51 protein-coding genes (1 of these 51 running past the window's edge) are annotated in these 57,179 nt (G+C 65.5%); 20 read left to right on the forward strand and 31 right to left on the reverse strand.

Features of this window, described 5'->3' with window-relative positions:
• From E2I15_RS11000 to E2I15_RS11050, 11 genes are all read right to left on the reverse strand, one after another.
• The coding region (locus E2I15_RS11000; RefSeq protein WP_155262324.1) for a biotin carboxylase N-terminal domain-containing protein at positions 1 to 703 on the reverse strand (703 nt) is incomplete at its 3' end.
• 76 nt (positions 704 to 779) lie between these two features.
• Complete coding sequence (locus E2I15_RS11005) at positions 780 to 1,664, reverse strand: ABC transporter permease (RefSeq protein WP_137477141.1); 885 nt, start codon at positions 1,662 to 1,664, stop codon at positions 780 to 782.
• Positions 1,661 to 2,617, reverse strand: coding sequence for an ABC transporter permease (locus E2I15_RS11010; RefSeq protein ID WP_137477142.1), 957 nt, complete (start codon positions 2,615 to 2,617; stop codon positions 1,661 to 1,663). Before E2I15_RS11010 ends, E2I15_RS11005 begins: the two co-directional genes overlap by 4 nt.
• A 3-nt stretch (positions 2,618 to 2,620) precedes the next feature.
• Positions 2,621 to 4,168, reverse strand: coding sequence for an ABC transporter substrate-binding protein (locus tag E2I15_RS11015; RefSeq protein WP_137477143.1), 1,548 nt, complete (start codon positions 4,166 to 4,168; stop codon positions 2,621 to 2,623).
• Positions 4,169 to 4,186: 18 nt separating this feature from the next.
• On the reverse strand, positions 4,187 to 5,191 hold the full coding sequence (locus E2I15_RS11020; protein ID WP_137477144.1) for an ABC transporter ATP-binding protein: 1,005 nt from the start codon (positions 5,189 to 5,191) through the stop codon (positions 4,187 to 4,189).
• Complete coding sequence (locus E2I15_RS11025) at positions 5,188 to 6,264, reverse strand: ABC transporter ATP-binding protein (protein WP_137477145.1); 1,077 nt, start codon at positions 6,262 to 6,264, stop codon at positions 5,188 to 5,190. The genes E2I15_RS11020 and E2I15_RS11025 overlap by 4 nt, the downstream gene beginning before the upstream one ends.
• Entirely contained in the window at positions 6,264 to 8,696 is a 2,433-nt protein-coding gene (locus tag E2I15_RS11030; protein WP_137477146.1) for a CaiB/BaiF CoA transferase family protein, read from the reverse strand. The genes E2I15_RS11025 and E2I15_RS11030 overlap by 1 nt, the downstream gene beginning before the upstream one ends.
• Before the next feature lie 173 nt (positions 8,697 to 8,869).
• Positions 8,870 to 10,309, reverse strand: a complete 1,440-nt coding sequence (locus E2I15_RS11035) for an amidohydrolase family protein (protein ID WP_155262312.1) — start codon at positions 10,307 to 10,309, stop codon at positions 8,870 to 8,872.
• A gap of 210 nt (positions 10,310 to 10,519) precedes the next feature.
• Positions 10,520 to 11,545, reverse strand: coding sequence for an ABC transporter substrate-binding protein (locus tag E2I15_RS11040; RefSeq protein ID WP_137477148.1), 1,026 nt, complete (start codon positions 11,543 to 11,545; stop codon positions 10,520 to 10,522).
• A gap of 43 nt (positions 11,546 to 11,588) precedes the next feature.
• Positions 11,589 to 12,365, reverse strand: coding sequence for an ABC transporter permease (locus E2I15_RS11045; RefSeq protein ID WP_137477149.1), 777 nt, complete (start codon positions 12,363 to 12,365; stop codon positions 11,589 to 11,591).
• Positions 12,366 to 12,367: 2 nt separating this feature from the next.
• A complete protein-coding gene (locus E2I15_RS11050; protein WP_246667938.1) occupies positions 12,368 to 13,222 on the reverse strand; it encodes an ABC transporter ATP-binding protein in 855 nt (284 codons plus the stop codon).
• 201 nt (positions 13,223 to 13,423) lie between these two features.
• On the opposite strand from E2I15_RS11050, the gene E2I15_RS11055 reads away from it, so the two are divergent.
• Complete coding sequence (locus E2I15_RS11055) at positions 13,424 to 14,182, forward strand: GntR family transcriptional regulator (protein WP_137477151.1); 759 nt, start codon at positions 13,424 to 13,426, stop codon at positions 14,180 to 14,182.
• A gap of 149 nt (positions 14,183 to 14,331) precedes the next feature.
• Here the strand turns inward: E2I15_RS11055 and E2I15_RS11060 are convergent, their stop codons facing one another.
• Positions 14,332 to 14,751 (reverse strand): nuclear transport factor 2-like protein, encoded by a 420-nt coding sequence (locus E2I15_RS11060; protein ID WP_137477152.1) that lies wholly within the window; start codon positions 14,749 to 14,751, stop codon positions 14,332 to 14,334.
• Between the two features lie 154 nt (positions 14,752 to 14,905).
• Here E2I15_RS11060 and E2I15_RS11065 point away from each other — a divergent pair, with 154 nt between their 5' ends.
• Complete coding sequence (locus E2I15_RS11065; RefSeq protein ID WP_137477153.1) at positions 14,906 to 16,165, forward strand: amidohydrolase family protein; 1,260 nt, start codon at positions 14,906 to 14,908, stop codon at positions 16,163 to 16,165.
• Between the two features lie 223 nt (positions 16,166 to 16,388).
• A complete protein-coding gene (locus E2I15_RS11070; RefSeq protein WP_137477154.1) occupies positions 16,389 to 17,603 on the forward strand; it encodes a mandelate racemase/muconate lactonizing enzyme family protein in 1,215 nt (404 codons plus the stop codon).
• Positions 17,604 to 17,682: 79 nt separating this feature from the next.
• Here the strand turns inward: E2I15_RS11070 and E2I15_RS11075 are convergent, their stop codons facing one another.
• The 3 genes from E2I15_RS11075 to E2I15_RS11085 all read right to left on the reverse strand — a co-directional run bounded on the left by E2I15_RS11075 (position 17,683) and on the right by E2I15_RS11085 (position 22,878).
• Positions 17,683 to 18,915 (reverse strand): ABC transporter substrate-binding protein, encoded by a 1,233-nt coding sequence (locus E2I15_RS11075; RefSeq protein WP_422109814.1) that lies wholly within the window; start codon positions 18,913 to 18,915, stop codon positions 17,683 to 17,685.
• A gap of 264 nt (positions 18,916 to 19,179) precedes the next feature.
• Positions 19,180 to 21,219, reverse strand: a complete 2,040-nt coding sequence (locus tag E2I15_RS11080; RefSeq protein WP_137477156.1) for a hydantoinase/oxoprolinase family protein — start codon at positions 21,217 to 21,219, stop codon at positions 19,180 to 19,182.
• Positions 21,220 to 21,225: 6 nt separating this feature from the next.
• Positions 21,226 to 22,878: a hydantoinase B/oxoprolinase family protein gene (locus E2I15_RS11085; protein ID WP_137477157.1), complete on the reverse strand. Its 1,653-nt coding sequence runs from the start codon at positions 22,876 to 22,878 to the stop codon at positions 21,226 to 21,228.
• Positions 22,879 to 23,111: 233 nt separating this feature from the next.
• Between E2I15_RS11085 and E2I15_RS11090 the strand changes: the two genes are divergently transcribed.
• The 4 genes from E2I15_RS11090 to E2I15_RS11105 are packed head-to-tail and all read left to right on the forward strand — an operon-like array spanning position 23,112 to position 26,343.
• Complete coding sequence (locus E2I15_RS11090; protein ID WP_137477158.1) at positions 23,112 to 23,588, forward strand: DUF305 domain-containing protein; 477 nt, start codon at positions 23,112 to 23,114, stop codon at positions 23,586 to 23,588.
• 12 nt (positions 23,589 to 23,600) lie between these two features.
• The gene (locus E2I15_RS11095) at positions 23,601 to 25,058 is read left to right on the forward strand and encodes a YncE family protein (RefSeq protein ID WP_137477159.1); all 1,458 of its coding nucleotides are present in this window, start codon (positions 23,601 to 23,603) and stop codon (positions 25,056 to 25,058) included.
• A complete protein-coding gene (locus tag E2I15_RS11100; protein WP_137477160.1) occupies positions 25,055 to 25,582 on the forward strand; it encodes an RNA polymerase sigma factor in 528 nt (175 codons plus the stop codon). Before E2I15_RS11095 ends, E2I15_RS11100 begins: the two co-directional genes overlap by 4 nt.
• Entirely contained in the window at positions 25,579 to 26,343 is a 765-nt protein-coding gene (locus tag E2I15_RS11105) for an anti-sigma factor family protein (RefSeq protein ID WP_137477161.1), read from the forward strand. The genes E2I15_RS11100 and E2I15_RS11105 overlap by 4 nt, the downstream gene beginning before the upstream one ends.
• Positions 26,344 to 26,356: 13 nt before the next feature.
• Here the strand turns inward: E2I15_RS11105 and E2I15_RS11110 are convergent, their stop codons facing one another.
• The 8 genes from E2I15_RS11110 to E2I15_RS11145 all read right to left on the reverse strand — a co-directional run bounded on the left by E2I15_RS11110 (position 26,357) and on the right by E2I15_RS11145 (position 35,133).
• A complete protein-coding gene (locus tag E2I15_RS11110) occupies positions 26,357 to 27,592 on the reverse strand; it encodes an MFS transporter (RefSeq protein WP_137477354.1) in 1,236 nt (411 codons plus the stop codon).
• 157 nt (positions 27,593 to 27,749) lie between these two features.
• The gene (locus tag E2I15_RS11115; RefSeq protein ID WP_137477162.1) at positions 27,750 to 28,595 is read right to left on the reverse strand and encodes a CmcJ/NvfI family oxidoreductase; all 846 of its coding nucleotides are present in this window, start codon (positions 28,593 to 28,595) and stop codon (positions 27,750 to 27,752) included.
• A gap of 426 nt (positions 28,596 to 29,021) precedes the next feature.
• A complete protein-coding gene (locus E2I15_RS11120; protein ID WP_137477163.1) occupies positions 29,022 to 29,963 on the reverse strand; it encodes an ABC transporter substrate-binding protein in 942 nt (313 codons plus the stop codon).
• Complete coding sequence (locus E2I15_RS11125) at positions 29,960 to 31,054, reverse strand: LLM class flavin-dependent oxidoreductase (RefSeq protein ID WP_137477164.1); 1,095 nt, start codon at positions 31,052 to 31,054, stop codon at positions 29,960 to 29,962. Before E2I15_RS11125 ends, E2I15_RS11120 begins: the two co-directional genes overlap by 4 nt.
• Positions 31,055 to 31,087: 33 nt before the next feature.
• Positions 31,088 to 32,260: an acyl-CoA dehydrogenase family protein gene (locus tag E2I15_RS11130; protein ID WP_137477165.1), complete on the reverse strand. Its 1,173-nt coding sequence runs from the start codon at positions 32,258 to 32,260 to the stop codon at positions 31,088 to 31,090.
• Positions 32,254 to 33,051 carry an ABC transporter ATP-binding protein gene (locus tag E2I15_RS11135; RefSeq protein WP_137477166.1) on the reverse strand — a complete coding sequence of 266 codons (798 nt, stop codon included), beginning with the start codon at positions 33,049 to 33,051 and terminating at the stop codon, positions 32,254 to 32,256. Before E2I15_RS11135 ends, E2I15_RS11130 begins: the two co-directional genes overlap by 7 nt.
• Complete coding sequence (locus tag E2I15_RS11140) at positions 33,045 to 34,061, reverse strand: ABC transporter permease (RefSeq protein WP_137477167.1); 1,017 nt, start codon at positions 34,059 to 34,061, stop codon at positions 33,045 to 33,047. The genes E2I15_RS11135 and E2I15_RS11140 overlap by 7 nt, the downstream gene beginning before the upstream one ends.
• Positions 34,039 to 35,133, reverse strand: coding sequence for an ABC transporter substrate-binding protein (locus tag E2I15_RS11145; RefSeq protein ID WP_137477168.1), 1,095 nt, complete (start codon positions 35,131 to 35,133; stop codon positions 34,039 to 34,041). Before E2I15_RS11145 ends, E2I15_RS11140 begins: the two co-directional genes overlap by 23 nt.
• Positions 35,134 to 35,262: 129 nt before the next feature.
• Here E2I15_RS11145 and E2I15_RS11150 point away from each other — a divergent pair, with 129 nt between their 5' ends.
• The 3 genes from E2I15_RS11150 (at position 35,263) to E2I15_RS11160 (ending at position 37,689) form a co-directional block, all read left to right on the forward strand.
• Complete coding sequence (locus tag E2I15_RS11150; RefSeq protein ID WP_137477169.1) at positions 35,263 to 35,586, forward strand: hypothetical protein; 324 nt, start codon at positions 35,263 to 35,265, stop codon at positions 35,584 to 35,586.
• Positions 35,587 to 35,604: 18 nt separating this feature from the next.
• A complete protein-coding gene (locus E2I15_RS11155; protein ID WP_137477170.1) occupies positions 35,605 to 36,591 on the forward strand; it encodes an ABC transporter substrate-binding protein in 987 nt (328 codons plus the stop codon).
• A 318-nt stretch (positions 36,592 to 36,909) separates the two neighbouring features.
• Entirely contained in the window at positions 36,910 to 37,689 is a 780-nt protein-coding gene (locus tag E2I15_RS11160; RefSeq protein ID WP_137477171.1) for an SDR family oxidoreductase, read from the forward strand.
• A gap of 268 nt (positions 37,690 to 37,957) precedes the next feature.
• On the opposite strand, the gene E2I15_RS11170 is transcribed toward E2I15_RS11160, so the two are convergent.
• Entirely contained in the window at positions 37,958 to 38,257 is a 300-nt protein-coding gene (locus E2I15_RS11170; RefSeq protein ID WP_016843119.1) for an HU family DNA-binding protein, read from the reverse strand.
• A 434-nt stretch (positions 38,258 to 38,691) separates the two neighbouring features.
• On the opposite strand from E2I15_RS11170, the gene E2I15_RS11175 reads away from it, so the two are divergent.
• From E2I15_RS11175 to E2I15_RS11190, 4 genes are all read left to right on the forward strand, one after another.
• Positions 38,692 to 40,305 carry an ABC transporter substrate-binding protein gene (locus tag E2I15_RS11175; protein WP_137477172.1) on the forward strand — a complete coding sequence of 538 codons (1,614 nt, stop codon included), beginning with the start codon at positions 38,692 to 38,694 and terminating at the stop codon, positions 40,303 to 40,305.
• 221 nt (positions 40,306 to 40,526) lie between these two features.
• Positions 40,527 to 41,504 carry an ABC transporter permease gene (locus E2I15_RS11180; RefSeq protein WP_038383993.1) on the forward strand — a complete coding sequence of 326 codons (978 nt, stop codon included), beginning with the start codon at positions 40,527 to 40,529 and terminating at the stop codon, positions 41,502 to 41,504.
• A gap of 2 nt (positions 41,505 to 41,506) precedes the next feature.
• Positions 41,507 to 42,337 (forward strand): ABC transporter permease, encoded by an 831-nt coding sequence (locus tag E2I15_RS11185; RefSeq protein ID WP_137477173.1) that lies wholly within the window; start codon positions 41,507 to 41,509, stop codon positions 42,335 to 42,337.
• Positions 42,334 to 43,959 carry an ABC transporter ATP-binding protein gene (locus E2I15_RS11190; RefSeq protein WP_137477174.1) on the forward strand — a complete coding sequence of 542 codons (1,626 nt, stop codon included), beginning with the start codon at positions 42,334 to 42,336 and terminating at the stop codon, positions 43,957 to 43,959. The genes E2I15_RS11185 and E2I15_RS11190 overlap by 4 nt, the downstream gene beginning before the upstream one ends.
• Before the next feature lie 16 nt (positions 43,960 to 43,975).
• Here E2I15_RS11190 and E2I15_RS11195 read toward each other — a convergent pair whose 3' ends face one another.
• From E2I15_RS11195 to E2I15_RS11205, 3 genes are all read right to left on the reverse strand, one after another.
• Complete coding sequence (locus E2I15_RS11195; RefSeq protein ID WP_276486392.1) at positions 43,976 to 45,193, reverse strand: fructose-1,6-bisphosphatase; 1,218 nt, start codon at positions 45,191 to 45,193, stop codon at positions 43,976 to 43,978.
• A 143-nt stretch (positions 45,194 to 45,336) separates the two neighbouring features.
• Positions 45,337 to 46,524, reverse strand: coding sequence for a 6-phosphofructokinase (locus E2I15_RS11200; RefSeq protein WP_137477175.1), 1,188 nt, complete (start codon positions 46,522 to 46,524; stop codon positions 45,337 to 45,339).
• 219 nt (positions 46,525 to 46,743) lie between these two features.
• Positions 46,744 to 48,111, reverse strand: coding sequence for an NAD(P)/FAD-dependent oxidoreductase (locus tag E2I15_RS11205; protein ID WP_137477359.1), 1,368 nt, complete (start codon positions 48,109 to 48,111; stop codon positions 46,744 to 46,746).
• Positions 48,112 to 48,188: 77 nt separating this feature from the next.
• Here E2I15_RS11205 and E2I15_RS11210 point away from each other — a divergent pair, with 77 nt between their 5' ends.
• From E2I15_RS11210 to E2I15_RS11225, 4 genes are all read left to right on the forward strand, one after another.
• Complete coding sequence (locus tag E2I15_RS11210) at positions 48,189 to 49,043, forward strand: VOC family protein (protein ID WP_137477176.1); 855 nt, start codon at positions 48,189 to 48,191, stop codon at positions 49,041 to 49,043.
• Positions 49,044 to 49,158: 115 nt separating this feature from the next.
• Positions 49,159 to 50,481 carry an ABC transporter substrate-binding protein gene (locus E2I15_RS11215; RefSeq protein ID WP_137477177.1) on the forward strand — a complete coding sequence of 441 codons (1,323 nt, stop codon included), beginning with the start codon at positions 49,159 to 49,161 and terminating at the stop codon, positions 50,479 to 50,481.
• Positions 50,482 to 50,534: 53 nt separating this feature from the next.
• Positions 50,535 to 51,497: a carbohydrate ABC transporter permease gene (locus E2I15_RS11220; RefSeq protein WP_422109819.1), complete on the forward strand. Its 963-nt coding sequence runs from the start codon at positions 50,535 to 50,537 to the stop codon at positions 51,495 to 51,497.
• A complete protein-coding gene (locus tag E2I15_RS11225; protein ID WP_155262313.1) occupies positions 51,494 to 52,318 on the forward strand; it encodes a carbohydrate ABC transporter permease in 825 nt (274 codons plus the stop codon). The genes E2I15_RS11220 and E2I15_RS11225 overlap by 4 nt, the downstream gene beginning before the upstream one ends.
• Here E2I15_RS11225 and E2I15_RS11230 read toward each other — a convergent pair.
• Positions 52,315 to 52,992, reverse strand: coding sequence for a cysteine hydrolase family protein (locus tag E2I15_RS11230; protein ID WP_137477180.1), 678 nt, complete (start codon positions 52,990 to 52,992; stop codon positions 52,315 to 52,317). The genes E2I15_RS11225 and E2I15_RS11230 overlap by 4 nt on opposite strands.
• 236 nt (positions 52,993 to 53,228) lie before the next feature.
• Here E2I15_RS11230 and E2I15_RS11235 point away from each other — a divergent pair, with 236 nt between their 5' ends.
• Entirely contained in the window at positions 53,229 to 54,242 is a 1,014-nt protein-coding gene (locus E2I15_RS11235) for a formamidase (protein WP_137477181.1), read from the forward strand.
• A gap of 14 nt (positions 54,243 to 54,256) precedes the next feature.
• On the opposite strand, the gene E2I15_RS11240 is transcribed toward E2I15_RS11235, so the two are convergent.
• Entirely contained in the window at positions 54,257 to 55,324 is a 1,068-nt protein-coding gene (locus tag E2I15_RS11240) for a YeiH family protein (protein WP_137477182.1), read from the reverse strand.
• An 86-nt stretch (positions 55,325 to 55,410) separates the two neighbouring features.
• Between E2I15_RS11240 and E2I15_RS11245 the strand changes: the two genes are divergently transcribed.
• Positions 55,411 to 56,382, forward strand: a complete 972-nt coding sequence (locus E2I15_RS11245) for a LysR substrate-binding domain-containing protein (protein ID WP_137477183.1) — start codon at positions 55,411 to 55,413, stop codon at positions 56,380 to 56,382.
• On the opposite strand, the gene E2I15_RS11250 is transcribed toward E2I15_RS11245, so the two are convergent.
• The gene (locus E2I15_RS11250) at positions 56,330 to 56,551 is read right to left on the reverse strand and encodes a hypothetical protein (protein ID WP_038377517.1); all 222 of its coding nucleotides are present in this window, start codon (positions 56,549 to 56,551) and stop codon (positions 56,330 to 56,332) included. The two genes, E2I15_RS11245 and E2I15_RS11250, sit on opposite strands and share 53 nt — an antisense overlap.
• Positions 56,552 to 56,700: 149 nt before the next feature.
• Positions 56,701 to 57,179, reverse strand: partial view of an ATP-binding protein gene (locus E2I15_RS11255; protein WP_137477184.1) — the final stretch only. It continues 760 nt past the right edge of the window; only the last 479 of its 1,239 coding nucleotides appear in the window; its start codon lies beyond the right edge, outside the window; it ends in the stop codon at positions 56,701 to 56,703.

Consider the following 57,179-nt stretch of genomic DNA (forward strand, 5'->3'; position numbering starts at 1 on the left):
GGCGCTGGATGGTGCATTCGCGCTCCCAGAGATGGCTGATGGCGCCGTGGCGGTCGCCGATGACCTGCACCTCGATATGGCGCGCCTTGCGGATCAGCCGTTCGACATAGACCGCATCGCTGCCGAACGCCGCCTTGGCCTCGGACTGGCAGCGCGCATAGGCCTCGTCGAGCTTGGCGGCATCCTCGACCACTCGCATGCCGCGGCCACCGCCGCCGGCGATCGCCTTGATCATCACGGCGGCGCCGGCACCGAGCGCGGCGAAGAAGGCCTTTGCCTCGTCGAGACTGGTCGCCTCCGAAGTGCCGGCAATGATCGGGACGCCGCATTTCTTCGCCAGCGCCTTTGCCTTGGCCTTGTCGCCGAACAGATCGAGCGCCTCCGGCGACGGGCCGACGAAGGTGATCCTCTCCCCGGCACAGCGCCGCGCGAGCTGGGTGTTCTCGCTGAGGAAGCCGTAGCCCGGATGCAGCGCGTCGCAGCCTGCGGCCTTGGCCGCCGCGATGACGGCCTCGATGTCGAGATAGGCCCGCGCGCCGCGGCCCGGAATCTCGTGGCTTGCGTCGGCCGATCGGACATGCAGCGAGGCGGCATCGTCGGCGGGATAGATCGCGACGGTCGCGATGCCGCTGTCGGCAGCGGCACGGGCAATCCGGATCGCGATCTCACCGCGATTGGCAATCAGCAATTTCTTGAACGACATCACAACTTCACCAAAGGCTCTTTTGTTTGAGCATGATCTGACCGGAAAACCGGTACCCACTTTTCCGGATCATGCTCTAGCGATCCTTCATGGTCGGATCGAGCACGACACGCAAGGACTCCCCGAGTGCGTTGAACGCCAGGGAGACGACGAGAATGGCAACGCCCGGCGCATACATCTGCTCCGGGGCGATTTCCATGTATTGATAGGCGCGCGCCAGCATGGCGCCCCAGCTCGGGTCCGGCGGCTGGATGCCGAGGCCGAGGAACGACAGGCTGGCCTCTGCCAGCAGCGCGGCGGCGAGCAAGAGCGTCACCTGCACGATGACCGGTTGCAGCGTGTTCGGCAGCACGTGGCGCCACAGCACATGCCAGGTCGGCGCGCCGAATCCCCTGGAGGCATCGACATAGAGCTCCTGCCGCACGATCAGCGTGCGGGCGCGGACGATGCGCGCCAGCGCCGGAAACATCGTGATGCCGACCGCGATCATGCCGTTGGTCAGCCCGATGCCGAGCGCGCCGGTGACCGCGATCGCCAGCACGATGGCGGGGAACGACAGGAAGGTGTCGATGATGCGGCTGATGATGTCGTCGATCCAGCCGCCGAAATAGCCGGCGATGAGGCCGACCGGCAGCCCGATCAGGACCGCGACGCCGACCGCAAGCAGGCTGGCATAGACGGTGGCCGGCGCCCCATAGATCAGGCGCGAGAAGATGTCGCGGCCGAGATCGTCGGTGCCGAGCAGATGGGCCGGCCCCGGCGGCGCCAGCATGTTGTTGACGTCCTGCGCGGTCGGCGCATAGGGCGCGATCCAGGGCGCACCGATCGCGACGACAACGAGCACCGCGAGCACCAGGATCGACAGCGCGGCGCGGAGATCGCCGGCGAGCCAGCGCGCAAATCGCCGCAGCCGCGTCGGCCTCGCCGGTGCCTTCAGGGGAGCAAGCGCCACCTCGGTCATTGCTCGATCCTCGGATCGACCGCGGCGCAGAGCAGGTCGGTGATCAGGTTCACCGCGATGACAACCACCACCATGGTGAAGACGACGCCCTGCACGATCGGGAAATCGCGCTGGATCGCGCCGCGCACGATCAGGCTGCCCAGGCCGGGAATCGCGAACACCGCCTCGATCACCACCGTTGCCGCCAGCATGCGGTTGACCAACAGGCTGATGATGGTGAGCAGATTGACGCCCACATTCTTCAGGCCGTGCTGCCAGAGGATGCGCGACATCGACAGCCCCTTGGCATGCAGGGTGCGGACATATTGCGACGACAGCACCTCCAGCAGCGCGCCGCGCAGCTGGCGCGCGACCTCGGCCATGCCGTAGGCCGCGATCGCGATGCCGGGCAGCAGCGCGTGCCGGATCGCATCGACCGGCGAGACGCCGAAGGATTTCGCGCCGGTCGCCGGCAGCCAGTTCAGCTTCAGCGAGAATTCCGCCACCAGGATCATCGCGAGCCAGAAGCCGGGCACCGCGACGCCGAGCGACGCCAGCATGCTGATCAGCTTGTCGATCCAGCCGTTCGGCTTGATCGCGGCCATCACGCCCATCGGGATGCCCGTGACCAGCGCCAGCGCCAGCGCGATCGCGACGATCAGCAGCGTGTTCGGAAACGCACGTCCGATCGAGTCCGCGACCTTCTCGCCGCTGAGTAGCGATTGCGAGAGATCGCCCTGCGCGACATTGCCAAGCCAGGCGCCGTATTGCACCAGGAACGGGCGGTCGAGGCCGTAGATCTTCCTGATCTCGGTGATCCGCGCGTCGGTCGCGTTGTCGCCCGCCAGTGTCACGGCGATGTCGCCGGGCACCAGCTTGAGCAGCGCGAACACCATGAAGGTCGCGAGCAGGATCACGGGCAGCGCCTGCACGAGGCGGCTGCCGACGACCTTGACCGGTGACCGTCGCGCCATCGCCTAACTCCCGAGCCAGACGTCGTCGTATTTCGGCTTGCCGAGCAGGTTCGGCCGATAGCCCTGCACCTTCTTGTTCATGGCGACCAGCTCGAACTGGAACGCCAGCGGCACGACGAAGGCATTCTCCATCACCAGCCGCTGCACGGTGGAGAACGCCTTGCGCCTGGTCTCGATGTCCTCCGACGCGCGCGATTCCTTGATCGCGGCCTCGAGCTCGGCCGGCACCGGCGCGCGGCCGCCATTGTAATAGGCGTCCTTGGTGAACATCAGCGAATAGGTCAGGCTCGGGTCGGGCCGTCCGGTCCAGGCCGAGAGCAGCCCTGCCCCTTTCTTCTCCGGACCGAAGAAAGCGGCGGAAGCCTCCGCGACCGGGGCATTGACGAAGCGCGCGTTGATGCCGGCCTTGCGCAGCTGCTCGATCAGGATCTCCTGGCGCTGCACCGAATCCTGGTCCGGATAGCCGCCGAACTCGATCGGGGTGTTCTCCTTGAAGCCGGCCTCGGCGAGCAGCTTGCGTGCCTTGTCGGGATCGTACGGATAGAGCTTCGCGACCTCGGCATCATAGGCCCAATGCGCCTTCGGCAGGTTCATGTAGGCCGGCTCGGCGAGGCCGGCGAGCGCGGCCTTGACGAAGGATTCGCGGTCGATCGCGAAGTTCAGCGCCTGGCGGACCTTGATATTGTCGAACGGCGGCTTGGCCCAGTTCAGGAAGATCTGGAACACGTACAGCGTCGGGCCATGCACGACCTTGACGCTGGAGGCGCGCTCGATGATCACCTTCTGCCGCGGCGGCAGCTGGTAGATCAGATCGTTCTGCCCGGCGGTGACCGAGCGGGCGCCGGTGGTGAGCTCGGGAATGATCGAGATCTCGATGGCGTCGGGAAGCGGCCGCTCCGGCTTCCAGTATTTCTCGTTGCGCTTGACCACGATCTTCTCGCCGTCGGCCCAGCTGACGAACGAATAGGCGCCCGCGCCGACCGGCTTGCGCGTCACCACGCCGCCCTCGGCCGCCTTCAGCGCCGTCGGCGACACCATCATGCCGGCGCGGTCGGAAAGGATCCCGGGCAGCGCGGTATCGGGTGTCTTCAGCTTCAACGTCACCTGCTGCGGGCCGGTGACCTCCACCGCGGCGACCGAGAGCAGATCGGCCTTGATGTTCGACTTCGCATCGCTGCGGTTGCGCTCGAGGTTGAACTTGACGGCTTCCGCATCGAGCGGCGTGCCGTCGTGGAAGGTGACGCCGGCACGGATGTTGAGCACCAGCGTGGTGGGATCGGTGAACTTCCAGCTTTCGGCAAGGCCGGGCTTCGGCTTCAGCGTATCGAACTCCCATTCGGTCAGCGTGTCGTACATCGTGAACAGGAAGGCGTGGTCGGAGCCGGCGCCGCCGGTCGCGGGATCGAGGCTCGATGGATTGGCCGGCGCCGAGATGCGCAGGGTGCCGCCCTTCTTCGGCGGGCCTTCCGCGAAGGCGCGGCCGGCGAGGGTGGTGCTGGCCAATGCGCCCGAGATCAGCGCCATGGCCTCGCGTCGTGTCGTCATTGTCATGGCGTTTCTCCGGTGTTCTTAGTTCGATGAAAAATTGGGGCGGTCGGCAAAATGGCAGGCCACCCAATGATCGGGCTTCAGCTCGCGCCACTCCGGCACGCGGTCGGTGCAGAGCGGCTGCGCATGCGGGCAGCGGGTGCGGAACCGGCAGCCCGAGGGCGGGTCGATCGGGCTCGGCACCTCGCCCTGCAAGACGATGCGGCTCTCCTGCCGCATCGTGGACGGCAGCGGCCGCGGCTCGGCCGACAGCAGCGCGATCGTGTAGGGATGCAGCGGCCGCTCGGCGACCTCTTCGGTCGGCCCGAGCTCGACGAACTGGCCGAGATACATCACCGCGACGCGCTCGCTGATATGCGAGACGACCGCGAGATCATGGGTGATGAAGACATAGGTCAGCCCGAGGTCGCGCTGCAGATCGGCAAACAGATTGAGCACGTCGCCGCGGATCGACATGTCGAGCGCGGCCACCACCTCGTCGCAGACGATCAGTTTGGGTTTGAGCGTCAGCGCGCGGGCGATCACGACGCGCTGCTTCTGGCCGCCGGACAGCTGATGCGGGTAGCGCGCGCCGAACTCCTGCGGCAGGCCGACGCGCTCCAGCGCCTCCCGCGCCTGCCGCTCGCGCTCGGCGCTGTTGCCGACACGTGCGAGCTCCAGCGGCTCCAGCACCGAGGCCAGAATGGTCATGCGCGGATTCAGCGCGGCGTTCGGGTCCTGAAAGATGATCTGGTAGTCGCGGCGATGGTTTTGAAACTCCCGGCGCGGCAGTGCCGTTGGATCGATGCCGTCATGCAGGATGGCGCCGGCGCTGGGATTGAGCAGGAACACCAGCGCGCGGCCGATCGTGGTCTTGCCCGATCCGGACTCCCCGATGATGCCGAAGGTCTCGCCGCGACGAACGTCGAAATTGACGCCATCGACCGCCTTCACGGTGGCGCGGCGGTCAGAGGTCTGGAAGCGGACCTGGAGGTCACGCACCGAGACGATGGCGTCGCGGCGGGGCTCGGCACCGGCTGTGGTCATTGCGTCGCGACCTTCGCGGCAGCCGGCGCGCCGGGCGGATGCAGCGCGCCCGGCAGATTGAGCTCGGCAAAGCGCCAGCAGCGCACTCTTCGGCCGCCGCCGGCGTCCAGCAGCTTCTGCTCGGCCTCGCAACCCTTCACCGCATGCGCGCAGCGGGCCCGGAAGCGGCAGCCGTTCGGCATCTCGGCGATCGACGGCACCCGGCCCGGGATCGACGGCAGCCGGCCGTGGCGCGGGCTCAAATGCGGCAGCGAGCGTAACAGTCCCGACGTGTAGGGATGCAGCGGCCGTACCAGCGCCTCGTCGACGGTGGCGTCCTCGATCACCTCGCCGGCATACATCGTGATCATCCGCGTGCAGGTCTCGGCGACGACGCCGAGATCGTGGGTGATCAGCATCAGTGCGGTCTTCGAGGTCTCGCTGATGTCGCGCAGCAGCTCGAGGATCTGCGCCTGCACGGTGACGTCGAGCGCGGTGGTCGGCTCGTCCGCGATGAGGAGCTGCGGCCCGCAGATCAAACTCGCGGCGATCATCACGCGCTGGCGCATGCCGCCGGAAAGCTGGTGCGGATAGTCGTCGATCCGCCGCTCGGGCGAGGCGATGCCGACGCGGCGAAGCATCTCCAGCGTTTTGGCGCGGGCTTCCTCATAGCTGACGTCGGTATGGACGCGCAGCGTCTCGGCGATCTGGTGGCCGACGGTGAACACCGGGTCGAGCGCGCTCATCGGTTCCTGGAAGATCATCGCGATGCGCTTGCCCCGGATCGCGCGCATCTGCCGCGCGCTGCAGGAGGCGAGATCGACGCCGTCGAACAGGATCTTGCCGTCGAGGCCGGCAAAATTGCCCGGCAACAGCCGCAGGATCGACAGGCCGGTGATGGTCTTGCCGCAGCCGCTCTCGCCGACGATGCCGACGCGTTCGCCGGGCAAGACGTCGAAGTCGATGCGGCGCGTCGCCTGCCAGACGCCCTGCGCGGTCTTGAAGCGGATGCCGAGCCCGCGCACGGACAGCAGCGGCCGCGCGGCCTCGCGCGCACCCGCCGCCCTGCGCTGTGCCGGCTGACCTGCCTCCATCAGCCCGCCGCCCGCTTCTTTTCTTTCACCAGCTGCTCCTCCATCAGCATCTCGGTGCCGATGATGCCCTCGCGGGTGAGCTCATCGAGCTCGGCGTCGGAGAGCCCGAGCATGCCGCCGAGAATCTCGCGGTTATGCTCGCCGAGGGTCGGTGGCACTGAACGAATGACAAATGGCGCATCGCTCTCGCGAAATGGCATCGACGGCTGCGGATGTCGTCCGATGAACGCGCGGTCGACCTGCTGGATGAAGCCGCGGGCGTGGAGCTGCGGATCCTTCAGGAGATCGATCGGCAGCCGCGCGACGCCGGAGGCAACGCCGGCGGATTGCAGCGCGGTCATCGCCGCATCGGCATCGTGCGTCGCGGTCCAGGCCATGATCGCAGCCTCGATCTCGGCCTCGATGGCGCGGCGGCCCGCGGCGGTCTTGAGCGTCTCGTCCGCCGCCCAGTCCTCGCGGCCGAGCAGCCGCGCGAGCTTTGGCCACATCGCGTCGTCGGACACCGCAACGACGATCCAGTTGTCTTCTCCGGCGCAGCGAAAGCAGCCATGCGGCACGAAATCCGGATGGCGGTTGCCGTATTTGGTCGGCGGCTTGCCATCGGTCGAATGCGCGACGATCCAGGGCGCGGCGAACGGCATCATGCATTCGATCTGCGCGAGATCGATGAACTGCCCCTGCCCCGTCAGTTTGGCGTGGATCAGCGCGGTCAGCACCGCGGCGGCGCCATTGAGCCCGCCGACGGCGTCGCCAAACGCGGTATGGCTCATGACGGGCGGACCATCGGGATCGCCGACCACGCTGGGCAGGCCGGAGCCCTGCTCCAGGGTCGAGCCATAGGCGCGGCAGTCGCGATGCACGCTGCCGGCACCGAACGCCGACATCGACATCATCACCAGCTTCGGATTGATCTTGCTCAGCACCTCGTAGCCGAGGCCGAGCTTGGGCAGCACCTCGACCGAATAATTGTCGACCACGAGGTCGGCACCAGCGAGCAGGCGTTTTGCGAGCGCAAGCCCCTTCGGCCGGGTCAGATCGAGCGTGATGCCGCGCTTGTTGCGGTTCATGATGCAGTAGCGCACCGATTTCTCGTACATCTGCTCCAGCACATAGGCCGGACGGCGGTCGACGCCGCGCCACCAGTCCGGATACTGGGTCGCCTCGATCTTGATGACGTCGGCGCCGAGATCGGCGAGCGTGCGGGTGCAGATCGGCCCGGCCCAGCCCATCGAAAAGTCGACGACGCGGATGCCCTCGAGCGGCAAGCGATCGGTTGCAGCGGGCCTGGGCGCCGGCACGCGCGGCGCAGCCTCGCGCCTCGGCTGCTGCTCGCCGAGATCAGGCACCCGGCCGCCGCGCAACGGCGGCGTTGCGGTCAGCCGCTGCATCGTGCCGGCGGAAAAGCCGGTCTCGTCGCCGACGGTGATCGGGACGATGGCGCCGCGCGCCCGCTTTTCCTCATCGGCGATGAGATCCGCTACCTCCGGCACCGGCACGATCGGAATCCTGCGCTTGAGCCCCTCGGCGAACCACTCCTGCGCGGTACGCTGCTTCAGCTTCGGCAATATCCTGCCTTCGATCTCGGCGACATGGCGCAGCCGGTCGACACCCATGACCAGCGTCGGATCGTCGCGCAGCTCGTTGAGCCCGAGCATCTCGCAGAACGCGCGCCATTGCGCCGGGGTCACCGTGGTGACGCCGAGCCAGCCCTGCCTGGTCTCGTAGATGCCGACCGGAAAGGTCGGCCAGAACCGGTTGACGCCGATCCGCCGCATGATGTCGCCGCGCTGGAACGCCTCGAACATGATGTATTCGGTGACGGCGATGGAGGCCTCGAACAGGCTGAGATGGTTTTCGCGCCCGCGCCCGTCCTGCATGCGCCCGAGCACCGACGATGCGGCGGCGATGAAACCCCACAGCCCGCCCAGAATGCCGATCTGGAAATCCGGCGCGTGCATCGGCGGCCCCTGCTCCGGACCGACCAGCTTCACCAGTCCGCTCAGCGCACGGATCGTGGAGTCCGTCGCCGCGAAATTGGCGTAGGGACCGCGATCGCCGAACCAGGCGAGGTCAAGATGGATCAGGCCGGGATTATCCCGCTTGATCGCGTCGAGATCGATCTCGGGACAATCCGCCGCAGCGATGCCGCGCCCGTCGAGCAGGATGTCGCAGCCGCTGATCAGCTCGCGCAGGCGCGATGCCGCGCCTGCGTCGCGCTTGTCGAGCACGACACTCGACTTGTTGAAGGTGAGAAACGCAAACCACGCGCTCTGGCCTTTGGGCGTCAGCGGCGCGGTGCGGCGAAGCGGATCGCCGTGCGGCGGCTCGACCTTCTGCACATCGGCGCCGAAATCGGCAAACAGCCGCGCGCAATAGCTCGTCGCCGCAGCACTTCCGATCTCGACAATCCGCAGATGCGACAACGCGCCCATCACGCTTCCTCGCGACAAAATGACCAGCCGGTGACAGCGGCTGATTCAGTTTCTTGTTGCCTGAACTTGAAGCCGCGCGACGAGTGTGATGCAAGTGGAATTTTCTTCCGCTTGACGGAATTAGCGAGCGTATGATTGAAATTGCTGCTCGGCGCGAAGCGAGGATTGTGCAGCTAATTGCAGGTGAGCTGCGCTTCGAACCAGTGTTGCACTGAGTTCGACAATCGCGGCCATGCGCGCAAGACATGCGCGTATGTGGCCGCGCTCGCGCGGGTGATGCCGCGCAGTTCCTGCTCAATGGCGGGAAAGTCAACAGCGAGGCACCGGCCGGCCTTGGCGACGGTGCGACCATCGACCACAAGCTCGGAGATCAGCGACGCATTGCCGCGCGCAAACAGCAGGTCGAGCGGATCCGCATCGAGAATCTGATCGCGCTCGAGGCGGTCGAGATCGATGCCGACGAAATCGGCCGGCGCACCGATGGCGAGCTCGCCGGCCCCGGGCGCGCCGGTGGCACGGCGGCCATTGCGGATCGCGAGCGCGAAGAACTCCCGAGCTGTCCAGGTGCGCTTGAAACCGAGACCACCGTGCATCATCTGCACCAGCCGCATCTCGCGCAGCAGGTCGTCGTCCTCGTCGAGTGCAAGGCCATCGACGCCGACGGCAATCGCACAACCGCAAGCGTGCGCCGCCGCGATCGGCGCCAACCCGGACCGCAGGTGCAGGTTGGAGGAGAAATTGGTGACGATGCGCGCGCCCGACGCCGCGATCATCTCCAGCTCGTCGGGCCGTGCGTGGATGCAATGCGCGAGCGTCAGCCGCTCGGAGAGGAAGCCGATGTCGCGGAGATAGCGGACGATGCCGCCGGGAAATTGCCGGTCGGCCCAGGCGCGCTGGTAGATCGTCTCGAGCAGATGCATGTGAATGCGGCGGCCGGTCTGCGCGGAGCTTTCCGCGACTGCCTCCAGCAGCGGCTTCGAGCACCACTGCACGCCCGCAGGCCCGAGCTGGACGTCGACCTTCGGGCCGCCGATCGCCGACGCGATGGCATCGGTCAGCTCGATATACGCTTTTGGCGACATCGGAGCGCGCACGAACAGCTGTTGGATCGTCTTGCGGTCGTCGGCCGGAAGGTCTGACAGCACACCTTCGCTGTCGCCATAGACGATCGGGTTCCGGTCGCGCACCGCGATGGCAAAGGCGATGCGGATGCCGACATCGGCGGCGGCGCGCGCGATCGCCCTGGCCTCCTCGACCAGCGGCATGGTCCCGCTCGGCCTCGTGTAGTGCACCATCATCGCGGCGCAGCCGGCCTGCGCTGCGCGGGCAAACGCCGAAGCCGCGGAGAGATAGGGATCGACCGGCGTGCCCACCACCGTGCGCAGGATCCAGCTCTCCAGCGGCATGCCGACCGCGCCGAAGCTCGACGGGCGCGGGCGCGCGTGGTCGTGGGCGTTGACGAAAGCGGGGAGGACGAAGGAACGCGGGCCTTTCGCCGGGCCCGCGGCTTCGGAGATCTCGGTGATGACGCCGTCGACGTGACGGAGCACGACGTCGTTGCGGATGTCGTGGTCAGGACCGCAGAACAGACGGGTTGCCGTGACGTCGGTCATGATCGGCTGTCATCTCCACTTCCGCAACTTCACCTCTCCCGCTTGCGGGGAGGTCGACGCACGACAAGCGACGCGAAGCGTCGTCCGGAGCGCGGCGGGTGGGGGCTCTCTCCGCGATACAACTCGTGGATAGAACCCCCACCCCGACCCTCCTCCGCACGCGGGAGAGGGAGCAAACCTCCGATGCGGCCGGAGCTCGGCCTCGCTCAATCAATTCGCCGTATACACCAACTCCCGCTCGGCGCGTGGCGGCAGGAATTCCCGCGAAAACACTTCGGCCGGGGCTGGCGTGCGGGCAAGCTGGTAGCCCTCGACGATGAAGCCGATGGCGCGGGCCATGCGGTCGTCCCTGACGTCGCCGATGCCGATGTCCTTCATCTCCGGCGAGACGATCAGCTTCTCGAAGGAATATTGCAGCCGGCGCTTCTCGACATCGACATTGATCAGATTGTCATAGTTCAGCGCCGCCTTCATGGCCGCGTTCTGGTCCTTGGCGACCGCGATCGCGCCCTTGTTGATGGCGCGGACGAGGCCGGCCACCGCCTTCGGGTTCGACGCGATCAGCTTGCGCGAGACCATCACGCCGTTGGAATAGAGGTCGAGCCCGTAATCGCCGAACGAGAACCATTTGAAGTCCTTGTCGGGATCCTGGCGGTTCAGCACCAAATTGAAATAGCTCGTGATGTTGAACACCAGCGCGGCGTCGATGTCGCCCTTGATCAGCATCGGCTCTTGCAGATTCGGCGCCATGTTGGAGACCTTGATCTTCTCGCCGTCGAGCCCGTTCTTGTGCACGAACACCGGCAATAGCCGCGTGGTCGGCGTGCCCTGCGCGCCGCCGAGCGTGTGGCCCTCGAAATCCTTGATCGTCTTGATGCCGCTCGAGTTCTTGGCGACGATCGCGAATGGCGGCTGGTTCCACATCATGTAGACCATGACGGGCGCGTCCTGCGGCTTGGTCGCCGCGTTTTGGATGATCGCGTTGACGTCGCCGAAGCCGGCGTCATAGGCACCCGACATGATGCGCGTCACGGTCGCACCGGAGCCCTCGCCCTGGTCGATCACGACGTTGAGGCCTTCCTCTTTGAAATAGCCGTTGTCCTTGGCGTAGAAGAACGCGGCGTCCGAGCCTTGCGTCTTCCAGCCCAGCGTGAACTTGATGGTGGTGTCCTCGGCGCGCGCGGGACCGGCGATCAGGGCCAATCCCAACAGCGCGGCGCTTACTTTTTTCAGCATCGAGATCTCCTTAAGCTTCATTGCTTGACGGTGACGAAGTGTCTCAAGTGGCGATGACATTGTCCTTGCGCGTCGCCCAGCCGGTGACCTGGCCCTCGATCAGCGAGAACAGGACGTAGAGTGCGACGCCGAGGCCGGCGAGCACGAACAGCCCGGCGAACACCAGCGGCACGTTGAAATTGGAGGACGCGGTCATCATGACGTTGCCGATGCCGCGGTTCGAGGCCACGGTTTCCGACAACACGGCGCCGACGAAGGCGTAGGAGACCGCGACCTTCAGCGAGGCGAAGAAGAACGGCATCGTGCGCGGCAGCCCGACGTTCCACAGGATGTCGAACTTGCTGGCGCCGAGCGCCTTCAGCACGTCCTCGAGTTCGGGTTCGGTGGTGGCAAGGCCGGTGGCGATGTTGACGACGATCGGGAAGAAGCAGATCGACAGCGAGGTCAACACCGCCGGCACGGTGCCGGAGCCGAACCACAGCACGAAGATCGGCACCACGGCGACCTTCGGGATCGACGAGAAGCCGACCAGCAGCGGATAACAGGTGTCGTAGGCGGTTTTTGACACCCCGATCACGGCACCGAGCGCGACGCCGAGCGCCACGCCGAGCACGAAGCCGATCATGGTGGTGACCAGGGTCTGCACGATGTGCGGCCACAGGATCGGGAGTTTCTCGAACAGCGTGACAAAGATCTGCGACGGCCGCGGCAGCACGAGGTCCGACATCCCCGTCATCAGGCAGAACAGCTCCCAGGCGACGAAGAACAGCACGATCAGGGCGGCGGACCAGGCCTTCTGCCTGATATCTGACACGGACATGGTCAGGCTCCTTCTCGCGCGGCGGTGCGCGCATCGACAATGAAGGCGCGCAGCTTCTGGTTAAGCGCGACGAAGTCGGGCTCGAAGGTCATCGCCACGGTACGCGGACGGGCGAAATCGACCCTGGAGTCGTCGAGGATGCGGCCGGGCCGCGCGCTCATCACGCAGATGCGGCTGGCGAGGAAGCCGGCCTCGCGCAGATCATGGGTGACCAGCAGCACGGTCGGCCTGTGGGTCATCCAGAGCTGCTGAAGGATTCCCCACAGCTCCTCGCGGGTGAACTGGTCGAGCGCGCCGAACGGCTCGTCGAGCAGCAGCATGCGCGGCTCGTGGATCAGCGCGCGGCACAGATTGGCGCGCTGAAGCATGCCGCCCGAGAGCTGCCAGGGATAGCGGCCGCCAAAGCCCTTCAGCCCGACCTGCTCGAGCAGCGCATTGGCCTTGTCGCGGAACTCGGTCTTGCGCAGCTTGCGGAATTGCGAGCGGAACGGCTCGACGATCTTCAGCGGCAGCATGATGTTCTTTTCGATCGTCATCCACGGCAGCATGGTCGGGTTCTGGAACGCCATGCCGACCCGCATCGCGCGCGCCGCGACCTCGCGGCCGCCGACGATGACGACGCCGGTGGTCGGCCGCGCCAGGCCGGAAACCAGCCGCAGGATGGTGGACTTGCCGCAGCCGGACGGGCCGACCAGCGCGACGAACTCGCCGTCGGCGATCCGCAGCGTGGTTGTCGACAGTGCCGGCACGGCGCGGGCGCCGCGGCCGAAGGTCACGGAGGCGTCCGACAGTTCGATCGCGGTCGGCGCGGATCCGGCGGCCATCGGTTCGCCGGCAAATTCGGAGTTTGGTTGCATGCGCATCACGAGAAAAGTGCATGCAAACTGGATGCCAGCGGGGGCCGCGTTGAAAATCAAGGAGATCGCGCGTTCCGCGCTTCAAAGGGCGGATTCCTTTTGGGCAATCGGTGGCTCAAACTGCATGCAATTCGAGCGCCCGATTGCCTTGGCGGTATGATAAAGAGGCGTTCGAAGCACCTTCGAGAGGGATTCGCGGCAATGGCGGGGCGCGCCGACAGCAGCAAGACGGCTGAATCGTCAGACAAGGTCGGCGTGATCTGCCGCGCGCTGCGGCGCGCGATCATCGAGCAGGCGCTGGAGCCCGGCGCCAAGCTGCCCGAGGATTCGCTCGGCGAGCGCTTCGGCGTCAGCCGCACCATCGCACGGCATGCGCTCGGGCAATTGGCGGCGGAAGGCCTGGTCGAGCTGCGCCGCAACCGCATCGCGGTGGTGGCGACGCCGAGCTGGCAGGAGGCGCGCGATGCCTTCGATATCCGCATCGAGCTCGAGCGGCTGGTGGTGCGGCAGCTCGCGGGCAAGCTGACCAAGGCGCAGATCGCCGAGCTCACCGCGCATGTCGACGCCGAGGATCGGGCCCGCGACGGCACCGACGCGGTGTCGATCCGGCTCGCCACCGAATTCCACATCCTGCTCGCTCACATGACCAGCAGCCCGATCCTGGTGCGCTATGTCAGCGAGGTCGCCTACCGCTGCTGCCTGACGCTGTCGCTGTACAGCCGGCCGCATTCGTCGGAATGCGCGATCAACGAGCACCGCGCGATCATCGCCGCGCTGGCGAAAGGCGACGTCGACAAGGTGATGGGGCTGATGCACAGCCATCTGGATTCCGTGGCGAACCGGGCGCTGGTCGCGCCGAGCCCGCAGCGCGGGCGCGATCTGCTGGATATTCTGGCCCCCTATGCCGACGAGGCAACCGGCGAAAAGGTGGTGAAGCTGCCGAAGGCGGCGCGGCGCTGACGCTCTTACCTCGCCCCGCTTGCGGGGAGAGGTCGGATCGCATCGCAGATGCGATCCGGGTGAGGGGTACAGGTCTATCCGCGGCCGATACTCGCGGATGCAGCCCCTCACCCCGCCAGAGCGGGGCGAGGGAGAACTGGCACCGCCCCCTACGCCTCGATCCCCCGCTGCACCAAAATCCGCTCGGCGCTGTCGTTCCAGACGTCCATCTTGACGATCTGCCCGCCCCGCACCACGAAGCGGTCGACATAGCGGTTGCCTTCGAACGGCGTGCCGTCGGTCCATTCGCCGTAGAGCGTCCCGACGCTGTAGACGACAGTCTCGTCCGTGCCAGGGCAGACATCGAAGCGGTCCATCCTCTTCTTCACCCAGCGATAGCGCTTCGCGTTGAAGGCGGTCGGCCCGCGCGGATGGTCGAATTCGCGCCCACCGGTGAAAGTGATTACCGTGCCCGGCTTCATATAGGCCGCCGCCGCATCCGGATCGGGGATCATCGACGCCGTCAGATAGGCCTCGACGGTCTCGGCATCGGACATCGGGCGGGCATCGGCTTTGGCGGGTGCGGACATGGCGGGTCTCCAGGGATCATCCGGACTCTACAATCTGGCCGCCAAAGTGTATGCATATTTTTTAGACAATCGAACTGTAAAACTGCACACAATCTGGTGCTGCCGGATCCTCGCCCTTCCGCTAGGCTGCAACCATCTTGATGTTTCCTCGCCGATGATCGCGAAACCTGCCTTCGACCTGGTCTTCCGCAATGCCGTGACGCGCAGCTCCGCGTCAGCGGTCGATATCGGCATCGCCGGCGGCAGGATCGCCGCGATCGCGCCGCGCCTCGTGAGCGAGGCGATCGAAGTCGACCTCAACGGCCGGCTGGCGTTGCCCGGCTTCGTCGACACCCATATCCATCTCGACAAGGCCTGCCTGCTCGGCCGTTGCGGCCACGATCACGCCAGCCTCGGCGAGGCGATCCGCGCGGTGTCGGCGATGAAGCGCGACTTCACGGTCGAGGATGTCTATGCGCGCGGCGCCAAGGTGATCGAGCGCGCGATCACGGCGGGCACCACGCGGATGCGGACGCATGTCGAGATCGACCCGCGGATCGGGCTGCGCGGCTTCGAGGCGGTCAAGGCCTTGAAACGCGACTATGCCTGGGCGCTCGACCTCTCGCTCTGTGTCTTCCCGCAGGAGGGCCTGACCAACGATCCCGGCGCCGACGAGCTCTTGGTCGCTGCGCTCAACGACGGTGCCGAGGCGGTCGGCGGCTGCCCCTATGTCGACAGCGACCCGAACGCCCATATCGCGCGCATCTTCGACCTCGCGCAGGAGTTCGACGTCGACGTCGATCTCCATCTCGATTTCGACCTCGATCCCTCCTGGTGGCACATGGAGGAGGTCTGCCGGCAGGCCGAACGGCGCTCCTATCACGGACGCGTCGCGATCGGACACGCGACCAAACTCTCCGCGCTGCCGCCCGAGCGGCTGAAGGCGGCGAGCGCGCGCCTCGCCGAGGCCGGCGTCGGGGTCACCGTGCTGCCGGCGACCGACCTCTACCTGATGGGCCGCGACGCCACCCATAACGCGCCGCGCGGGCTAACGGCCGCGCATCGGCTCGTCGCCGATGGCGTGCTGTGCTCGGTCGCGACCAACAATGTGCAGAATCCCTTCACGCCGTTCGGCGATGCATCGCTGCTGCGGATGGCCAATCTCTATGCCAATGCGGCGCATGCCGGGATCGGCGAGTTCGACTCGTGCCTCGATCTCGTCACCGACCTGCCGGCGCGGCTGATGAACCTCGGCGACTACGGCATTGCGGTCGGCAACCCCGCCGACATCGTCGTGCTCGATACCGACAGCGGAACCAACGCGATCGCCGAACTGCCCGACGTGCTGATGGGTTTCAAGCGCGGCCGCAAGACATTTGAGCGTCGGCGCCCGACGCTGTTCCGGCCTGACACCGGACTCTCCCCGTCACCCTGAGGAGCCGCGAAGCGGCGTCTCGAAGGGTCGACGGCCACGAGCGGGGCCATTCATCCTTCGAGACGCGCGTTCCGCGCTCCTCAGGATGACGGTTTGAGAATACGGCCGCGCGAAAATATAGCCTGCACCAACCTGCGTGCATTGTCGCCTTGCCCTGACGCGAATTGACGCCCTCGCCGATCCGTTGTTGAACCCAACAGCAACAACAGCCGGGCAGGAAACCATGCGCAAATCAACCACAATCAAAAGCGTCGAGACGCTCGCCTGCGATGCCGGCTGGCGGAATTATCACTTCGTCAAGGTGACGACGACGGACGGGCTGGTCGGCTGGAGCGAATATGACGAGGGCTTCGGCGCTCCCGGTGTGACGGCGGCAATCGAGCGGCTGTCGGCGCGGGTGATCGGCAAGAATGCGTTCGAGCACGAGCGGATCTATGTCGAGCTGTTCGCCGCGACGCGCCCCGCAGCCGGCGGCGTGGTGGCGCTGGCGCTCGGCGCGATCGAGAACGCGCTGCTCGACGTCAAGGCCAAGGCGCTCGGCGTGCCCTGCTACGACCTGCTCGGCGGCAAGATCCGCGACCGCGTGCGGGTCTACTGGTCGCATTGCGCGACCTGGCGCATCAATCACCCCGACTGGTACAAGCCGGCAATCACAGATCTCGACGGCGTCAAGGCGATCGGGGCCGAAGTGCGCGAGAAGAAATTCACGGCGATGAAGACCAACATCTTCGTCTATACCGACGGCAAGCCGCAAGGCTGGCGCCCCGGCTTCGGCTCGCCGTTCCAGCCCGAGATCAATATCGACCGCACTGTCCTGCGCAATCTCTGCATGCACCTGGAGGCGATCCGCGACGGCGCGGGGCCGGATGTCGATCTTCTGCTCGACCTCAACTTCAACGCCAAGACCGAGGGCTATCTCAAAATCCTGCGCGCCATCGAGAAGATGGACATGTTCTGGGTCGAGATCGACACCTTCAACCCGCAGGCGCTCGGCTATATCCGGCGCCAGAGCCCGCACCCGATCTCATCCTGCGAGACGCTGCTCGGCCTGCGCGAATTCCTGCCCTATTTCACCGAGCAGGCGATGGATGTCGCGATCATCGACACGCCGTGGAACGGGGTCTGGCAATCGATGAAGATCGCTGCCGCCGCCGAGCATTTCGAGGTCAACGTCGCGCCGCATAATTTCTACGGCCACCTCTGCACCATGATGAACGCGCATTTCTGCGCCGCGGTGCCGAACCTGCGCATCATGGAGACCGACATCGATCGGCTGGCCTGGGACCACGACCTGTTCACCCACGTGCCTGAATTCGTCGACGGCCATCTCGTGATCCCGGATCGGCCGGGCTGGGGCACCGAGCCGAACGAGGAAGGCCTGCGCGCGCACCCGCCAAAGAACAAGGGCGGGTTGTTGAATTACGGGCTGAAGAAGTAGGCGGTTGTTGCGCCGGCCCTTACCCATCGTCGTCCCGGCGAAGGCCGGGACGACGACGCATAACGCCAGCTGGGTGCCCTCAATTATCCTCGCGCACCGCCGTGAACGCGCTCTCGATCACGTCGCCGATCGGCTGCCAGGCGTTGCCGTCGAACTGCACCAGCCGCATCTGCTTGATCGGGCGGAAATCCTTCGGCCCGGTGTTGATCACGATCCCCGGCAGCGCGATCGGGCTCTGGTAGTCCTTCAGCGACGCGGCCTGCCGCATGATGTTCTCGCGCGACAAATCGTCGCCGCACTGGCGCAGCACCTGCATCAGCGTATCCGCGGCGGCGTAGCCGAACACGGCGTAGATGTCGTCCTTGTCGCCGTCGGGGTAATACTTGTCCATGAAGGCGAGCCACGCCTTGATCTGCGGATCGTCCTTCCAGGAGGCATCCCCGGCATCCTTGAGGAACGAGGTCGAGATCACGCCGAGCGAATTCTGCAGGCCCGCCGGGCGCAAGGCGCTGGCGATCGAGGCCGACGCGTTGTCGAGGATGAACACCGGATGCCAGTCGAGATCAGCGGCGACGCGGATCGCGCGCGCCGCGATCGCCGGCGCGCCGTCGAACACCAGGATGTCGGCGCCGGAGTTCTTCAAAATTCCGATCTGGTTCTGGATCGCGGTCTCCGATGCGTCGAAGGCGAGATCGGCGACGATCATGCCGGCGGTGTCGCCGAGCCCTTCCTGCAATCCCTTGAACAGGTCGCGGCCGAACTGATCGTTCTGCCAGAGCACCGCGATCTTGCGCGAGGGATAGGCCGCCTGGATGTAATTGGCGTAGATCCGCCCCTCGGCGCGGAAGGTCGGCTGCCAGCCCATGGTCCAGGGAAAGGTCACAGGATGCGCCCACGCCTCGTCGCCGGAGGCGACGAACAGCTGCGGCACCTTGTTCTCGTTGAGGTACTTCCGGACCGCGAGATTGCTCGGCGTACCGAACGAGCCGAACATCAACAGCACGTCCTGCTTCTCGACGAGATCGCGGGTCTGCTCCATCGCAGTCTTCGGATTGGAGCTGTCATCGACCGAGACGAACCTGACCTTGCGGCCGTTGATGCCGCCATGCTCGTTGACCATGTCGAAATAGGCCGCCTCCGCCCGCCCGATGGTCGCGAACGCGGCGAGCGGTCCGGTGTAGGGCATGACGTTGCCGATGCGGATCTCGTTGCCGGACGCCGTCTGCGCCTGCTGCGCGCGCAACGGCGCCGCCGCGAGCATTGCTGCGAGGACGAGGGATATCGAAAGCGCAGTTTGTCTTTTTGTTCGCATCAACATCGCCACAAACGCCGGCGGCTGGCCGGCGCTCCTCCCGAGCGAGCGGAGTTTATCGCCCAAGCCAATGCCGGAAAAATGAAATGTTGATGGCGGACCGATACTCTTCTTGCCTTCCCCGCTTGCGGGGGAGGTCGGATCGCATCGAAGATGTGATCCGGGTGGGAGCTGCTTCCACATAGAGAGAGTCGTTTTGCGGCAAGACCCCCACCCCAACCCTCCCCCGCAAGCGGGAGGGGGAGCGCAGTTCCCGCATGGCGATCAGCGCAATGTTATGTCGAGCCAGCCGAGCGGGTTGACGGCGACGCGGTCGCCGCTGTCGACCAGGACGGTCGTGGTTTCAGCCTCAATGATCGCGGGACCGGCCAGCGCTTGGCCTGGCTTGAGATCGTCGAGCGCATAGACCGGCACCTCGCGCCAGGCACCGAACCAGGCCTGCCGCTTGCCGCGCGGCGCGCAGGGCGCAGCCGAGCTGGCCGTTCCGGCATCACTGCTGCCGCGCGCCACCTTGCCGACCGCAGCGACGCGGGCGTTGACGAACACCACCTCCTGGCCGCGCGAGACATAGGTGTAGAGTTCCTCGTGGCGGCGATGGAAGCGCTCCTCGATCTGCGCCACCAGGTCGGCGGCGCCGAGATCGAGCTCGCCGAGCGGCACGTCGATCTCGAACACCTGCTCGCCATAGCGCATCTCGGCCGAGCGCTCGATCGCGATGTCGCCCTTGAACCAGTCGCGCAGCCGGCCCGCCGCCTGCGCCTCCAGCCCGGCGAACAGCGCCCTCACCTCATCGGCGGAAACCCGGCCCGTGCCGTAATGGGTGCGGCTGACCTCGTAGCGCAGATCGCTGGTCAGCATGCCCCAGGCCGATAGGACGGAGGCGACCGTCGGCACGATGATGCGCTTGATCTCGAGTTCGCGCGCGACTTCGGCGGCGTGCATGCCGGCGGCGCCGCCGAAGCTGAGCAGCGCGAATTTGCGGGGATCGACGCCGCGGCGCAGCGTCATCAGGCGGATGCCGTCGGCCATCTTCAGATTGATCATCTTGTAGATGCCGGCGGCGGCCTCGATCCGCGACAGCTCGAGGGCCACGGCGATCCGGTCCACCGCGGTTTCCGATGCTGCACGATCAAGCGGCCGCGCGCCGCCCATGAAGGCCGCGGCATCGAGATAGCCGAGCACGACATTGGCATCGGTGACGGTGGCAGCCAGGCCGCCATTGCCGTAGCAGGCCGGCCCCGGCACCGAGCCCGCGCTCTCCGGCCCGACCCGCAGCGTGCGGCCGCCGTCGACGCTCGCAATCGAGCCGCCGCCGGCGGCGATGCTGGCGATATCGAGGCTGCGCAGCGCAATGCGCTGGCCGGCGAGCATGCCGTCGGCCGACAGCGAGGCCTGGCCGTCTGCGATCAGCGAGATGTCGGTCGAGGTGCCGCCCATGTCGAACGGCACGAGATCGGGAATTCCGAGAAGATCCGCGCAGCGGCGGCTGCCGGAAATGCCGCCGGCCGGCCCCGACAGCACGGTGCCCGCGGCGAGCCGCGAGGCTTCCTCCACCGGCGCCATGCCGCCATGCGACAGCACCACGAACAGCGAGCCCGCAAAGCCGGCTTCCGCGAGGCTGCGCTCCAGATTGGTGAGATAGCGCCGCACCGTCGGCGCGACATAGGCGTTCACGATGGTGGTCGAGACGCGCTCATATTCCTTGATCTGCGGCAGCACGTCGCTTGAACGCGACACGCTGACGTCAGGCAGCTCCTTGGCAAGCTGCTCGGCGGCGGCAAGCTCATGCGCCGGGTTGAGATAGGCGTGCAGAAAGCAGACCGCGACCGAATTCGCACCCGAACGTTTCACCTCGGCGATGACATCGCCGAGCGCTGTAGCATCGAGCGCAACCGCGGCGCGGCCATCGGCCTTCAGCCGCTCGCGCACGCCAAAGCGGCGCTCGCGCGGCACCAGCGGCTCCGGCGGCGGCGTGCGCAGATCGTAGCGATCCGGCTTCAGCCCTTCGCGCATCTCGACGACATCGCGGTGTCCCTCGGTGGTCAAGAGCGCAACCTTCGCGCCCTTGCGCTCGAGCAGCGCATTGGTCGCAACCGTCGTGCCGTGCACCAGGCGGTCGGTCGCGGCGAGCATCGCCGCGCGCGTGACGCCGAGGCGGCGCGCCAGCTCTTCCAGTCCCGCCATGACGCCGATCGACTGATCGGCCGGCGTGGACGGCGATTTCGCGAAAACCGTGCGCCCGGTTTTGTCAGTTGCAACCAGGTCGGTGTAAGTGCCGCCGACGTCGACCCCAATCGTATACATCGCTGCCTACACCACTTTGGAAACCAAACCTTGCGCAAGATCGCGCGCCCGCGCTTCCGCCGAGCGCTTCTCGGGCGGGCCCCAGCCGCCGCCGCCGGAGGACCGGATCTCGAGGCAATCGCCGGGGCGCAGCTCGATGCCGACTTCTTTCGTCTTCAGCACGCGCGGCGCGCGGCCTTCCGAGAGCAGCTGGTAATGATGCGGCTCGCCGTCCTTGCCGCCGAGCATGCCGCAGGGGCCGTGGCGCGCGCCGTCGCCGGCGGTGTTGCCCTTGGCGGGCTTTTGCGTCTCCAGCACCATGTCGAGCGCGACGCCAAGGCCGCCGCGATGCTGGCCGTCGCCGCCGGAGTCCGGCCGAAACTCATGCTGGCGGAAATGCAGGGGAAAGCGCACTTCGGCGACCTCGATGCTGCCGAACTTCAGGCCACCGACCGTGTGCCACTCGCCGATCGAGGAATAGCCGTCGCCGCCGATTGAGGCGCCGCCGCCGGGCCGGGCCTGGAACATGTGCCAGATGAAATTGCGTCCGTTGCGCGGGTCTTCGCCCTGGATCGCGATGCGGAAGCGGCGCCCCCACCCGCCCATCACGCGGTCCGGACAGGACGCCGACATCGCCTTGATGATCGCCTCGACGATCTCGTTGGAGGGATGGCTGGTGCACAGGGTGACGGGGCGGCCAGGATCGGCCCAGACGATCGTGCCCTGCTTCGCCACCACCTTCAGCGGCCGCAGCCCGCCGGTGTTCTTGGGAATGTCGGCGTCGATCAGATAGGCAAAGGCCATCGCGACCGCCGCCTGCATGTTAGCGTGTGAGGAATTGACGAAGCTGGTCGACTGCGGATCGGAGCCGGTGAGATCGACCTCGACGTCACTGCCCTTCTTCGTCACCTTGGCGGCGATCTTGATGTCGGTGCGGCCGTGGCCGTCATCGTCGAGCAGCGCCTCGCCATAGAACACGCCGTCCTTCCAGCTCGACACCACGGCGCGGGTCTGCTGCTCGGTCGCGTCCAAGATCGCCTCGATCGCGGCTTCGACCGTCTCCGCGCCGAACTCGCTGAACAGTTTGGAGACGCGGCGTTCGCCGAGATGCGCGGCCCCGAGCATTGCCGCGAGGTCGCCGCGGAATTCTCTGGGGTTGCGGATGTTCAAGGCCAGCAGATCGAGCAGATCCTCGCGCGGCTTGCCGGCCTCGTAGAGCTTGATCGGCGGAATGCGAATGCCTTCCTGATAGATCTCGGTGGCGGCCGGATTGTAGGCGCCGTGGGTCGCGCCGCCGATGTCGCTCTGATGCGCGCGCACGATGGTCCAGAGCAGCCTTTTTCCCCCGTCGAACACCGGCACGAAGGCGGTGAGATCGGGCAGATGGCTGCCGCCCTGATAGGGATCGTTGAGCAGGATGACGTCGCCGGGCGCGACATCCTTGAAGCGCTCCTCGACCGCCAGTGTCGCCCAGGGCAAGGCGCCGACATGAACCGGAATGTGGTCGGCCTGCGCGATCAGCCGCCCGTTGGTGTCGCAAATCGCCAGCGAAAAATCGCGGCTGGAATTGAGGATCTGCGAATAGGAGGTGCGAAGCATCGCTTCGCCCATCTCCTTCACGATCGACGATAGGCGGTGCTGAACGACAGAGCGGGTGATCGGATCGATCTTGGCGGACATTTTTGCCCTTGTGGGCGCCCGGGTGGCGCAGGGAGGATCGAGGAACCGGTCAACCGAAACCGGAATTCCCTCTTATAACCAGACGCTTCGAGATCGCAAACCGCGGCGCGGGGTCGAAGAATTTATTCCGTCGTTCAGTAATTCGTGATCGACATGAATCTTCGCCCCTCCTACGGAATAGAATTCGCCGCCCCGCGTCCCACCCGTGCCAGCTAACTTTCAGGGTGAACGTGATGATCCTGCGATTCTTCAGACCCGGCATCGGTGCCGCGCTGCTCGGCGCGCGTGTGCTGTTTGCCGTTGTTCTCTCCCCAGTAGCGCTTGCGCAAGAGGCGCACCAACCGGCACCGACGGCGCAGTCGGCCGAAGAGAGCGCCTTCCTCGCCGAGAACGATGCGGCGATGACCAAGATGATGAATGACATGGCGGCCAAGCCGAGCGGCGATATCGATCGCGACTTCGTCGCGATGATGGCGCCGCATCATCAGGGCGCGATCGACATGGCGGTGATCGAACTCCGCTACGGCAAGAACGAGCAGCTGCGCCGGATCGCGCAGGAAATCATCGTCGAGCAACGGCAGGAGATCGACGCCATGAAGCTCGCGATCGGCGATCCGGTCACGGCGTCCGCGCCCGCCCCGACGCAGCCGGGCCCGGCGCCCGCCGCCGCTCACGATCATATGAACATGTCCCACGGAATGAAGAACTAGGAGTTTGGAGCGATGAACCGTCATATCCTGAAAAGCCTGCTGGCCACGACCGTGCTGGCGATGTCGAGCTCCGCCTTCGCCGGCCAGGCGCCGGGCGCTGCGTCTGTGCCCGACATTCCGGTCAGCCATCACGACCGCGTCTACGCCGCCGAGCAGTTCTCGAACACGGTGTCGGTCACCGACCCGGTCGACAACAAGCTGCTCGGCGTGATCCGGCTCGGCGACCCGCAGCCGGGCAATTTCAGTCCGCTCTACAAGGGGCAGGTACTGGTCCACGGCATGGGCTATTCGCCCGACCACCGCACGCTCGCCGTGGTCTCGATCGGTTCGAACTCGGTGAGCTTCATCGACACGGCAACCAACTCGGTCAAGCACGTCACCTATGTCGGACGCTCGCCGCACGAGGCGTTCTTCACGCCCGACGGCAAGGAAGTCTGGGTCACCGTGCGCGGCGAGAATTACATCTCGGTCATCGACGCGCAGAGCTTCAAGGAAACGATGCGCATCGAGGTGCCCGCAGGACCGGGCATGCAGATCTTCTCGCCCGACGGCAAGTACGGCTACATTTGTTCGTCGTTCAATCCGGAGACCGATGTGGTCTCGGTCGCAGACCATCAGATCGTCGCGAAGGTGAAGCAGGAAAGCCCGTTCTGTCCGAACATCGCGGCGACCCCGGATGGCGACCAGGTGTGGTTCACGCTGAAGGATGTCGGCAGGACGCAGGTGTTCAACGCCAAGCCGCCCTTCAACCTGATCAAGACCATCGACACCGGCCCGATCACCAACCACGTTAATTTCGCGAAGACCGCCAAAGGGACCTTCGCCTATGTGACCATCGGCGGCACCAATGAGGTCAAGGTGTTCCGAACCGATGATTTCTCGCAAGTCGCGACCATCCCCGTCGGCAATCTGCCGCACGGCGTCTGGCCGTCCGGCGACGGCACGCGGATCTATATCGGTCTCGAAAATGCCGACGCGCTGGCCGCGATCGACACCGCGACCAACAAGGTGATCGCCAACATCCCGATCGGCCAGGCGCCGCAGGCGATCGTCTATGTGCCGAACGCCGCGCCAAATCCGGATGACCGCCAGAACCTGCAAGCCCTCGGCGTCGCCGGCCAGGCCGCTCACCTCGCGCTCGCACCGAAAAAGGAAGCCAAGGGCGAGAAGCCCCCGACCAGCGTCTCGCTGTTCGATCAGGGGCTGATCCAGGTGCTGCAGGCTTCCGTGACCGGGCTCGAGCCGAAGCAGCGCTACGTGCTGGGATTGGCCGAACACGCCGACGGCGGCGGCATGGTGGAGCCGCTGGCAGCCTTCATGACCAATCCGGCCGGCTCCGCGATCGTCAACGCGGCCGGTCCGATCCGGCAGATCGTGCAGAGCGCGGCCAGGACCGAGCGGCGCTACCTCGTCATCGCATCCGGCGAACCGGCGAAGCTCGGAGCGGTCGTCCAGGTACAAGCGCCATGAGCGACATGCTGCACCTGGTCGAGCCGCTGATACCCGCCTTGCGGCGGTATGCGCGGGCCCTGGTCCGCGATCAGGCGGCGGCCGACGACCTGGTGCAGGACTGCCTGGAACGCGCCGTCATCCACTGGGAGCAGCGGCGGTCGGACAATCCGCGGCCGTGGCTGTTCGCGATCCTGCATAATCTCGCCATCAACCAGTTTCGCCGCGCAACGGTGCGCGGCGTTCATGTCGCGATCGACGAAACCAACGAGGATGCATTCGGTCAGGAAGCGGCGCAGGAGCACAAGGTGATGTATCGCGACGTCATGGCGAAGCTCGCCAAGCTTCCGCATGACCAGCGCGCAGTGCTGCTGCTCGTCGGCGTCGAGGATTTGTCCTATGCCGATGCCGCGAAGGTGCTCGGCGTGCCAATTGGCACGGTGATGTCACGCCTCGCGCGCGCCCGCGAGCGGCTGCATCACGAACTGGAAGGGACGCCCGGCGACCTGGATCATAATGTCGTGCAATTGCGGAACAAGACATGAGCAACCGACCCATTACAGAAGACGATCTGCATGCCTATGTCGATCGCGCGCTCGAATCGGAACGCGAGGCCGAAGTCCGAGCCTATCTGGACAAGCATCCGGACGTGGCCAAACGCATCGCCGCCTACTCCGATGAGCGTAATCTTTTGCGATCGGCGCTGCTGCCGATCGCCGAGGAGCCGCTGCCGCCACAGCTCAATCTCGCCAGGATGATCGAGAGTCCGCGCCGCCGCCCCTCGTCGTTGCGCTGGGCCATCGCGGCGATGCTGATGCTCTCGATCGGCGGCCTCGGCGGATGGGTGATCCGTGGCGCGACACAGGCACCGGCCGGCGGAATTGTGGCACTCGCAGAGGAGGCCAGCGATTCCTACAGAGTGTACGCCTCCGATCGCACGCGGCCGGTCGAGCTGCGCGACAGCACCGAGCTTGTGCAATGGATCTCCAACCGGTTGCATCAACCGGTCAAGCTGCCGGACCTCACCAAGTCGGGATATCGCTTGATGGGCGGACGGGTAGTGCCGACCGCACATGGTCCTGCGGCCATGTTCATGTACGACGACGATCGCGGCGAGCGGCTTGTGGTTCTCACCCGCCCGATGACGTCGGACCAGAACGCGCCGATGGCCGCGCATTCGGGTGGCGACGTCGCGGGCTTCTCGTGGGCTGACGGCGGAACGGGCTACTCCCTGGTGGGGCCCCGCGGGGGCGATTCCCTGCGGCCGCTCGCCAACGAGATTCGCAAGCAGGCGCAGACGATCTGATCGGAACGGAACGCTAGGGCCTGGTGTAGACCAAGAACAGCACGATCCCGATCGCCAGTGCGCCGGCGATGAACAGCAGCACCGCCGGCAGCCCGAACAGCGCGGCGACGCCGGCGGTGCTGGACTGCAGCAGCGCCGCGCCGAGGAAGAACGCGAGGTTCACCGACGACAGCGCCTTGCCGGTGTTCTGGGCGGCGACGAGCTGCCGCGTCATGCCGTAGATCAGCGGCTGCGCCGACGTCGCGAGCCCGATCAGGATCAACAGCACCAGGTCATATTGCGTCGGCATCACGGCAACGCCGAACAGGTTCGAGACCGGGAAATGCGGTGCACCGGCCGCCATCAGAACGAGCAGCAGCGCGGCGATGGCGTGCGTCAGCGCCACCATGGCGCGGCGGTGCCCGAACTTGCGATCGAACGCGCCGATGCAGGCCGGGCCAACGATCATCGCCAGCGTGAACAGGCCGAGCACATTGCCGGCCTCGATTCGGCTCAGCCCTTTCTCGTCCATCAGCCACGGCCCGCCCCACAAGCCGCGCAAGGTCAGCGACGCGCCGAGCGACACCAGCGACAGCGCGATCAGGCCGCGCAGGCCACGCGACATGCCGAGCCGGAGCACCTCGGCCATCTGGTGCAGCGGCGAGGAATCATCCGCATGCGCGGCGGGCTGCCGCGGCACCAGCGCGAACACCGCGATCAGCACCACAATGCCGAAGCCGGCCGAAACCCAGAAGCCGGCGCGCCAGCCGAACTGATCGACCACGAAGGCCAGCGGGCTTGCCGACAGCAGCATGCCGATATTGCCGATCGAGAGGATCAGACCGGACCACAGGCCGAACTTCGCCGCCGACATCTGCTTGGCCGCGAGCGTCATCGGGCACATCAGCATGCCCGACGTGGCGACGCCGAGCATCAGCTGGCCCAGCACGAAGCTCGCGGGCCCCGTCGCCAGCGCCGAGACCAGCGTTCCGATCACGGTCCCGGCGAGCAGGCTCAGCGACACCGGCCGCACGCCGAAGCGATCCATCGCGGCGCCGACCGGGATTTGCGAGGCCGCAAAGGAGAAATGATAGATCGAGGTGAGGCTCGCCAGCGCCTGCGGCGAGGTGCCGAAATCCGACGCCATCAGATCGAGGCTGATCGCCGGGATGGTCCGCAGCAGTGTCGACAGCATGTGGCCGGAGGCCAATGCCAGAAGCGCAAGCACAAGGGCGCGGAACCCGATCCCCGCCTCTTCCTTCGTCACCACGCCGTCCACGAATCGCCTCTTCCCCGAGCGGTTTGGCGACGGGCGTAACATTATTGGGCGGATGGTGCCAAGTTTGAGGGCAGGCGACCTTCTGCGCTCCACGCACCGTCATGGCCGGGCTTGTCCCGGCATGACGAATTTATGGGAAGCGCGTCCCCTACTGCTTATGGAACACCAGCGTGCGCAGCTCGATGCTCTCGCGCGGCGCGGCGTCCGCGGGCGTGGTGGGATCGACAAACGCCGTGTGCGGCCCGAACCGCGTGCGGCCGTCGGTCGCCGAGTCGTAGCATTTCAGCAGGATCGCCTCGTCCGGCGTCATCTCGGGAATGTAGAACCAGCGGTGGTTCGGATTGTACTTCACCGAATAGGTCTCGCCGCTGCGGTTCGGATAGATCAGGTCGGAGGCGATCAGATCCTCCGGCGCGATCGTGGTGCCGTCGGCCATCGCAAGCGGTGAATCGCGCAACGGGCCGCGGATCGGGCGCCACAGATTGATCACCTGGACGCGACCCTTGATGAGTTGCTCGGCCTCGTCGGGCAGGTGCTCGAACACCCGGTTGCGGCCCGAGGCGGCGGTCTGGTCGACATGGACGCGGGTCGCCGGCTGGCGCGGTCCCCCGCCGCGAATATCCGCCGCGCCCTCGACGCGCTTGCGCACGGTGTGATCGAAGATGAAAACACGATCCGCCTTCAGCGTCGCCTTCAGGAAGGCTTCGACGGCGGGATAGTAGACGTTGCGGACTTCGTTGTCGTCGTAATAGTCCTTCACGCTGGTCGGATGCTTGACCAGCGCAAAGCCCTCGCGATCGAGCGAGAAGCTGTCGGCGATCAGACGTCCGTCAAAGATCGGAACGTTGTGGGCTTCGGGCAGCGCGGTGGATTTGGGCTCGCCGGGCGGCGGATCGAAGGCGTAGGTCCGGGGCTTGCCCGGCGTCGGCGCGAGATAATTCAGTTCAGCGGTCACAAACGGTAGCGACTCGATGCGAGTTTGTTGAAGGCCCATGGTGATCTCCCGGACTCGATTGTTCGTGCTTTTGATCTTGGCGGCGCCGGGCGCAGTGGCAAGGCCGCGGCGAAAATAGCAACGTTGCGGTTTTGGAATGTGCCAAACGGGGAAAATCCTTGCCGCGCGACAGCCTGTGGACGAATGGATGTTTTTGAGATCACGGGTTCGTTAGCGGTGCAGTGATGCGACGTCAAATCGCTTCCGCGCAGATGGTCCACATCTCCCGCTTGCAAGGCCGCCGCGGCTGCGCTGGCAAAATATCGAAAACAACCCCATGCAAAGGGGCTGGCAACTGCCGGCCTTCGACTGAGCCGCTTGACACGTCGGGCAAATCAAGGATACATTTCCATTATTCCGAAGTCATGCAAGCGCCCGTCGTCCTGGCGAAAAGCCAGGACGACGCTGGTGTCGCTTGCAAATTGCCTACAGCCCCGCGCCCTTCTCCACGGCCGCACCAAACGACCGGTCGACGATGTCGGCCGCGTTGATCTTCTGCCGGATCAGGCCCCAGCGGTCGTAGAGGTCGATGGTCTTCTGCTCGTCGGCCACCACGCTGTCGTCGATCGGTGCGATGCGGATCCTGGCCCGCGTCAGCCAGTTCAGCGGCACCGCGGGCGGGATATTCATCAGCCTGCCCCAGGTCGCGGCGTAGCCCTCGACATTGTGCTGCGACCAGGCGCGCGCCGCGGCAAGCCGGCACACGAAATCCTCCAATTGGGCGCGCTTGTCCTTGATCGCATCGGGCGTTGCGACCTGGAAGCCGAGGCCGGGCGTGATGCCGTCCGCCGTGATGACGCGGCGCGACTTGAACAGCACCTCTTCCTGGCTGACATAGGGCTCCCAGGTCGACCAGGCGTCGACCGCGCCCTGCGTGTAGGCGACCTTGGCATCCGACGGCGCGAGGAACACGATCTGCACGTCGCTCGCCTGCCAACCCTTGGATTCCAGCGCGGCCAGGATCAGCTGATGGCCGATCGAGCCGCGGCCGGTCGCGATCTTCTTGCCGCGCAAATCGTCGAAGCTCTTGATCGCGGAATTCTCCGGCACCAGGACCGCGAGCCCGTCGCGCGACTGCCGCACCGCCGCGATCGCCTTGACCGGAATTTTGGCGGCGGCCGCGAAGGTGAACGGAGCGTCGCCGACCAGGCCGGTATCGATCGCGCCCGCCCCAAGCGCCTCCAGCAGCGGCGCGGCTGCGGCGAACTCCTTCCACTCGATCTTGTAGGGGACGTCCTTGAGCACACCGGCCGCTTCCATCACGGCCTGCGAATTGCCCTTCTGGTCGCCGACGCGCAATGTGGTCTGCGCGGCGGCGCCATCGACGGCGGCGAGCGCAAGCGCTGCCGCAACAATGAGACGGATCATTCGGCGGCAATCCCCCGCTGCCGGTCCCGCGCTTCGATCAGCTTGCGGGTCAGCGGTATCAGCGCCCGGCCATAGTCGATCGCATCGACCAAAGGATCGAAGCCGCGGATCAGGAAGTGGCTGACGCCGAGATCGTAATAATCGCCGAACACCTCGGCAACCTGCTCGGGCGCGCCGACCAGCGCGGTGGTGTTGCTGTTGGCGCCCGTCAGTTTGGCGATCTCGGTCCACAGCCGCTTGTCGATGCGCGTGCCCTGATCGGCGAGCGCCAGCAGCCGCTTGGCGCCGTCGGTGGCGTGGTTAGGCCGGCGATAGCCGGTCTGGTCCTGCAGCGCGGTGGCGCGCTCGAGGATATGCTCCGCCCTCGCCCACGCCTTCTCCTCGGTGTCGGCGAGGATCGGCCGCACCGACAGGCTGAAGCGCGGCGTCGGCCTTCCGTGCCTGGCCGCTGCCGCGCGCACCCGCGCGGTGACGTCGCGCACCTGCGCGTAGGACTCGCCCCACAGCGCGAAAGTATCGGCGTGCTTGCCTGCGACCTCGACCGCGGCGTCCGAGCCGCCGCCGACGAAGGTGTAGATGCCGCCCTTCTGCAACGGCTTCACCTGCGAGAAGCCGTTCTCGACATTGTAATACTTGCCGCTGTAGTTGAACGGCTTCTCGCTGGTCCATTCCAACCGCACCACGTCGAGGAATTCGCTGGTGCGGGCGTAGCGCTCGTCCTTGTCGTCGAGCGTATTGCCGTCCTGGCGCAGCTCGATCGCATTGCCGCCGGTGATGACGTGCAGCGAGACGCGGCCGCCATAGAATTGATCCAGCGTTGCGAGCTGGCGCGCCAGCAGCGTCGGCGCGGTGAAGCCCGGGCGCTGCGCGATCATCACCTTGAGCTGCTTGGTGATGGTCAGGACATGCTGCGCGACCTGCAACGCATCCGGCGTGGTGGAGTGGAACGCCAGCAGCGCGCGATCGAAGCCGGCGAGCTCATGCGCCTTGGTCACCGTCTCGATATAGGGCGGATCGAGCACCGGGCCGGCGCGCACGATGGTCTCGGAGGCATTGTTGTTGGTGATGAAGCCGATGAACTCGACCGGCATGACTGACTACTCCGTTGTTGTTGGCTATTGTTTTCAGACGCCCAGCGCAGAGCGTCCGGCGGAGACACGGGTGGCATCGTCTTGCGGGGTATGGACGCGGCCGCACAGCACGTCGCGATAATGCCGCTCCAGCGGATTGGTGCGCGACAGGCCGTGATTGCTGGTCAGCGACAAGGCATCCTCCACCACTGCCGCGGCGTTATTGGTCACCGTCAGCTTGATGATGTTAGACTCGATCGCGGACAGCTGGAAGCCGTTATCGAAATCGGTGGCGAAGCTGTCGATCAGGCGGGAATTGACCGCGAGCCGTGCCTCGATCGCGCCGACGACCTCCTGCATCCGCGGCAAGGTCGCGAGCGGCGCGCCGAGATTGGCGGGCACCCGCTCCTTCAGGAATGTGACCAGCCAGTCGCGGGCAGCACGGGCGATGCCGTCATAGATCGCGGCCACAAATATTGCATGCACGGTCGCCTGGGTGACGTCGGGAACCTTCCAGTCGTCGGGCCTGCGCACGTCGATCTCGTAATCCAGCGGAAACACCACGTCGTCGAAGATCACGGTATGGCTGCCGCTGGCGCGCAGGCCGAGATGATCCCAGCTCTCCTCGATCCGCGTTCCCGGCAACCCGGCCGGAACCAGAAACAAGCCGACACGGGTCTCCGGCTCGTCGGTCTTCGCCCAGACCGAATACCATTTCAGGATCGGCGCGCCGGTCGAGTAGATCTTGCGGCCGGTCAGCCGCCAGCCGGTCTCGGTGCGGCGCGTCGTGGTCGCCGGCAGGCCGCCGCGCGCGGGCGAGCCGAGTTCGGGCTCGACGCGCAGCGCGTTGATCAGCGCCACGCCCTCGACCGTCTCCTTGGCGAGCTTGCGCGACAGACGTGCCGGCCAGCGCGTGCTGCGCGCCATCACCAGATGCTGGATGTAATGCATCGACAGCACCAGCGCGGTCGACGGATCGGCCTTGCCGATGAAGCCGAGCACGCGCGTGGCGTCGCGGGCGCCCGCGCCGCCGCCGCCGAGCGCCGCCGGCACGGTCAACGCCAGCAGGCCTTCGCGCGACAGATCGGCGAAATTCTCGAACGGAAAGCTGGCGTCGCGATCATGCGCCGGCGCACGCGCCGCAAACACCTCGGCGAGCCGCACCGCGCGCGCGATGTGCTCCGGCGCATTTGCCGGCGGCAGCTCCTTCGCCGCAGATGTCACCATGTTGCCTCCAGTCCGAGCAGGCCGAGGATCTGCTTGCGCAGCTCGGCGAGATAAGGATCGCCGCGATGCCGCGGATACGGCCGGGCCACGGCGATGTCGGCCTTGATCCGCGCCGGCCGATCGGAGAGCACGATGACGCGGTTGGCCAGCACCAGCGCCTCCTCCACGTCGTGGGTAACGAGCAGCGTGGTAAAGCCCTTGCGCTGCCACAGCGCCACGAGCTCGGACTGCATGGCGATCCGCGTCAGCGAATCGAGCTTGCCGAGCGGCTCGTCGAGCACCAGGATCTTGGGATCGTTGACCAGCGCGCGCGCCAGCGCCACGCGCTGCGCCATGCCGCCGGAGAGCTGATGCGGATAGGCATTGCGGAACGAGGACAGGCCGACCAGCTCGATGACGTCATCGACGCGGTGGCGCTGCGCCTTCAGGATGCCCTGCGCTTCGAGGCCAAGCGCGACATTGTCCCACACCGTGCGCCACGGAAACAGCGTCGGATCCTGGAACACGACAACGCGCGACGGATGCGGGCCGGCGATCCGCACTTCATCCTCGCGCAGCGTGCCCGCGCGCGGCTTTTCCAGCCCCGCGACCAGCCGCAGCAGAGTCGACTTGCCGCAGCCGGACGGGCCGAGCAGCGCCACGAACTCGCCCGGCGCGATCGCGAGATCGACATTGTCAAGCACCGGCAGCGTGGCGCCGTCGATATCGAAGGCGTGGCTGACGCCTTCGACATCCAGCTCGGCGCCGACCGCAGGATAGGCGATCGCCTCAGTTGCGGACTGCACTACCATTTGACGACGCCCTTCTGCCAGACCAGCAGGCGGTCACGGGTGCGGAACAACAGCGTGATCGCGCCGGAGCAGAGCAGCGACATCACGATCAGCGCCGCATACATGTTGGCATAGGCCGCCCAGCCTTGCGCCCATTGCAGGTACCAGCCGAGCCCGGCCTTGACGCCGATCATCTCGGCGACGACGAGCACCGCAAAGGACGAGCCGAGCCCCATGAACAGGCCGACGAACACATGCGGCAGCGCGGCGGGGATCGCGACCTTCAGCACCAGGAACGATGGCTTCGCGCCGAGCGTGCGCGCGACGTCGTAATAGGCGCTGCTGACGCTCGCCACCCCCGACCAGGTCAGCACCGTCACCGGGAAGCCGGTGGCGAGCGCGATCAGGAAGGTCGAGGCGCTCCAGCTCGACGGGAAGGTGAAGAAGGCGATCGGCAGCCAGGCGGTGGCCGGCAGCGGGCCGATGAAGCGCAGCACCGGGTGCACCCAATAGCCGATCCTCTGCGACCAGCCGATCGAGACACCGGTGATAAAGCCGACGGTTGCGCCGACGATGTAGCCGCCGAGCTGCAGCTTGATCGAGGCGAACACGCTGTCGAGCAGTTTTGGCAGATCGTCGGTGTAGACTTCGAGGAGCGACTGCGGCGGCGGGAAGAACGGCAGCGGCAGCCAGGCGAATTTCGCGGTGGCAACCTCCCACAACGTCACGAAGGCGCCGAACGCCACCAGCCACGGCGCGCGTTTGCGCAACGCCTGACCGGCGCCGCCGAGATAATCCGCGCTGAATGTGCCGAACAGGATGAAGGCGGCGATGACGATCGCGCCGATGCCGAGCGATCCGGTCCGCGACCAGTCGCCGACATCGGGCCAATAAAGGCATGAGAGGCCAAAGGCGAGCCAGACGAGGCTCGCTGCAAGGCCGACACCGCAACTGCCGGAGAGGTTCGAGAACGTGACCGCCGCGCGCGGCGCGGCCGCGGCCGTCGTGTCAGACACTGAATACGTCGACATAGATCCGCTCCGCGAATTTGGCCGTGTCGGTGCTCTGCTTGAACACCTGCACCGTCTTGAGGTCGTCGGCGTAGCCCTTCAGCTCGCGCTTGAGCACCTCGCCGGTCGGATGATGGTGATGGGTGTGGTAGCGCGCCATCGCCTCGAGATCGGCAAGGCTCGCCGCCTTCGGCGCATAGGGCTGGAACGATTTTGCCGCCTTGTCCGGGTTCTGCGAGGTGAACATCGCAGCGTCGAGCAGCGCTTGCGTAATGGCGCGCGCGACTTGCGGCTCTTCCCGTACCAAACTGCCGCGCAGGCCGACGATGCAGCAGCTCTTGTCGCGATATTCGCCGTCGAGGTTGGAGGCGACCTCCTTGTATTGCGCATCCTTCAGCCAGAGATAGGCCAGCGGGTCCGACGACAGGAAGGCCTGCACCTCGCCCTTCTCGACCGCGACGTTCAGCAGATTGCCGGGATAGGCACGCCAGTCGACGTCCTTGATCGGGTCGATGCCGAGCTTGGCGAGCTGGATCGAGAAGAAATTCTTGTCGGGACCGGCAAGATCGCCGACCGCGACGATCTTGCCCTTGAGATCGGCGAGCTTGTCGACCCCGGAATTGGTGCGGGTCAGGACGCGCATACAGCCGCCATGGGTGCCGGCGGCGATCTTGACGTCAAAGCCCTGCTCCAGCGGCTTCAGCCAGCGCAGCGCCATGCCGAGCCCGGCGTCGCTCTTGCCGGTGGCGATCGCCTCCAGCAGCTGGTCGGTCGAGCCCGAATAGTTGACCAGCTCGACGTCGAGGTTCTGCTTCTGGAAGAAGCCATGGTCGATCGCGACCGGCAGCGGCGCAAGGCAGACCGCGCCGGCGTTCCAGGACAGCTTCAGCTTGCGCGGTGCGCCGGTCAAAGCCGGCGCATCGGACGCGGTCTTGCAGATCGGGAATTCGGAGAAGTCGATCGCCGGCGCGATCGGACGCGGCGCGAACGCCTGCGCGCTGTACGCCCCGATCGGCGCGGCAAGGGCCGCGGCGGCACCGGCGCGCAGCAATGTGCGGCGATCCATCACCGTCTTCTTGTTATCTCTCGACATCATCACTCCTGCATTTCGGCAAGGCTCCGCCCCGCGCGCAAAGCGTGTCCGCAACGCCCGTCGTCCGAAGCTCATGCTTTTAGAAAAAACGGATTTCTCCGGCGCTATTGCACTCAAAGCAACCTGCAAATGATGCGGCGCGACAACTTCATCGTCAATGAAATGGAATTTCGAATGTTGTCGGCGCCACAGCCGAACTCTCCACGATCGCATCGCGCGGCGATGAAAGGATTTTCGCGATCATCCCACTCGGAGATGCGACGCGATCACCGCGACTGCATCAAATCCAGGCGTTTTGCGGTCGCATGTACGATGTCTTCTACGCGCGGCATGCTTGACGAGATCATCCTTGCCGCGCAGCCGGCGAATTCAGATTTCCGTTTCGTTGACGGCGAGCGGCTTGCTCATAGACTTGATCGAACGCTGCCGCGCGTTCCGCCGCGCAGCGAATGAATCAGGAAGAAAATTCAAATGCGCAAACTGACCCGCTCGGACCCTGCCTATTCTCTCACCCGCCGCACGGCGGCCGCGCTGATCACAGCCGTGATCACGCTGTCGACGTCGGCTGCGGCACTCGCCGCTGACGCGATCGTGCTGCGCGTCGGCGACCAGAAGGGCGGCAACCGCTCGCTGCTGGAGATTTCCGGCCTCGCCAAGGATCTGCCCTACAAGATCGAGTGGTCGGAATTCCCCGCTGCGGCCCCGATCCTGGAGGCGATCAACGCCGGCGCGCTCGACGTCGGCTACACCGGCGATCTGTCCTTCCTCACCGTTTATGCGTCGGGCGCGCCGATCAAGGCGATCGGCGGCACGCGCTCCGATGCGCGGACGCAGGCGATCCTGGTGCGCGGGGATTCGCCGATCAAGACGGCGGCCGATTTGAAGGGCAAGCGCCTTGCCGGCACGCGGGGCGGCTGGGGCCAATTCCTGATCAATGCGACGCTGGAGAAGGTCGGCAGCAGGATCGAGGACGCGACCTTCGCCCCGCTCGGCCCGGTCGACGCCAAGATCGCGCTGCTCGCCGGCTCGATCGACGCCTGGGCGGTGTGGGAGCCTTACATTTCCTACGCCACGCTGAAGGACAAGGCGCGCATCGTCGCCGATGGCGAAGGGCTGACGCCGACCATCACCTTCATCGTCGCTTCCGACAACGCCATCGCGACCAAGCGCGCCGCGGTGCAGGACCTGGTGCAGCGGCTCAACAAGGCGCGGCTGTGGTCGCTCGACCATCTCGCCGAGTACGCCAGGAACACGGCCGAGCTGACCAAGCTGCCGGAGGACGTGCTGCTCGCCGCCTACACCGCGCAGAAGACGAGCCCGATCGCGATCGACGAGGCTGTGGTGAAGGAGGTGCAGGCCGCCTCCGATCGCGCCACCCGCTACGGCATCCTCGGCAAGACGCTGGATGTCAGCAAGGCCGTTGACCGGAGCTTTACGGCCGGCGCGAGCTTGAACTAGCGCGTACATGAATTGGCGCCCGCTCTTTCCTTACCTCCCCTTGAAAAGGGGAGGTGGGTTTGCGCAGCAAACCGGATGGGGATCCTGCCTCCACAGGCACCGGCGTCCGTGGAGAGCACCCCCACTCCGCCCTCCCCCTTTCAGGGGAGGGAGACGAGCGGCGGTGCTCACCTCACAACGCACCACAATGGAGACCTCCGATGTCCGGCCCGCTCCATCTCGCACTGATTGTCACAGCACACCTGCTCTACATGACCTTGTTGGTCGCACTGTCGGTTTGATAGCGTCCTCTCCGGGCCAGCCCCAGGGAGAACAACAATGAACCTATCAATGAAGGACCGCGTCGCGGTGGTTACCGGCGGCAGCAAGGGCATCGGGATCGCGGTGGCGCGGCGGTTTGCCGAATCCGGCGCCAAGGTCGCGATCCTCGCCCGCGGCGCCGCCGATCTCACAGCGGCGCGCGAAGCGCTCGCCAGGGACGGCCTCGTGGTGCGTGATTACGTCTGCGACGTCGCGAAGGCCGCCGACATCACCAAGGCCCACGACCAGATCGTTGCCGATCTCGGCAAGATCGACGTTCTCGTCAACAACGCCGGCACCGCACGCACGCTGGCGTTCGAGAGCATCAGCGACGAGGCCTGGCAGGAGGACCTCGACCTGAAATTGTTCGCCGCGATCCGCTTCAGCCGGCTGGTATGGCCGGGCATGAAGCAGCGCAAATGGGGCCGCATCATCAACGTGCTCAACACCTTTGCCAAAGCGCCGGCCGGCAATTCCGCGCCGACTTCGGTATCGCGCGCCGCCGGCATGGCGCTGACCAAGGTCATGGCCAATGAAGGCGGCGAGCACAACATCCTGGTGAATGCGCTCTTGGTCGGCCTGATCATGAGCGATCAATGGGTCAAGCGGCATGCTGCCCAGGCGCCGAGCACGGATTTCGGGGAATTCGCCAAGGGCCTTGCCAAGGGCACGCCGCTCGGCCGCATCGGCACGGCGGAGGAGTTCGCCAACCTCGCCTGCTTCCTGGCATCGGAGCAAGGCTCCTACATCACCGGCACCGCCATCAATGTCGATGGTGGCCGGTCGCCGGTGGTCTAGAGCCATTTCCGTTCCGATAGAATCGGAACGGGGCTCTAGATTCTAGTTTTGACGCGTTTTCTTGACGCGAACCGGTATCCACTTCGCTCGAAAACGCTCCAGAGCCCCGGTCCCGGTTCAACCCGGACCGGAGCTCCAGATTCTGCTTTGGCGCGTTTTCTTCACGCGAACCGGTGTCCACTTCGCTCGAAAACGCTCTAGCGGGCAACCAACGGCAGGAAGCGACGGCTCAAAAGCAAAAGGCCTCCGTCACCGGAGGCCTCTCATCTTAAACCGCGTCCTTGGCGGCCTTGACCGGCCGTGCGCGGACGATCTTCCGGGCCGGCTTGGCCTTGAACATCATCTCTTCGCCGGTGAAGGGATTGGTGCCCTTGCGCGCCTTGGTCGCAGGCTTCTTGACCACAACGAACTTCGCGAAGCCGGGGACGAGGAACACCCCGTTCTTCTTCAGCTCCTTGTGGCCGACATCGACGAGCGAGTCCAAAACGTTCTTGACGTCGCGCTTGGAGAGTTCGGTGGTAGTCGCGATCTTCTCGATCACTTGCGACTTCGACAGTTGGGTAGCCATGGTTGCTCCATTGATTCTGGAGTGGGCACGATATGGCGGAAAACGCCGAGAAAAACAGTGTTTTCTGCACTCCCCACAGCAATATCGCTGTGGACAGCCCCCGAATCAGGGGTTTTTCCAGTGTTTTTTCCAGTCAAGTCGCTTCCGACCCCTAAATTTACAGGGTTTGCGCGGCTTCGGCGCTCCCGAAAACGCCCCCTCGAGAGAATCACTCGACCCATCCCGCGTGGCCCCAAGTGCGACAATGCTGCGCGCAATCCGGGTTGCGAAGCGCTGCGACAGGCCACTTCAGGTTTTGGAAACGATCCTCCAAAAGACCGAGGCATTAGAAAATGACTCGGGTTCCCAATCCAAGGTAACATCGGCGAAGCGTGGCCACGACCGATCGGCTGGCCGCCGGATGCAAGCCTTTATGTATGTGCTGGAGACCGCGTATGGATTTGAGCCGCCTCGAGATCAACCGCCGCACGGCCCTTCTGACCTCGGCCGCGATTGCGGCAAATGTCGTCAATCCGATGCGGGCCTTCGCGCAGGAAACCCCGCGCAAGGGCGGCGTGTTCAACGTCCATTACGGCGCCGAGCAGCGCCAGCTCAACCCCAGCATCCAGGCCTCGACCGGCGTCTACATCATCGGCGGCAAGATCCAGGAGAACCTGGTCGACCTCGACGCCAACGGCCAGCCGGTCGGCGTGCTCGCCGAGAGCTGGGAGGCGACGCCGGACGGCAAGACCGTCACCTTCAAGCTGCGCAAGGGCATCACCTGGCACGACGGCAAGCCGTTCACCTCGGAGGACGTCGCCTTCACTGCGATGAACATGTGGAAGAAGATCCTCAACTACGGATCGACGCTGCAGCTGTTCCTCACATCGGTCGATACGCCCGATCCGCAGACCGCGATCTTCCGCTACGAGCGGCCGATGCCGCTGAACCTGTTGCTGCGGGCCCTGCCCGACCTCGGCTATGTCTCCGCCAAGCATCTCTATGAGAGCGGCGACATCAGGCAGAACCCGACCAATCTGGCGCCGGTCGGCACCGGCCCGTTCAAATTCGTCAAATATGAGCGCGGGCAATACATCATCGCCGACCGCAACCCGGATTACTGGCGGCCGAACGCGCCCTATCTCGACCGCATCGTCTGGAAGGTGATCACCGACCGCGCCGCCGCGGCCGCCCAGATGGAGGCCGGCGAGCTGCACTACAGCCCGTTCTCGGGCCTGACGATCTCGGACATGGCGCGGCTCGGCAAGGACAAGCGCTTCATCGTCCAGACCAAGGGCAATGAGGGCAACGCCCGCACCAACACCATCGAGTTCAACTTCCGCCGCAAGGAGCTGTCCGACATCCGGGTCCGCCGCGCCATCGCGCACGCGATCAACGTGCCGTTCTTCATCGAGAATTTTTTGGGCGATTTCGCCAAGCTCGGCACCGGCCCGATCCCCTCGACCTCGACCGACTTCTATCCCGGGCCGAACACGCCGCAATATCCCTATGACAAGGCCAAGGCGATCGCGCTGCTCGACGAGGCCGGCTTCAAGGCCTCCGGCGGCAATCGCTTCTCGCTGAAATTGCTGCCGGCACCGTGGGGTGAGGACATCTCGCTGTGGTCGACCTTCATCCAGCAGTCGCTGGGAGAAGTCGGCATCCAGGTCGACATCGTGCGCAACGACGGCGGCGGCTTCCTCAAGCAGGTCTACGACGAGCACGCCTTCGATCTCGCGACCGGCTGGCACCAGTATCGCAACGACCCCGCCGTCTCGACCACGGTGTGGTACCGCTCCGGCCAGCCCAAGGGCGCACCATGGACCAACCAGTGGGGCTGGGAGGACAAGACCGTCGACAAGACCATCGACGATGCCGCCACCGAAGTCGATCCGGCCAAGCGCAAGGCGCTCTATGCCGACTTCGTCAAGGAGGTGAACACCGAGCTGCCGGTCTGGATGCCGATCGAGCAGATCTTCGTCACCGTGATCACGGCCAAGGCGCGCAACCACTCCAACACGCCGCGCTGGGGCTCGACGAGCTGGCACGATCTTTGGCTGAGTGCATGAGGCCACTGCTCCTCTCCCCGTTCTTCACGGCGTCGAGACGAGCGAGGCTCGCTCTTAGAGGGTTGGGGTGAGGGGCTCTCTCCGCAATAGTGCTCCATCGATAGACCTGTACCCCCTCACCCGGATCGCATCTTGCGATGCGATCCGACCTCTCCCCCCAAGCGGGGCGAGGTGACCGAGAGGCCGGTGTCCACTTCGTTCGAAAACGCTATAGATAACCGATGCGTATCCTGAGCCTTGCGGGGCGGCGGCTCGCCGCCTCGATCCCGACCCTGTTCCTGATCCTGATCGGCGTGTTCCTGCTGCTGCAGCTCGCGCCGGGCGACACCGTCGATGCGCTGATGGCGCAGATGGGCGGCGGCGACGCCGCGACCGCCGAGGCGCTGCGCAAATTCTACGGGCTGAACCTCTCGGTTCCGGCGCAGCTCGGCAACTATCTGTGGCACCTGGTCCGGCTCGACCTCGGCTTCTCCTCGATCTACGGCAAGCCGGTGGCGACCGTGATCCTGGAACGGCTGCCGCCGACCATCCTGCTGATGACGGCGTCGCTGTCATTTGCGTTCTTCTTTGGCCTCGTGTTCGGCGTGATCGCCGCGCGCGGCGTCAACCGCTGGCCGGACACGATGATCTCCACCCTCGGCCTGATCTTCTACGCCACGCCCTCGTTCTGGTTCGGGCTGATGGCGATCGTGGTGTTCTCGGTCTATCTGCAATGGCTGCCGCCGGGCGGCTTCGAGGATATCGGCAACGTCCAGACCGGGATCTGGCGCGTGCTCGATATCGCGGCCCATCTGGTGCTGCCGACGCTGACGCTCGGGCTGATCTTCCTCGCGATCTATCTGCGCATCATGCGCGCCTCGATGCTGGAGGTCCTGAACCTCGATTTCGTCCGCACCGCCCGCGCCAAGGGGCTGGACGAGACCCATGTCATCACCCGCCATGTGCTGCGCAACGCGCTGCTGCCGATGGTGACGCTGATCGGATTGCAGGCCGGCACCATGCTCGGCGGCTCGGTCGTGGTGGAGAGCGTGTTCTCCCTGCCCGGTCTCGGCCGCCTTGCCTATGAATCCGTGGTGCAGCGCGACCTCAACACCTTGCTCGGCATCGTTTTCGTGTCCGCGCTGCTTGTCATATCCGTGAACTTCGTCGTCGATCTGCTCTACGCGCGGCTCGATCCGCGCATCGCGGCGGAGGGCTGACGATGGACGCCGTGAAACGCTATTTCCGTAGCCCGGCCGCGGTGATCGGCCTGATCCTGCTGCTGCTTGTGATCGCGATGGCGATCAGCGCGGGTCTCCTCTATCCGCGCGATCCGCTCGCCCTTGCCGGCCGGCCGCTGATCTGGCCGTTCTCCAACCCGCGCTTCCTGCTCGGCACCGACAATTCCGGCCGCGACATCGCCGCCCAGATCTTCTACGGCGCGCGGATCTCGCTCCTGATCGGCGGCGTCGCCACCGTGATCGCGATCCTGATCGGCATCCTGGTCGGCGCCTTCGCCGGCTATTACGGCGGCTGGGTCGACAATGTGCTGATGCGGATCACCGAGGCATTTCAGACGCTGCCGAACTTCGTGCTGCTGCTGGTGCTGGTCGCGGTGTTCGGCTCGACCCTGACCACGGTGACCATTGCAGTTGGAGCGGTGTCGTGGCCGGCGCCGGCGCGGCTGACCCGCGCCGAGTTCCTGTCGCTGCGCAACCGCGAATTCGTCCAGGCCGGCAAGACGCTTGGCATGAAGGACGTCCAGCTGATCCTTGGCGAAATCCTGCCCAACGCGCTGCCGCCTGTGATCGTCTACGCCAGCGTGGTGATGGCGGTCGCGATCCTGCTGGAAAGCGCGCTCGCCTTCCTGAGGCTGTCCGATCCCAACGTCGCCTCCTGGGGCAACCTGATCGGGCTCGGCCGCGACGTGCTCCGGGTGCAGTGGTACGTCTCGGCGATCCCCGGCATTGCGATCCTCGTCACCGTGCTCGCGGTGTCGCTGGTCGGCCAGGGCCTCAACGATGCGCTCAATCCGAGGCTGAAGAGCCGATGAGCGAGAGCGTCCTTTCCCTCGACGCCCTGACGGTGCGCCTGCCCAAGGGCGCCGACCGCCCGCATGCGCTGTCCGACGTCTCCTTGTCGATCGCCTCCAACGAGATCCTCTGCGTGGTCGGCGAGTCCGGCTCCGGCAAGTCGATGATGGCGAACGCCATCATGCGGCTGCTGCCGAACGAGGTGACGATCGAACGGGGCCGGATGATGTTCGACGGCCGCGACCTCTGCGCCGCCGACAGCGCCGAAATGCGCGATGTGCGCGGCGCCGGCATCGCGATGATCTTCCAGGAACCGATGACCGCGCTCAATCCGCTGCGCACCATCGGCGACCAGATCGGCGAGATGTTTGCGATCCACACCGCTCTCTCGAAGTCCGAGATCAATGCGCGGGTGCTGGCGCTGCTCGAGGACGTCCGCATCCCCGACCCCAAGGCGGCCGCAAAAGCCTATCCGCACGAGCTGTCCGGCGGCCAGCGCCAGCGCGCCATGATCGCGATGGCGCTGGCGCTCGACCCGAAGCTCTTGATCGCGGACGAGCCGACCACCGCGCTCGACGTCACGACCCAGGCACAGATCCTGAAGCTGATCCGCGATTTGCAGCAGCGCAAGAAGACCGCGGTGCTGTTCATCACGCATGATTTCGGCGTGGTCGCCGAGATCGCCGACCGCGTCGTGGTGATGCAGCACGGCGCGATCGTCGAGCAGGGCGCGGCCGACAAGGTGCTGAACGATCCGCAGCATGCCTACACGAAACAACTGATCGCAGCCGTTCCGCCGCTGAAGGCGCCGCCGCCGCGCATCCTGTCCGGCAAGGACATCCTGACCATCGACGGCGTCTCCAAGACCTACCGCACCGGCGGCTTCCTCGGCCGCGGCGCGCGGATCACGGAAGCCGTCAAGAACGTCTCGCTGCACCTGCCGCGCGGCGCGACGCTCGGCATCGTCGGCGAGTCCGGTTCGGGCAAATCGACGCTCGCGCGCTGCATCGTGCGGCTGATCGATCCCGACAACGGATCGATCGTGCTCGACGGCAAGGATTGGGCGAAGCTCGGCCGCGACGAGATCAGGCGCGAGACGCGCCACATCCAGATGGTGTTCCAGGATCCGTTCGCCTCGCTCAACCCGCGCCGCAAGGCGGCTGAGCTCGTGGCGCAGGGACCGATCGTCCATGGCACCGATCGTGCCACGGCTATTGCGGAAGCGCGAGAACTGTTCGAACTGGTCGGGCTCGACCCGTCCGCCGGCGATCGCTATCCGCACGAATTCTCCGGCGGTCAGCGCCAGCGCATCGGTCTCGCCCGCGCGCTGGCTCTGAAGCCCGACGTGCTGGTTGCCGACGAGCCGGTCTCGGCGCTCGACGTCTCGGTGCAGGCGCAAGTCCTGAAGCTGCTTGCCGGACTGCGCCAGCAGCTCGGCCTCTCCATCATCTTCATCACCCACGATCTGCGCGTTGCCGCGCAGATCTGCGATCTCGTCGCCGTGATGAAGGATGGTGCCGTGGTCGAGCAAGGGCTGACCGCCGAGGTGTTCGGCAAGCCCCAACATCCCTATACGCAGGCGCTGCTGTCAGCGATCCCCGGCGGCGCGTTCGCGCGCGAGCACGATACCGCAACCGTGTAGCCGGGCACGCGCGGCCCTACTCCGCCGCTTGTGGCTTGGGCTCCTCGCGCAGCCGGAAGCGCTTCAGCAATCCGGATACCGTGTCGCGGAAGCCGCCATATTCCAGCTCTGAATAGGGCAGCATCGCAGCGCCGGACCAGCCCTGGCTGCGCATCTCGATCGCCTTGCGCTGCGCGCGCTGGCGGACCTCGTCCCACGCAAGGTTGTCAAAGAAATCGGTGTAGGACTCCGAGAACTTCCCGTCCCGGTCGATCGAGAAGCCGACGCAGGAAACGATCGGCAGGCAGTACATCCCCGTCACTGGGGTGTTGAGCGGCACCGGCATGAGCGGCATCACATGCGAGCCGCGCGCATCGCCGCCCACGAAGTGCGCCTTGGCGAAGGGCGAGATGATTTCTTCGGGCGCCGCGAAAATACCCTGGTTCCTGACGACCGCGACCGGATCATCCTTGCCGGTGTACTTGCCTGCAATGGAGTGAAGGCGCTGCGCCGAAACCGCGACGGCGACCTCGCCATAGGTTTTTGAGACGATGCGGTCAATGCCGAAACGCTCGTTGTCGCGAAGCAGCGCCGCAATGTGGTAGCCGTCCGCGGGCGCATCGAGTTCGATCACGCTGTCGCCGGCCGTGTTGTCCATATCGATGATATGGAAACGGAAGCCCTTGATCATCGGGGGCAGCATCAGCCCGGCGCAATACATGGGATCGGCAAAAGCCAGATAGAGCGGCAGGTTGTAGGCGCCGGGGCCGCATTTGTCTGCGGCGAACACCATGAAGGACTCCGCGGGTCTCGCGCCCGAGAGGCTGTGGTCGAAGCTGAGTTCGGCGACGGCCGGGCCCGCGCCGCGAACGTTTCCGGAAGGGGCGTCGACGAGAAGATCCTGGCCGGCGCCGTAGAGCCCGGAGGTCTTCGCAACCGCAGTGGCCGCGAGAAACGTCTTCCAGGCGAATTGGTGGACTTCGGAGCTCCCTTCGTCCCGCGTGTGGGTCATGATGATCGCAATATCGTCGCCGGTATGGCGCACGAAACCGTCGATCAGGAGACCGTTGTCGATCGCTTTCGCGACCTCCCCTTCGACAGCCGTCATCATGCGCGCAGATGGTTTGGTGTGGCCTCCAACGGAGCCAATGTCAGCCTTGATGACCGAAATGGTGAGTTTCATGAGCATCCCTCCGACCGCAGCGCAGCGCCTTCGCCTCGGCGCTCGCTGCGCCGGGGGCGACGGCGCGCTCATTTGCGAAGAAGAACGTCGTGTGGTGCGACAGGTTCCCTGCGCAAATTCCTTGCGGAACTATGGCCCCTCCGTCACCGCCTGTCGATACGGGCGATCGACGCACCTGGAATAGCTCGTCATGCTCGATGGGGTTACCACCCGCCCTATGAAGCGCGGTTGAGAAAGATCGGCAGGCCCCGCTTGTTGGAATAGAGGGGACGGTAGCGCTCGGTGTTGTACGCGCTTGCGACGTCCAATTTGCGTGCCCCGAGCTTGGCATCGGGGATCGGCACGAGGTCGTAGCGGCCCTCGACCAGCGCCGACATGAGGCCGGTTTTGCCTTCCAGGATCGCATCGTAAGCCATGTTGCCGAACGTCAGCGCCACAAGCTTGTCGATGAAGTCCGGATCGCCTGACCGCAGGTCGTAGGTGAGGTCGGAGACGATGGTCTCCTCGCCGGTGCGCCGCTTGATCTCGTCCGCGAACGCTTCGGCCACGCTCGCCCTCCTGCGGTGACCGTAGGCGTCAGGCTCGCCGAATTCCTGCACCTTGTAGCCCTCCCACTCGGCGCCCTCGCTGAGCACGATCAGCGCGTAATTGCTTGGGTTGCCGTGCTTGTCATCGAGGAGAAGCTGGATCAGCTTGCCGAGATCGACCTTGTACTCCGGTATGGCGCATCGGATCGAGGTTGCGTATGCGGTATAGAGTGCCGTAAAGCCGGCATCGCGACCAAAGACGCGGAAAATGCCGATTCGCTCGTGCGAGCCGACGGTGGTGCGCTGGCGCTGGATGGCATCGCTGGCACGGGTGATCGCGGTCGAGAAGCCGATGCAGTATTCGGTGTTGCGCACGTCGTTGTCCATCGTCTTCGGGATGGCAATGATCTTGACGCCTCGCCTGTTGAGCTTGTCCGCGTAGCTGAGAGTATCGTCGCCGCCGATGGCGATCAGATGTTCGATACCGAGCCCCGCGAGGTTCGCGAGCACCTCGTCGGTGAGGTCCCACGTCGTGGTTGCGATGCCACCCTTGGTACTCCGGGAAACCGGAAAGTCGCGGCCCGCGAGATGATCGGGCAACTTCTTCATTTTAGAGGGATTGGTACGGCTCGAGTGCAGCACGGTGCCGCCGCGCCGGTCGATGACGCGCGTGTTTTCGCGGTTCAGCGGGATGATGTAATGGGACTTGCTCGACGGGTCGTCGAGGTTCAGGTGCGTGAGGGCCTCCCAGCCGCGGCGGAGACCGATAACCTCGATGTCGTCCTCGCTGCCGCGATAAGTCACGCTCTTGATCACCGCGTTAAGGCCGGGGACGTCACCGCCTCCCGTGAGAAGACCAATGCGCTTCCTCGCCATGCCCACCTCCCAGGGTTGCTATCTGGCAATAACGCCTGCGTCGCGTCGGGGTTTCCACAACGCTATCCGCCGACGGCGGAATCCTCGTGATCGCGGCACCCGGCCGAACCTGCTTGGGCCCCCACTCTTCCAGCGACGCTCTCCGACCAGTCCCCACCTCGGGCGGCTTGCCCCTCCATGCCCTTGATCTCGCGTGCGTGGAGCGACGTTGCTCCGCGCTTACCGTGAACGGCGCGAGGCGAGGAAATACTCCGCCCATCGCAGCAACTCGAAACGATCGCCCTTGACCAGCTCCTGTGCATCGCGGCGCCGGTAGAGCACCAGCATCCATGGCGCGAGTTTGCGCAGCAATCCGTGCGCCATGTAGTGCACCGGTTCGGAGAACGGCAGCGCCAGCTCGCTTTCCGGGACGCCCTGGACCGCGCGTGCCAATTCGCGGCCGAGCGGGATCGTCAATGCGACCGCGCGGCCATTGCAGCCGGTCCAGCCATAGGCGTTGGGACCCAGCCGGTGCATGCGCGGCAGGAAATCCGCGGTCATCCCGACATAGCCGTTCCAGACATAGTCGAAGGAGACCTCGCCGATCTGCGGCCACAGGCGCTGCAACCGCTCGGTCACCCGCGCCTTCAGCCGCCCGGCCTTGTCGCCCGGGCCGAGCACGGCACCGCCGGTGACGAGGCGATTGCGGGCGTCGTAACGCGCAAAATACAGTTCGCCATGGGTGTCCGACATCGCCTGCCGGCCGGGAATGATGGTCTTGCGGACATTGTCCGACAGCGGCTGCGTCGCCATCTGCCACGACAGCACCGGCATCACCTCGGTCGCGATGTCAGGCACCAGCGATTTCGCGAACTCGCCGCTATAGGCATTGGTCGCGACCACCAGCGCGCGGCCGGAGATTTCACCGTTTTCCGTCTTCACCACCCAGCGAACGCCGCGGCGCTCGAAACTGAGTGCCGGCGAGCGGGCATAGATCCGCGCACCGAGGCTGAGCACGGTGCGCGCAAGGCCGCGCGCCAGCGCCAGCGGATTGACGTGGCCGCCGGTCCTGTTCCAGAAGCCGCCGTACCAGGCATTCGAGCCGAGCATGTCGCTGGTCTGATCGCGCGACAGCAATTCGACCGGCGCGCCGAATTTCGACCATTGCTGCACCCGCCACTCCGCGATCTTGATACGGCCCGGCGAGTGCACCGGCTGCACCCAGCCGGCCTGCTCCTGCTCGGCCTCGATGCTGTAGCGCTTGACGACGTCGAACAAATCAGCGGCACTGTCGCGCAGCATCGCGACGAAGCGCTCGCCGGCTGCGCCGTGCCTCGCGATGATGTCGTCGGGATCGGGCCGCGACAGCGTCGGGATTACCTGGCCGTTGTTGCGCCCCGAGGCTCCCCAGCCCGGTTCGGCGGCCTCGACGATCGCGACGTCGACATTGGCCTCGCGCAGATGCAGTGCGGTCGACAGACCGGTGAAGCCGCCGCCGATGATCACGACATCGGCCTGCTGCGCGCCGGTCAGCTCGGGACAATCAGGGCCGGACGGCGTCACTGCTGCCCAGAGCGAATTGGGCCAGCGCACGGCATTGCTGTTCATCATGATCCTTTCTTGCGGGCGCCCGGTCATTCTGGTTAGCTAATTCTACTCTCCTATTCCAGCCGGGAAGACAACAAGTGGCACTCAAGAACGTCATCGGAATCGATCACGCCGTGGTCATGGTGAAGGACCTCGACAAGGCCGCCGAGAACTACAAGCGGCTCGGTTTCACCGTGTCGCCGCGCGGCACCCATAGCGCGCATATGGGATCGGGCAATTACACCATCATGTTCGACCCCGACTACATGGAATTGCTCGGCGTGCTGACGCCGACTGAACACAATGCTCCGGCGCGCGCCTTCCTCGAGAAGCGCGGCGAAGGCATCGAACGCATCGCGTTCACCGCGGTGGATTCCGCTGCTGGTGCCGAGGAGATTCGCGCGCGCGGCTATGCGCCGATCGGGCCGACCGATTTCGAGCGCCCGGTGACCCTGCCTGATGGCACGGTCTCCGCGGCGAAATTCCGCACCTTCCAGTGGCCGACCGCGGAAGCGCCCGGCGGCGTCCGCATCTTCGCCTGCCAGCACAAGACTCGCGAGACGGTGTGGATTCCCGAATTGATGGCGCACGCCAATGGGGCAAAACGCCTCAAGCAGGTGCTGATCGTCTCGCCCGATCCCGCCGCCGATGCCGCACATCTCTCCAAGATGATCGACGTCGCCGTCAGGAACGACGCCGACGGTGCGGTTGCAGTACCGTCCGGCGGCGACCGCGCCGACTTCGTGTTCCTGACCAAAGAGCAGCTCGGCAAGCGCTATCCCGGCGTGTCGCTGGACGGCCTGTCCGATCGCGGCGGCGCCGGCCTCGTGATCGCGGCCGACCTTGCCGCGACCGAGAAGGCGCTCGGCTCAGCCGGCGTGAAGAGCGGCAACAGCATCACCGTGCCGCCGGCTTCCGGCAACGGCACCCTGCTCGCTTTCGTCAAGGCATAGCTGCCATACCATGCGCGGCGCAGCGTTATGCAACGGCGCCGCGCATGTGGGACTAGGCACAGAAAGTTGAGGCGCTAGTATCTCTCCCAAACAAGAACCGTCCAGGGAGAGAAACATGTCGCATCACCTGATCTCGCGCCGGCAGATGCTGGCCGGCACCGCGGCCGCCGGCGCGGTCGGACTGACCGGATTTCCGGCCCGCGCCGACGTCAACTGGAAGAAATATTCCGGCACCACGCTCGAGGTGATCCTCGCCAAGGGGCCGCGCGGCGACAATCTGCAGAAATACATCAAGGAATTTACCGAGCTCACCGGCATCAAGGTCGAGTCGGAGCAGATCCCCGAGCAGCAGCAGCGCCAGAAATGCGTGATCGAGCTGTCCTCGGGCAAGCCGAGCTTCGACGTCGTGCACCTCAGCTATCACGTGCAGAAGCGGCAATTCGAGAAGGCCGGCTGGCTCGCCGACATGTCGGGCTATCTCAGGGATCCGAGCATGACGCCGCCGGACCTCGTCGAGAGCGATTTCTCGGCGGCCGGGCTGCAATATGCGCGCAACGACAAGGGCCAGATGCTGTCGCTGCCGTGGTCGGTCGACTATTTCATCCTCTACTACAACAAGGAGCTGCTCCAGAAGAAGGGCGTCGAGGTCCCGAAGACGCTGGAGGAGATGGCAATCGCGGCCGAGAAGCTGACCGATCCGAAGGAAGGCATCTACGGCTTTGTCGGCCGCGGCCTGCGCAACGCCAACATGGCGATGTGGACCAACTTCTATCTGAACTATGGCGGCGAATTCCTCGATGCCAAGGGCAACATCCTGACCGACGGCCCCGAGGCGATCGAGGCCACCAAGCTCTATCAGCGGCTGCTGACGAAATGCGCGCCTCCCGGCGTCGCCGGCTTCAACTGGATGGAGTCGATGGCCTCCTTCACGCAGGGCCGGTCGGCGATGTGGATCGACGCCGACGGCTGGGCGCCGCCGCTGGAAGATCCCGCCGCCTCGCGCGTCGTCGGCAAGGTCGGCTACACGCTGGTGCCCGCCGGCCCCAAGGGCAAGTTCTCCTCGACCTATGGCGACGGCGTCGGCATCGCCGCGGCGAGCAAGAACAAGGAAGCCGCCTATTTGCTCTGCCAATGGGTGGTCTCGCGCGGACAGGGCGCGCGCCTGCTGCAGGCCGGCGGCGGCGTGCCGTTCCGCAACTCCATCGTCGACGATGCCGAAGTCGCCAAGGGCGTGAAGACCAAGGAATGGCTGCAGTCGGTGGTTGATTCCGCCAAGATCTCGAAGCTCGGCCTGCCCGTCATCATCCCGGTCGCCGAATTCCGCGACATCGTCGGCGCGGCGCTGACCGCAACGCTGTCGGGCGCCGATCCCGCCACCGAGCTGAAGAAGGCGCACGAGCAATTCCGCCCCATCCTGGAGCGTAGCGAAAAAGCGTGAGCGTGGTGACACCGACTGAGCCGGCGGCGGCCAGCAAAGCGTTTTCAAGCGAAGTGGGTACCGGTTCGCGTGAAGAAAACGCGTCAAAGCAAGAGTCCAGAGCCGCAGGCTCTGGAGACGCCGCGCCGGCGCGTGAATGGCATCCGCCGTCCTATTGGCCGTTCGTGGTCCCGGCGCTCGTCGTGGTGCTGGCGGTGATCATCTTTCCGTGGGTGTTCACGATCTGGATGAGCCTGCAGGAATGGAAGGTCGGCTCGCCGACCGTCTTCGTCGGGCTCGCCAACTATCTGCGGCTGCCGACCGATCCGCGCTTCGTCGAGGCGGTCGGGCACACGCTGTCCTACACCGCGCTGTCGGTCGTGCTGCCGTTGCTGTTCGGCACGCTGTCGGCGGTGGTGTTTCACCAGAAATTCGCCGCGCGCGGTTTCCTCCGCGGCATCTTCATCATGCCGATGATGGCGACCCCGGTGGCGATCGCGCTGGTGTGGACCATGATGTTCCACCCGCAGCTTGGCGTGCTCAACTATCTGCTGTCGCTGGTCGGGCTGCCGCCGCAGCTCTGGGTGTTCAACCCCGCGACGGTGATCCCCTCGCTGGTGCTGGTCGAGACCTGGCAATGGACGCCGCTGGTGATGCTGATCGTGCTCGGCGGCCTCGCCGCGATCCCGACCGAACCCTATGAGAGCGCGCAGATCGACGGTGCCAATTTCTGGCAGGTGTTCCGCTTCATCACGCTGCCTTTGATCATGCCGTTCCTGTTCATCGCCGGCATGATCCGCATGATCGACGCGGTGAAAAGCTTCGACATCATCTTCGCGATCACGCAGGGCGGGCCGGGATCGGCGTCGGAGACCATCAACGTCTATCTCTACAGCGTTGCCTTCGTCTATTACGACCTCGGCTACGGCTCGGCGATCGCGGTGGTGTTCTTCCTCCTGATCGTGGCGCTGGCGGCGCTGCTGCTCTACCTGCGCAAGCGCCTGCTGTGGACATCAGAGCTCGGGGGTGGCGCATGAACCCGCGCTATATAGTCGGCCGGATCGGGCTTTGGCTGTCGGTGTTCGTCATCGTCTCGCCGGCGATCCTGTTTTTTCTCTGGATGGCCTCGCTGTCGCTCAAATTCGAGATCGACAATGCCTCCTATCCGCCGGTGTTCTTTCCGGAGCATATCGCCTGGAAGAACTATGCCGACGTGTTCGCGTCCAACCGCTTCCTGACCTATTTCAGCAACAGTCTCGTCGTCACCGGCTGCGCCACAGCTCTTGCGATGCTGGTCGGCGTGCCCGCCGGCTACGGCATCGCACGGATGGCGGCGCATAAATCGGCGATCGTGATCCTGATCGCGCGCATCACGCCGGGCCTGTCGTATCTGATCCCGCTGTTCCTGCTGTTCCAGTGGCTCGGCCTGCTCGGCACGCTGGTGCCGCAGATCATCATCCATCTCGTGGTCACGGTGCCGATCGTGATCTGGATCATGATCGGCTATTTCGAGACCACGCCGCTGGAGCTGGAGGAAGCCGCGCTGATCGACGGCGCCACGCGCTGGCAGGTGTTCCGCCATGTCGCGCTGCCGATCGCCAAGCCGGGGCTTGCGGTCGCCTTCATCCTCGCGGTGATCTTCTCCTGGAACAATTTCGTCTTTGGCATCGTGCTGGCCGGACGCGAGACCCGCACGCTGCCGGTCGCGGTCTACAACATGATCTCGTTCGACCAGCTGAGCTGGGGCCCGCTCGCCGCCGCCGCATTGATCGTGACGGCGCCGGTGCTGCTGCTGACCGTGATGGCGCAGCGGCAGATCGTCGCCGGGCTGACGGCGGGCGCGGTGAAGGGCGGCTAGTCCCCGAGCGCTTCCAGCACCGCGGCTGAATCGGTGACCCAGCCGAAAATGCCGCCCTGGGCCTTGATCATCTTCAGGCCCATCTCGTGGAATTCCGGGAAGTAGGACGCGCAGCCGTCGGAGATCACGACGCAGCGATAGCCGCGGTCGTTGGCCTCGCGCACCGTGGTGTTGACGCAGACCTCGGTGGTGACGCCGCAGACCAGGAGATTCTCGATGCCGTATTTCTGCAGGATGTCGCCGAGTTCGGTGGCGTAGAACGCGCCCTTGCCGGGCTTGTCGATCACGATCTCGCTGCCCTGCGGATAGAGCTCCGGGATGATGTCGTGCCCCGCCTCGCCGCGGATCAGGATCCGTCCCATCGGTCCGGGATCGCCGATCCGAAGCGACGGCGCGCCGCGCTCGAGCTTCGCGGGCGGCGCGTCGGAGAGATCGGGCAGATGGCCCTCGCGGGTATGGACCACGAGCAGCCCGGCGTCGCGCACCGCTGCGAGTACCGCGGCGATCGGCTTCACCGCGCGGGCAAGCTGGCTGACGTCATTGCCGAGCGTCTCGCCGAAGCCCCCTCGCTCCATGAAGTCGCGCTGCATGTCGATGATGACGAGCGCGGTCCTGCTCCAGTCGAGCGTGATCGGTGCCGGCTCCGCCGCGATCGTCCCGCTTGAATTCGCCATGACGCACGCCCCGAATGCGAGAAAACCCGCATTTGATTAAGCAAACCGCGTGCCATTGCGCAATGATGCGGCGCATCGCGGCGATCCCGATCAGCATGTGACCGTACGCTGCATTTGCGCATGCTGCGATCTTGCTGGCATGATCGTTGCTAGCTGAGAGCCAGACGGGAGCCCGACCGAACGAAGATCATCGTTCGCGACATGACAGCCCATTTCAAACAGGCGGGAGGACAGGCATGAATGGACTTGGCGGTCTCAACAAATCACCAAATGGCGTGGTGATCGGACTGGTGCAGCTGCAGTTGCCTGTGGTTGCGACAAGGTCCGACCTGGCACGGCAGACCGAGCGCATCGTATGGATGGTCGGCAAGGCGCGGCGCAATCTCGCCACCATGGATCTTGTCGTGTTCCCCGAATACTCGCTGCACGGCCTCTCGATGGACACCAATCCGGAGATCATGTGCCGGCTCGACGGGCCTGAAGTCGCGGCTTTCAAGCGGGCCTGCATCGAGAACAAGATCTGGGGCTGCTTCTCCATCATGGAGTTCAACCCTCATGGCAACCCCTATAATTCAGGACTGATCATCGACGACCACGGCGATATCAAACTGTACTACCGCAAATTCCATCCCTGGATTCCGGTCGAGCCGTGGGAGCCCGGCAACATCGGCATTCCCGTGATCGACGGACCGAAAGGCGCCAAGATCGCGCTGATCATCTGCCATGACGGCATGTTCCCGGAAATGGCGCGGGAATGCGCCTACAAGGGCGCGGAGATCATGATCCGCACCGCAGGCTACACCGCGCCGATCCGCGACAGCTGGCGCTTCACCAACCAGGCCAACGCGTTCCAGAACCTGATGCTGACGGCCAATGTCTGCATGTGCGGCTCGGACGGGTCGTTCGACTCGATGGGCGAAGGCATGATCGTCAATTTCGACGGCAGCATCATCGCGCACGGCACCACGGGGCGGCCCGACGAGATCATCACCGCCGAGGTGCGGCCCGACCTCGTGCGCGAGGCGCGGATCAACTGGGGCGTCGAGAACAACATCTATCAGCTCTGGCACCGCGGCTATGTCGCGGTGAAGGGCGGCGCGATGGATTGCCCCTACACGTTCATGCAGGACATGGTGTCCGGCCGCTTCCGCCTGCCCTGGGAAGATCAGGTCAAGATCACCGACGGCACATCCTGCGGCTTTGCCGCACCGACACGGATGTTCGGCAAGACCGCGAAGGCCGCCGAGTAGCGAAACGGCAGATGCTATTTGAAGAGGTGCACGAGGCCGATGCTCAAGGCCAGCAGCAGCATCAGCGACAGCGTGACGGCCGCCGTCACGCGGCCGCCGACGGTCGAGAGCACGCGGACATCGACGCCGAGCCCGAGCGCGGCCATCGAGACGACGGTGAGAATTGTCGCCGTCTTGGTCACCGGCGCGATCGCGATGTCGGGCACGAGCTGGAACGAGCGCAGCGCGGCCAGCACCAGGAAGCCGATGATGAACCAGGGCACCAGCTTGAATGGGCTGATCGACGCTGCCTTTGAAGCGCCCTCCTTGTCGCCGCCCTTGCGCCGCCGCGCCACCAGCAGCGAGAGGCCGATCACGATCGGGCCCAGCATCAACACCCGCACCAGCTTGACCAGCGTGCCGATCTGGGTGCTGACGATGCCCGCCGGCACGGTCGCCGCCAGCACCTGCGGCACGGCATAGACCGTGAGCCCGGCGAGGATGCCGTATTGCGTCGCCGTCAGCTTGAGCAGCGGAATCAGGAGCGGCAGGCCGAGCACCATCAGCACGCCGAGAATGGCGGTGAACGAGATCGACGAGGCGATGTCGTCGCCGTCGGCCTCGATCACCGGCGCCACCGCCGCGATCGCCGAGTTGCCGCAGATCGAATTGCCGCAGGCGATCAGAATCGCGAGTTTGGTCTTGAGCCCGAGCATCCGGCTGAGGCCATAGCTCACCGCCAGCATGATCACGACCGTCACGGCGATGGCGCCGATCAGCAGCCCGCCCGAGGCCACGATCGCGGCAAAGCTGATGGAGGCGCCGAGCAGCATCACCGCGACCTCGAGCAGCTGCTTGGCGCTGAACGCAATGCCCGAGCGCCAGCGCGCCGACGGCTCCCAGGCGGTGCGCACCGCCATGCCGAGCAGGATCGCAACGACGAGAGCCTCGATATAGGGGTGGTCGAAAACGCGCTCCTCGGCGGCCTGGATGCCGAGCGAGATGACCGTGACGACCCCGCAGAGCAGAATCCCCGGAATGAGCTGGAATATGCGCCTCAGCGCCCCCTGCTTCTGACTCTGGTCTTGTTCTGGTTCCGGCACAAAATCCTCTTTTCGGAGAAGATTTTATGCGCCAGGGCACCCCTCTTGGCTAATATATTTTCGGACTGCCCCGATAGAGAGAAGTTATGTCCCTCAACCTGCATCTGCTCCGCCTGTTCGCGGCCGTGGCGAGAACCGGAAGTTTCTCCCGCGCCGCCGACCTCCTGCACATCAGCCAGCCGGCGATCTCCAAGGGCGTGCGGGATTTCGAGCTGCAGGTCGGCTGCCGGCTGCTGGACCGCACGCCAAAGGGGGTGCGGCCGACCCGGGAGGGCGCGGCGCTGGCGCGGCATGCCGAGACGCTGTTCGCGGCCGAGCGCGCCGCCGAGGACGAATTGCAGGCGCTGCGCAACCTCGACAGCGGCTCGCTGCGGATCGGCGCCAGCACCACGATCGCGACCTACATGATCCCGGAATATCTTGGCGTGTTCCACCGTGCCTTTCCCGGCATCGATCTGCACGTCGTGAGCGCCAACACCAGCGATATCGCCGCGCTGATGCTGGGACACGAAATCGAGATCGCCTTGGTCGAGGGGCCGGTCGAGGACGAGAATTTGATCAGCGAAGCCTGGCGTACCGACGTGATGGCGCTGATCGCGGGTCCAAATCATCGCTTCGCAGCGGTCCAGGGGCCGATCGACATCCGGTCACTGAACGACGAGATCCTGATCGTGCGGGAACCCGGCTCAGGCACGCGCGAGGTGGTGGCGCAGGCGCTGGCTGCGCACCACGTCGAGCCGCAGCGGACGCTCGAGATCGGCAGCACCGAGGCGATCAAACAGGCGGTCGCCGCCGGTGTCGGCGTCGCCATTGTGTCGATCGCGACGATCGACGACCAGGTGAAGCTCGGAAAGCTGAAGGTGATCCCGATCAAGGGCGTCCATATCGAGCGCGCGCTCTGGCAACTGAAATCGCCCGGCCGGCTGGACGTGCCGGCGGCGGTGGCGTTCGAGGGGATCATTCGGGAGACAAAGGGCACGAAGACGGCGCCGCCGATGCCGGCGGCTAGAGCGCGGCGAACAGACCCTGCGCCCAGGCAACGGCATGCTCGAAGCTGAACACGCCGGGCTCGAAATACACGGCGCGTGCCAGCACGATGCCGACCACCAGCACCCAGAACACGCTGGTGCCCGCGGTCTTCAGCCATTTCGACACGCCCTCGCTCGCGATCGAAGGATCGACCGCGGGGACCGGCTCGCCGAAGGGATCGAATGCGGATTGGCTCATCGTCGTAACCATCAGGAATACCCCGAGAATGTCGCGACGACGGGGGCGGAAGCAAGGGTCGTGGAATGCCTTTTGCGGCGATTACTTGGAAGGACGTTTTCCGGCTCGAAAGCGGGGGAGCATTTCCTTCTCAACGCCCCCTGTGGGCATCAACTGTCGGTCACACGCTGCGGCGCCACGCGTGGCAGCGTGATCCGCATGGCTGTCCCCATGCCCGGCGCACTGTCGAGATTAAGCTCTCCGCCCAGCCGGTTCGTGACGATGTTATGAACGATGTGGAGACCGAGCCCGATGCGGCCGATGTCGCGGCGCGTCGTGAAGAAGGGATCGAAGGCCTGCCGCAGCACGTCGTGATCCATCCCGCAACCGTTGTCGGCGAACAGGATCTCGACCTGGTCCGCGCCTGACGCGCGCAGCCGGATCGTGATCACGCCGCCCTTGCCATCCGGAAACGCGTGCGCCACCGAATTGACGAACAGGTTGGTCAGCACCTGGCCGTAGGGGCCGGGATAGCTGTTCATGGCCAGACCGGGCGGGCAATCGACCTCGAGCGCAAGGTTGTTCTTCGGCAAGGCCGGACGCAGGCTCGAGAGAACCTGCTCGGTCACCGCGCCGAGGTCGAACTGGC

The sequence above is a fragment of the Bradyrhizobium sp. BR2003 genome (genome assembly GCF_009720285.1).
GTDB classification, from domain to species: domain Bacteria; phylum Pseudomonadota; class Alphaproteobacteria; order Rhizobiales; family Xanthobacteraceae; genus Bradyrhizobium; species Bradyrhizobium elkanii.

Coding starts and splice junctions, on each gene's coding strand:
- E2I15_RS11005 (WP_137477141.1), bottom strand. CDS start 1,664: ATGACCGAGGTGGCGCTTGCTCCCCTGAAGGCACCGGCGAGGCCGACG.
- E2I15_RS11010 (WP_137477142.1), bottom strand. CDS start 2,617: ATGGCGCGACGGTCACCGGTCAAGGTCGTCGGCAGCCGCCTCGTGCAG.
- E2I15_RS11015 (WP_137477143.1), bottom strand. CDS start 4,168: ATGACAATGACGACACGACGCGAGGCCATGGCGCTGATCTCGGGCGCA.
- E2I15_RS11020 (WP_137477144.1), bottom strand. CDS start 5,191: ATGACCACAGCCGGTGCCGAGCCCCGCCGCGACGCCATCGTCTCGGTG.
- E2I15_RS11025 (WP_137477145.1), bottom strand. CDS start 6,264: ATGGAGGCAGGTCAGCCGGCACAGCGCAGGGCGGCGGGTGCGCGCGAG.
- E2I15_RS11030 (WP_137477146.1), bottom strand. CDS start 8,696: ATGGGCGCGTTGTCGCATCTGCGGATTGTCGAGATCGGAAGTGCTGCG.
- E2I15_RS11035 (WP_155262312.1), bottom strand. CDS start 10,309: ATGACCGACGTCACGGCAACCCGTCTGTTCTGCGGTCCTGACCACGAC.
- E2I15_RS11040 (WP_137477148.1), bottom strand. CDS start 11,545: ATGCTGAAAAAAGTAAGCGCCGCGCTGTTGGGATTGGCCCTGATCGCC.
- E2I15_RS11045 (WP_137477149.1), bottom strand. CDS start 12,365: ATGTCCGTGTCAGATATCAGGCAGAAGGCCTGGTCCGCCGCCCTGATC.
- E2I15_RS11050 (WP_246667938.1), bottom strand. CDS start 13,222: ATGCAACCAAACTCCGAATTTGCCGGCGAACCGATGGCCGCCGGATCC.
- E2I15_RS11055 (WP_137477151.1), top strand. CDS start 13,424: ATGGCGGGGCGCGCCGACAGCAGCAAGACGGCTGAATCGTCAGACAAG.
- E2I15_RS11060 (WP_137477152.1), bottom strand. CDS start 14,751: ATGTCCGCACCCGCCAAAGCCGATGCCCGCCCGATGTCCGATGCCGAG.
- E2I15_RS11065 (WP_137477153.1), top strand. CDS start 14,906: ATGATCGCGAAACCTGCCTTCGACCTGGTCTTCCGCAATGCCGTGACG.
- E2I15_RS11070 (WP_137477154.1), top strand. CDS start 16,389: ATGCGCAAATCAACCACAATCAAAAGCGTCGAGACGCTCGCCTGCGAT.
- E2I15_RS11075 (WP_422109814.1), bottom strand. CDS start 18,915: ATGCGAACAAAAAGACAAACTGCGCTTTCGATATCCCTCGTCCTCGCA.
- E2I15_RS11080 (WP_137477156.1), bottom strand. CDS start 21,219: ATGTATACGATTGGGGTCGACGTCGGCGGCACTTACACCGACCTGGTT.
- E2I15_RS11085 (WP_137477157.1), bottom strand. CDS start 22,878: ATGTCCGCCAAGATCGATCCGATCACCCGCTCTGTCGTTCAGCACCGC.
- E2I15_RS11090 (WP_137477158.1), top strand. CDS start 23,112: ATGATCCTGCGATTCTTCAGACCCGGCATCGGTGCCGCGCTGCTCGGC.
- E2I15_RS11095 (WP_137477159.1), top strand. CDS start 23,601: ATGAACCGTCATATCCTGAAAAGCCTGCTGGCCACGACCGTGCTGGCG.
- E2I15_RS11100 (WP_137477160.1), top strand. CDS start 25,055: ATGAGCGACATGCTGCACCTGGTCGAGCCGCTGATACCCGCCTTGCGG.
- E2I15_RS11105 (WP_137477161.1), top strand. CDS start 25,579: ATGAGCAACCGACCCATTACAGAAGACGATCTGCATGCCTATGTCGAT.
- E2I15_RS11115 (WP_137477162.1), bottom strand. CDS start 28,595: ATGGGCCTTCAACAAACTCGCATCGAGTCGCTACCGTTTGTGACCGCT.
- E2I15_RS11120 (WP_137477163.1), bottom strand. CDS start 29,963: ATGATCCGTCTCATTGTTGCGGCAGCGCTTGCGCTCGCCGCCGTCGAT.
- E2I15_RS11125 (WP_137477164.1), bottom strand. CDS start 31,054: ATGCCGGTCGAGTTCATCGGCTTCATCACCAACAACAATGCCTCCGAG.
- E2I15_RS11130 (WP_137477165.1), bottom strand. CDS start 32,260: ATGGTGACATCTGCGGCGAAGGAGCTGCCGCCGGCAAATGCGCCGGAG.
- E2I15_RS11135 (WP_137477166.1), bottom strand. CDS start 33,051: ATGGTAGTGCAGTCCGCAACTGAGGCGATCGCCTATCCTGCGGTCGGC.
- E2I15_RS11140 (WP_137477167.1), bottom strand. CDS start 34,061: ATGTCGACGTATTCAGTGTCTGACACGACGGCCGCGGCCGCGCCGCGC.
- E2I15_RS11145 (WP_137477168.1), bottom strand. CDS start 35,133: ATGTCGAGAGATAACAAGAAGACGGTGATGGATCGCCGCACATTGCTG.
- E2I15_RS11150 (WP_137477169.1), top strand. CDS start 35,263: ATGATGCGGCGCGACAACTTCATCGTCAATGAAATGGAATTTCGAATG.
- E2I15_RS11155 (WP_137477170.1), top strand. CDS start 35,605: ATGCGCAAACTGACCCGCTCGGACCCTGCCTATTCTCTCACCCGCCGC.
- E2I15_RS11160 (WP_137477171.1), top strand. CDS start 36,910: ATGAACCTATCAATGAAGGACCGCGTCGCGGTGGTTACCGGCGGCAGC.
- E2I15_RS11170 (WP_016843119.1), bottom strand. CDS start 38,257: ATGGCTACCCAACTGTCGAAGTCGCAAGTGATCGAGAAGATCGCGACT.
- E2I15_RS11175 (WP_137477172.1), top strand. CDS start 38,692: ATGGATTTGAGCCGCCTCGAGATCAACCGCCGCACGGCCCTTCTGACC.
- E2I15_RS11180 (WP_038383993.1), top strand. CDS start 40,527: ATGCGTATCCTGAGCCTTGCGGGGCGGCGGCTCGCCGCCTCGATCCCG.
- E2I15_RS11185 (WP_137477173.1), top strand. CDS start 41,507: ATGGACGCCGTGAAACGCTATTTCCGTAGCCCGGCCGCGGTGATCGGC.
- E2I15_RS11190 (WP_137477174.1), top strand. CDS start 42,334: ATGAGCGAGAGCGTCCTTTCCCTCGACGCCCTGACGGTGCGCCTGCCC.
- E2I15_RS11195 (WP_276486392.1), bottom strand. CDS start 45,193: ATGAGCGCGCCGTCGCCCCCGGCGCAGCGAGCGCCGAGGCGAAGGCGC.
- E2I15_RS11200 (WP_137477175.1), bottom strand. CDS start 46,524: ATGGCGAGGAAGCGCATTGGTCTTCTCACGGGAGGCGGTGACGTCCCC.
- E2I15_RS11205 (WP_137477359.1), bottom strand. CDS start 48,111: ATGAACAGCAATGCCGTGCGCTGGCCCAATTCGCTCTGGGCAGCAGTG.
- E2I15_RS11215 (WP_137477177.1), top strand. CDS start 49,159: ATGTCGCATCACCTGATCTCGCGCCGGCAGATGCTGGCCGGCACCGCG.
- E2I15_RS11225 (WP_155262313.1), top strand. CDS start 51,494: ATGAACCCGCGCTATATAGTCGGCCGGATCGGGCTTTGGCTGTCGGTG.
- E2I15_RS11230 (WP_137477180.1), bottom strand. CDS start 52,992: ATGGCGAATTCAAGCGGGACGATCGCGGCGGAGCCGGCACCGATCACG.
- E2I15_RS11235 (WP_137477181.1), top strand. CDS start 53,229: ATGAATGGACTTGGCGGTCTCAACAAATCACCAAATGGCGTGGTGATC.
- E2I15_RS11245 (WP_137477183.1), top strand. CDS start 55,411: ATGTCCCTCAACCTGCATCTGCTCCGCCTGTTCGCGGCCGTGGCGAGA.
- E2I15_RS11250 (WP_038377517.1), bottom strand. CDS start 56,551: ATGAGCCAATCCGCATTCGATCCCTTCGGCGAGCCGGTCCCCGCGGTC.